Genomic DNA, 52,519 nt, shown 5'->3' with positions numbered 1-52,519 from the left:
TTTCGGGTTTCCGAGGCGGAGGGGGCGGAGGAGGTGCGCTTTTCCGTGCCCACCGGCAACTTCGGGGACATCTTTGCCGGATATCTGGCCCGCCGGATGCTCGGAGGCCGTATCGAGCGCCTGATTCTGGCCACCAATGAAAACGACATCCTTACCCGCTTCGTAAATCGGGGGGACTATTCGGTGCGGGAGGTGATCCCCACCCTCAGTCCTTCCATGGACATCCAGGTGGCCTCCAATTTCGAGCGCTATCTCTACTATCTTTTCGGGGAGGATCCGGAACGAGTGCGGGAGGCCATGGTCCGCTTTGCCGAAGAGGGCCGTCTCCGGTTTTCCGAAGAAGAGATCCGCCGGGTCCAGAGGGATTTCCTTTCGGCCTCCGTGACCCAGAAGGAAACCCTGGAGACCATTCGGGACTTTTATCAGGAAACGGGCTATATCCTGGATCCCCACACCGCTGTAGGGGTACGGGCGGCCCTTGAATTCCTGGAGGCCCGCCCCATGATCTGTCTGGCCACCGCGCATCCGGCCAAATTTCCCGAGGCCGTATCCCGGGCCCTGGGCTTTGAACCCCCGATTCCCGAGGCCCTCAAGGGCCTTTCCGAAAGACCCCGAAGGGTGGTCATTCTTCCCGCCGATCCGGCCGCCGTGCGCCGTTTTATTGAAGAAAACGCCCTCCAGATTTCTTGACAAAGTTCAATTTATAGATTAACCTGGTCTCAAAAATTAAAGGAGACCCGGAGATGAAGATTACCCAGGCCGAGGACTACGGGATACGTTGTGTGCTCTATCTTTCCCGCTATCCGGAAAAGACCATTCCCCGCTGGAATATTGCCCGCGCCATGGATATCCCGGAGCCCTTTTTGGCCAAGATCGCCCAGGATCTGGCCCGGGCGGGTATTATTACCATTACCCGGGGACGTAAAGGGGGATATCGCTTGGCGGTGCCCCCGGAGGAGCTAACCCTTCTCCGGGTGGTGGAGGCCATGAGCGGAGAGATCTTCTTGAGTCACTGCGTCCTGGATCCGGAAAACTGTAAACGCTCCTCCCTCTGTCCCACCCATGAGGTCTGGGCCGAGATCCGGGAACTTCTGCGCAAAAAGCTCGACCAGATCACCTTTGCGGACCTGGTCCAACGCGAGTCCTGCCTCCTTGACAACCGGCGCAGCCGGCGCCGAAAATAAAATTAGTTAAAACTCAAGAAGGGGGGGGTGAAAACCATGAAAGGGTGAATAGGGTTGGATTTTACAGAAAAGGTTAATCTTTTGGGTTTACTTTTACACAAAATAAGGAGAGGAGGTGTTAAAAATGGATGTGGTCTGGGCTTCTAGGTTGCAGTTTGGAGCCGCGGCTTTTTTTCACTTCCTTTTTGTGCCTTTAACCCTGGGGCTTTCCATTTTAACCGCCATCTACGAAACCCTTTATGTGAAGACCGGGGACGAGGACTACCGGCGGGCGGCCAAGTTCTGGGGGAGGCTCTTTCTCATCAATTTTGCCCTGGGAGTGGTCACCGGGATCACCCTAGAGTTTCAGTTCGGGACCAACTGGCGCTACTATTCCGAATACGTGGGAGATGTTTTCGGGTCCCTTCTGGCCATTGAGGCCACCCTGGCCTTTTTCCTGGAGTCCACCTTCATCGCCGTCTGGGCCTTCGGCTGGAACCGCCTTTCTCCCAAGATGCACTGTCTGGCCATCTGGCTTACGGCCTTGGCCTCCAACATTTCCGCCCTCTGGATTTTGATTGCCAACGGCTGGATGCAGCACCCCGTGGGCTATGTGCTGCGGAACGGCCGGGCGGAGCTTAAGAGCTTTGCCGAGGTGGTCTTCAACAAATTTGCCTGGCTGGAATTTCTCCATACCGTACCTGCGGCCTACATTCTTTCGGGCCTCTTTGTCCTCGGGGTCTCGGCCTGGCATCTGCGGCGGGGCCGGGAGGTGGCCTTTTTCAAAAAGAGTTTCCGGGTGGCCGCGGTCTGGACCCTCATCTTTAGTCTCTTCGTTTTTGTGGAAGGCCATCTCCACGGCACGGAGGTGGCCCACACCCAGCCCACCAAGCTTGCGGCTATGGAGGCCCTCTGGGAGACCCAGAAAGGGGCCCCCTGGACCCTCTTTGCCATTCCCGATCCGGCTAAGGAGCGCAACCTGGTGGAGATCAAGATTCCCAAGCTCCTGAGTCTCCTGGCCTTTCATTCTCCAGAGGCCGAGGTGAAGGGCCTCAAAGACTTTCCCCCGGAGGAACGGCCCCCGGTCTCTTTCACCTTCTGGAGTTTCCGGATCATGGTCCTTCTGGGAATCTGGTTCGTGCTCCTTTCCTTCTGGGCCTTTAAGAATCGGGAAAATCCCGAGGCCTCGCCCGGGCTTTTGCGGGCCCTCATCTGGTCTATCCCCCTCCCTTACATCGCCCTTGAGGCCGGCTGGATGGTGGCCGAGGTGGGGCGCCAGCCGTGGATCGTTTACGGGGTGATGAAGACCGCCGAGGCCGTCTCCCCCATTTCTCCGGTCCAGGTAGGGGTGACTCTGGCGGCCTTCCTGATCTTCTACACCATCCTCGGGGTGATCGACTTCTGGCTGCTGGCCCACTACGCCCGTAAAGGGCCCGAACCCGTGACGGCTTAAAATTTAGAAAGGAGGGATGAGCCATGGAACACAACGTCTTTCAGGTCATATGGTTTGTGCTCTGGGGAGTTTTATGGGCGGTCTATTTCGTCCTGGACGGCTTTGATCTCGGGGCGGGGATCCTTCTGCCCTGCGTGACCAAAAACGAGGCCGAGCGCCGGGCGGTCTATCAGGCCATCGGGCCCTTCTGGGACGGCAACGAGGTCTGGTTGATCACCGCCGGTGGGGCCACTTTTGCCGCCTTTCCCAAGACCTACGCCGTGATGTTTAGCGGCCTTTATACCGCCCTTTTTGTGCTCCTTTTCGCCCTGATCGTCCGCGGGGTGGCCATCGAATTCCGGGAAAAGGTGGCCGGTGAGGGCTGGCGCCGCTTCTGGGACTTTCTCTTCTGGATCTCTTCCCTGGTGGCCACCCTCATCCTGGGGGTGGCCTTCGGAAATCTTTTCCTGGGGTTGCCCATCGATGCCCAGGGGATCTTTCGGGGAAGCTTCCTTACCCTCCTTCACCCCTACGCCCTGCTGGTAGGGGCCCTTTTCGTGGTGGCCATTTCTGTGCACGGGGCCTGCTGGCTGGCCTTCAGGGTAAACGGCGAGTTTCGGGAGCGCCTCCTGCGGGACGCCAAGATCCTCTGGGTCTTTGAGGCCGTGCTGGCCGTGGCCGTGCTCCTTTTCTCCTTGAAGCTCACCCCCCTCTGGGGCAATTACCTCAAGGCCCCGGTGCTTTTCGTCTTTCCCCTGCTGGCCGTGGTGGGGCTTATCCTGGTCCCTTATTTTCTTAATGCCGGCCGGACGCTTGCGGCCTTCCTTTCCTCCGGGGCGGCCATCCTGGGGGTGACCGCCTGGGGGGTGGCCGGGCTCTTTCCCAACCTCTTCCCCTCTCGCCTCAACCCGGAATGGTCCCTTACCATCTACAATAGCTCCTCTAGCCCCCTCACCCTCAAGATCATGACCGTGGTGGCCGTAGTCTTCGTGCCCATCGTCCTCCTTTACACCCTCTGGACCTACCGGACTTTCTCCTACCGCATCACCCGTGAGGAGCTGGCCTACGGCGAGGGTTATTAAAATCTTCGGGGCGCCCTTGACATTTGGGGCGCCCCTTTTATATTGATAAAGACCAGTCGGTCCTTATTGTCCCCTCCGGGGTTTCCAAAAAATTTCCGAAATACGAGGTAAGCACATGTCTCAAGAGGTTTTGCCCAAGGAAGAAGAGCTTCCTTCTGAGGAGATCGAGGTCCTAGAGCTTTCGGAGTTGCGCCGGCGGCCCCTCAGCGAGCTGGCGGAGCTGGCCCTGGCCTACGGGGTGGAGAACGCCGGGGATCTGCGCAAGCAGGAGCTGGTCTCGGCCATCGTGCGGGCCCATCTGGAAAAGGGAGGGGAAGTCCGGGCCGAAGGGGTGCTGGAGGTCCTTCCGGAAGGCTTTGGTTTCCTGCGCTTTCCGGACTATAGCTACCTTCCCGGCCCGGAGGACATCTATGTCTCTCCCTCCCAGATCCGGCGCTTCGGACTGCGTACCGGAGATACGGTCTCGGGTTTCATCCGTCCGCCCAAGGAAGGCGAAAAGTATTTCGCCCTCCTTAAGATCGAAAAGATCAACTTTCAGAGCCCGGAGAAGGCCCGCCTGCGGATTCCTTTTGATCAGCTCACGCCCATCTACCCCAACGAATGGCTGCGCCTGGAGACCGATCCGGACAACTTCTCCACCCGGATCGTAGATCTCTTCTGTCCTATAGGGAAAGGTCAGCGAGGGCTCATTGTGGCTCCGCCGCGGACCGGAAAGACTATGCTTCTGCAGAACATCGCCAACGGCATCGCCCGCAACTATCCCGAGGTCTATCTCATCATCCTTCTCATCGACGAGCGTCCGGAAGAGGTCACGGACATGGAAAGGAATGTGCCCGCGGCCGAGGTCATCAGCTCCACCTTTGACGAGCCTCCCCAGCGGCACACCCAGGTGGCCGAAATCGTGATCGAGCGGGCCAAGCGTTTGGTGGAATACGGTTACGACGTGGTGATTCTCCTGGACAGTCTTACCCGGCTGGCCCGGGCCTATAACACCGTAGTTCCTTCCAGCGGAAAACTCCTTTCCGGAGGGATCGATGCCCAGGCCCTCCACAAGCCCAAGCGCTTTTTCGGAGCGGCCCGAAACATCGAGGAAGGGGGGAGTCTGACCATCATTGCCACCTGCCTTATCGATACCGGCAGCCGGATGGACGAGGTGATCTTTGAGGAATTCAAGGGCACCGGAAATCTGGAGATTCATCTGGACCGGCGCCTGGCCGACCGTCGGATCTGGCCGGCCATCAACATTCACCTCAGCGGGACCCGGAAAGAAGAACTCCTCCTGCCCCCGGAGATCCTCCACCGGGTCTGGCTCCTGCGCAAGGTGCTTTCCCCCCTCAATCCGGTGGACTGTATGGAATTTTTGCTGGACAAGATGAAAGACACCAAGAGCAACGCCGAATTCCTGGCCTCCATGAACCAGTAAGATGCTTGAAAAGGGGCTCAAGAGAGTTTTAAATGGGACAAAAGAAAGGAGGTAGAGGGAGATGAAAAAGGGCATACATCCCGAATATTATCCGGAGGCGGTGATACGCTGTGCCTGCGGAAACGAATTTACCGTGGGGGCCACCCGGCCGGAGATCCGGGTGGAGGTCTGCTCCAAGTGCCATCCCTTTTTCACCGGGGAGCAGCGTTTTGTGGACACCGAAGGAAGGGTAGAAAAGTTCATGAAAAAATACGCCGAATACTACGAGAAGCAGTCCTCTTAAGATGGCCCTTTCGGACCTTTACCTTTCCAGACTGGCCGAAGTAGAGCGGCGTTACGAGGAGCTTTCCCGGCTCCTTTCCGATCCGGAGACCCTGGAGGACCGCAAGCGCTATGCGGAGCTGGCCCGGGAACATGCCGAACTTGAGGGGATCGTGGAGGCCTATCGGGAATACCGCCGGGTCCTGAAGGAGATCGAAGAAAACAAGGAACTGCTTGAGGAAGGGGACGAGGAGTTGCGAGAGCTGGCCCGGGAGGAACTGAAGACTCTGGAGAGCCGAGCGGAGGCCCTGGAAAAGGAGATCCCCCTTCTTCTCCTTCCCCGAGACCCCAACGACGAAAAGGATGTCATTTTGGAGATTCGGGCCGGGGCCGGAGGAGAAGAGGCGGCCCTTTTTGCCGCGGATCTCCTGCGTATGTATGCCCGTTATGCCGAACGCCGGGGCTGGCGCCTGGAAATCCTTTCGGCCCATGAGACCGGGCTGGGGGGCTTCAAGGAGGTCATCGCCCGTGTGGAAGGTAAGGGGGCTTATAGCCGCCTAAAATACGAAAGCGGGGTGCACCGGGTGCAACGCATCCCGGTTACGGAGTCCGGGGGCCGTATCCATACCTCCACGGTGACGGTGGCCGTCCTTCCAGAGGCTGACGAGGTGGAGGTGGAGATTCGGCCGGAGGAGCTGCGCATCGAGACCATGCGGGCCTCGGGCCACGGAGGCCAGCATGTAAACCGCACGGAAAGTGCGGTGCGTATTACCCATTTGCCCACGGGAATTACCGTCTATTGTGCCAACGAACGCAGCCAGCATCAGAATCGGGCCACGGCCCTAAAGATCCTGCGGGCCCGTCTTTACGAGAAAGCACTGCGGGAGCAGCAGGAAAAGATCCAGGCCGCGCGCCGCAGCCAGGTGGGCACCGGAGAGCGCAGCGAACGCATCCGCACCTATAACTTTCCTCAGAACCGGGTCACGGATCACCGTATCGGGCTCACCCTCTACCGGCTGGAAGAGATCCTCGACGGGGATCTCGACGAATTTATCGATGCCCTGATCACCCACTTCCGCACCGAAGCCCTGAAGCGCGAGGAAGAAGCCCTCCTGCGGGAGGCCGCATGATCGAGGCCTATCGTTTCGGAGAGATGGTAGTCTCGGGAAAGACCTATCGCCGGGACCTCAAGATCATCGAGGGGCGGGTGGTGCCGGACTGGTGGAGAAGGGAGGGCCACCTCCTGGCCCCTGAGGATCTCGAGGATGTCTGGGCGGCGCGTCCGGAGGTCCTGGTGGTGGGCACCGGGGCCTCGGGGGTCATGCGGGTGGATCCCCGGGTGAAGGAGAGGGCCCAGGCCTTAGGGATCACCCTGGAAATATATCCCACGGCCAAGGCCGCCGAGAGATTCAACCAGCTTTTTTCCGAGGGCCGCCGGGTGGCCGGGGCCTTTCATCTCACCTGCTGAAAAGCCTCCCGCAAGGGTTTCCCCGGCCGGAAAACTACCCGGACCCCTTTCTTTCCGCGAAAGACCCGAAACCTTCCCCAGCTTCCCAGATGGACCACTCCCTCCTCCTCAAGGGCCCTTTGCAGCTCCTCCGCCAGGGCCCGCAGAAAGAGCCGGGCCTTTCTGCGGGAGACCCCCAGCCTTTCCGAAAGGGCCTCCGCCAGGGACTCAAACCCCTTTAAGGTGTCTTTGGACAATTTTCCCGATCTCCGAAAGAGAAATAGGTTTTTTAAAAAGGTAAAGGGGCCCGGGGAAAACAGAGGAGACCTTCTGGAGAGCTTCCTCTTCCGCATAGCCGGTAAGGATAATGACCGGGGTCCCGGGAGAGATTCCTTCTAAGAGCTCGCAGGCCAGACCATCGGGCAAGAGACAGTCGGAGATCACCAGGGAAAAGGATTTCTCTTGGAGGAGTTTTTCGGCCTCGGCCACGTTGGAGGCCGTAAGAATCTCGCTTCCGGGGGCCAGGAGGCCCAGGTACTCTTTCAGTTGTTCCCGGATATCGGAATCGTCTTCGATAAGGAGGATTCTCTGGGCCATGGTGGTAGTATATAAGTATTCGGAAACCCAAGGCAAGTGGGAGGTAAGAGATGGGACTTCCGCCGGAATTGCGGGAACTTTTGGCCTGTCCCCGGTGTAAGGGAGGACTTGAGGAAAGGGAAGACCCTCCGGGGCTGATCTGTCACCCCTGTGGGCTCTTTTACGAGATCCGGGAGGGTATTCCGGTGCTCCTGGTGGAAGAGGCCCGGCCCCTGGCAGAGGTCCTTCCGGATGAGCCATCCCCGCAAGCCCCCTGAAGCCCTTTATTTCGTGAGCGCCTTCGGGAGGGAAGAGGCCCGGGTGCTGGAGGCCGTGGAGGCCCTCTCCGAAACCCTGGGCCCGGTGCTCTTTCGCTCCCCCTGGCGACCCTTCAGTTACACCGACTATTACTTTGCGGAGTTCGGTTCCCCCCTGGTCCGGGCCTTCTTTTTTTTCGATCTGCGTCCGCAGGAGGATCTGGTAGAGATCAAGCATCAGGCCTATCGGGTGGAAAAGGCCTTCTCCCAAAAAGGGCGCCGCACGGTGAATCTGGATCCGGGCTATCTCCTTCTTTCCCGGGTGGTCCTTTCCACCTTCAAGGATTTTGCCCACCGGATCTATCTCGGCCGGGGGGTCTTCGCTGAGGTTACCCTTATTTTCCGGCAGGGCTCCTTTCGCACCCTTCCCTGGACCTATCCCGATTATGCCGCTGCCGAGACCCTTAACCTTTTCAACCGCCTGCGAGAGGAGTATAAAAAGCACTTGAAATGCTTAAAGATCGCTACGGAAGAAGGCTCCGTTACCTGAGGGTCTCGGTCACCGACCGGTGTAATTTCCGCTGTCTTTACTGTAGTCGAGACTTTTCCGAGTGGCTCCCCCGGGAGGATATTCTAAGTTTAGAGGAGATCCGGGAGGTGGTGGCCGCGGCGGTCTCTCTGGGGGTGGAACGGGTCCGGCTTACCGGGGGGGAGCCCCTGGTACGTCGGGATTTTCCCCATCTGGTGCGTATGCTTTCCGAAATTCCCGGACTCCGGGATCTCTCCCTCACCACCAACGGCTACCGTCTGGCGGAACTGGCCCGGGAGCTCAAACAGGCTGGACTCCACCGGGTCAATCTCAGCCTGGACACCCTGAAGGCGGAGCGCTTTCGGGAGCTTACCGGGGTGGACGGTCTTTCCCGGGTCCTTTCCGGGCTTGAGGCCGCCCTTTCCGTGGGGCTTCATCCGGTAAAGGTCAACATGGTGGTCATGCGCGGGGTGAATGAGGACGAAATCCTGGAGATGGCCCGTCTCAGTCTTTCCGAGCCCTTGGAGGTCCGCTTTATCGAGTTCATGCCCGTGGGCCCGGGGGTGTCCTGGGAGGAGGAGCGTTTCCTGCCGCTGGCGGAGATCATGGAACGGGTACGGGAGCTCGGCCCCCTGGAGGAGGTCCCCTCTCAGGGTGGAGGGCCGGCCCGGGTCTTCCGTCTTCCCGGGGCCCGGGGACGGGTGGGCTTCATTGCCGCCATCAGTCGGCACTTCTGCGACCGCTGCAACCGCTTGAGGCTTACGGCCGAGGGTCGCCTGCGGCTCTGTCTCTTTTCGGAGGAGGAGTTCGATCTGCGTCCTTACCTGGGCCGGGGCCCGGAGGTCCTGCGAGAGGCCCTGCTTGAGGCCGTGCGCCGCAAGCCCTTCGGCAAGGAGCTTTCCGGAAAGCGCCGGCGCCCCATGAGGGCCATCGGAGGGTAGGGAATTGACAAAGCGCCCCTCCGGAGGCAATATCACCTTTCAACCTCGGATGAGGGTGAGTCCCATGGCGGAATTTCCTCCGGTAAAACCGGCCCGGCGCACGGAAAGGATCGAGTACGCGGTAAGGGACATCGTGCTCACCGCGGAGGAGGCGGCCCGTCGGGGCCGAGAACTCCTCTTCCTGAATATTGGAGATCCCATCCAATATGATTTTTACACGCCCCGGCCGCTGGTGGAGGCGGCCTGTAAGGCCATGTTTGAAAACCTTACGGGCTATTCAGCCTCGGCCGGGGTGGACGAGGCCCTGGAGGCCATCCGGCGGGAGGCCCGGCGTCGGGGGATCGAGCCGGTGGACATCTTCATCACCACCGGAGCCAGCGAGGCCATCGACTTCGCCCTTACCGCTCTGGTAAATAGCGGCGACAACGTCCTGGTGCCCTTTCCGGGCTATCCCCTCTATACCGCTATCCTGGCCAAGTTGGAGGCCGAGGCCCGTCCCTATTACCTGCGCGAGGAGGAGGGCTGGCAGCCCGATCCGGAGGAGATCGCCTCCCGGGTGAACGAACGCACCCGGGGGATCGTCCTCATCAATCCCAACAATCCCACCGGGGCGGTCTTCAGCCGGGAGGTCCTCGCGGCCATCGCCGAGGTGGCCCGGCGCCACCGCCTAGTTATCTTTTCCGACGAGATCTACGACAAACTGGTCTTCGACGAAGACGAACATGTCTCCATTGCCGCTCTGGCCCCGGATGTCCCGGTGGTGACCTTTAACGGGCTTTCCAAGTGTTATCTGGCCCCGGGTTTCCGGATTGGCTGGGGGATTGTCTCCGGTCCGGCGGAGGCCTTGCGGGATTATGTGGAGGCCATCCACAAACTGGCCCGGGCCCGGCTTTCCACTAGCCATCCCAAGCAGTACGCCATCCCGGTGGCCCTGGAGGGAGACCAGGCCCATCTTCCCCCGGTGGTGGAAAAACTCCGCCGACGCCGGGATCTAACCTATAAGATGCTCAACGAGATCCCCGGAATCTCCTGTGTGAAGCCCCGAGGGGCCTTCTACGCCTTTCCCCGCATTGAGGTCCCCGGGGTCTCGGATCGGGAGTTTGTGCGGGAGCTGATCCTGGAGACCGGGGTGGTGGTGGTCCATGGAAGCGGCTTTGGTCAGCTCCCCGGCACGGCTCACTTCCGGGTGGTCTTCTTGCCCCCGGAAGAGGTCCTGGCCCGGGCCTTTGAGCGCCTGGCGGATTTTGCGGGCCGCTTCTTCAAGCGCTACGGTCTTTAATGCCGGTGTAGATGGTCACCACCCCCAGGGTCAAAGGATAGGCCCGAAGTTCCTTAAAGCCCACCTCCGCCATCCAGGAGAGGACTTCTTCCGGAGAGGCGAAGGCGTAAATAGAGCGGGCTAGGTAGAGGTAGGCCTCCCGATCTCCGGTAAGGGTTCCTCCGAGAAGGGGCATGAAATACCGAAGATAGAGGGCATAAAGCGGGGCAAAGAAGGGGTTTTGGGGGCGGCTGAATTCCAGAATGACCACCTTGCCTCCCGGCCGCAACACTCGGAAGATCTCGGCCAGACCCTTCCGGGGCCGGGCCAGGTTGCGCAACCCGAAGGCCATGGTGGCCCCGTAGAAGACCCGGTCCTTAAAAGGGAGGGCCTCGGCGTCTCCTCCCACACAGGCCAGGTAAGGGGAGAGGGGATCCTCGCGCAGGCGCCACCTTCCGTAAAGGAGCATTTCCAGGGTGAGATCCAGGGCCACCACCTTCCGAGGGCTCTGCCGGACAAGCTCCAGGGCTAACGGGAGGGTCCCGGCGCAGAGGTCGAGAAGGGGGCCCGGAACCCCGGCCAACTCTTCGGCGGCCTTCCGGCGCCAGAAGGCGTCGCGGCCGAAACTCCCCAGGCGGTTGACCAGGTCGTAGCGCCGGGTCACCCGGGAGAACTTGTCCTTGACGAAGCGCTTCTTTTCTTCCACCCCTCAGAGATCCACAAAGCGGAATTCCGGCACCGAAGGGATTTCTCCCCGACGGGCCAGGTGCTGGTAAAAGACCCGCAGGGCCTCCTGTTTGACCCCGGAAAGATCGTACTCCAGGCCCAGGAGATAGGCTTGAGCCTCCTCCAAGGAAAGTTCCCGGGGTCTCTCGCGGGCCACCTCGGAAAGCTGCGCAACTCCCCGGGCCCGGGAAAGATAGAGGGCCCCGGCCACCTCCCGGAGGGTGCCCCTTTCCGCGGCCAGCACCTCCCGGCGCAGGGCCAGGACCGCAAAGACGAAGGGAAGTCCGGTGCGCTCCATCCAGATCCCGGCCAGATCCAGGACTCCGGGGAAGGGAGGGCTTTTACGCAAGCGCAGGGCCTCGTCCCCGATGGCCAGATAGCCCCAGGCTCCTCCTCCGGGGCCTCCCCGGACATATCGGGGACGAACGCCCTGAAAATCCTCCAGGAGAATCCGCAGGAGGGCCACGGAGGTCTCGCTCTCCGGGGTGAGGGCCACGGTCTTTCCGGAAAGCTCTCGGAGATCTCCGCGGTAAAAGAAGAGCACGCTTCCTACCCGGCCGCTGGCACTGATGGAAAGGTCAGGAAGGAGAAGGAATTTTTGGGGATGGCGGGCGTAAAGTACCGAAGGCACCAGTCCGGCCTCCAGTTCTCCGGAAAGGAGCCCTCGGGCCAGCTCTGCCGGAGAGGCGTAAAGGAGCTCCACCTCCGGGGGAAGGTTTGAGGCCAGATCCTGGCGCAGGGCCGCGGTGTTGAGATAACGCACGAGCCCCAGTCTAAAGCGGGCCATAGAGACGCACCTCCACCTTTTTGGGCCCCTCAAGCAGACGCTCCCAAGGGGAGCCCCGTCCTGGAGTAAGGGAAAGGCCGATCATTTCGGCCCGGGCCCCGGGGCCGATAAAGCCCAGATCTGGGCGTCCCAGGGCCTCGGCCCCCCAGAGGGTGGCCATGAGGAAGAGTTTTTCCGGCGCCACCTCGGGATAGGCCGCCCTCAGGGCCTCCATCTCCGCCAGGATGGAGAGTCGGTCGTTGCTGGCCAGGCTGTCCGTGCCCAGGCAGGGCTTAAGCCCCACCGAAAGCATGGCCGGAAGCGGGGGAAGACCCACCCCCAAAAAGATGTTGCTCCGGGGACAGAGACAGGGCCGGGACCTTCTCTGGGCCAGGATCTCCAGGTCGCTAGCGGTGGCCTGGACCAGGTGCACACAGATGGTCCTTTCGTCAAGCACCCCCAACCGGTCGAGATAGGCCACCGGAGAGAGCCCTGGGGCCCGAAAGCCCGGGGGCATCTGCCCCCGCTCCTCAAGGAGCACCCGCAAAGGCCCCTCCCCCTCCTTGAGAAAGGCACACTCCTCCGGGCTTTCAGCCACATGGATGCTCAGGGGCCGTCCCGCCCTCCGGGTCCAACTCTTTATGGCCTGGATGAGGACCGGGGAGACGGTGTAAGGGGCGTGGGGGGAGAGGGAATAGGTGATGCGCTCTCCCTCCGGGCCTTTCACGAAATCCCGGAGATTGGTTCCGCCCTTAAAGTCGATGATTTCGCGAAAATAGACGCTATAGAAGGGGGACTCCCGGAGAAGGCCCAGGGTGAGCCCGGTATTGCCTACGTCGGCCACCAGGCCTACGCCCTCCCTCCAGAGTTCGCGCAGGGCCTCCTCTACGGCCTGACGGGCCTCGGAAAGGGCCACCTCGGTGCGCTGACGGATGAGATTGCGCACCCAGGTTACGAAGGAACCCGAAGGGGTAAGCCGGAAGCGGAAGACCGAAAGCTCAAGATGAGTGTGGGCGTTCACCAGGGCCGGAAGAAGGGCCACTCCTTCCAGGTCCAAGACCTTTCCCCGAAAGGTGCGCCGAAGATCCCGGAAGGGTCCCACTTCCCGCACCCGTCCCCCGCTGACCAGCACCGCCCCGTCGGTAAGGGGTGGGGAGATCATGGGGAGGACCACAGGGGCCCGCACCAAGACCGGTTTCGAACCCAGAGGGTATTCCTGCATTATTCCAAAAGGGTGTAATCCATGCGCCGCCGGCGGGGTTCATAGCCCGCCTCCCGGATAAGGCGCCGAATTTCCTCCTCGGAAAGACGATGGGAGACCCCGGCCGCGGCCACCACATTCTCCTCAATCATGGTGCTTCCGAAATCGTTGGCCCCGAATTCCAGGGCCACCTGGGCCACCTTGGGCCCCTGGGTCACCCAGGAGGCCTGGAGATTGGAGATATTGTCCAGCACGATCCGGGAAATAGCCAGGGTTTTCAGATATTCCACCGGGGTGGCCTTAGGAACGGAAAGGGCGGTATTTCCGGGCTGAAAAGGCCAGGGGATAAAGGCCGTAAAGCCTCCGGTTTCATCCTGAAGCTCCCGGAGGCGCAGGAGGTGTTCCACCCGATCCTCCAAGGTTTCGATATGTCCGAACATCATGGTGGCGGTGGTTTTAAGGCCCAGATGGTGGGCGGTGCGCATTACCGAAAGCCATTCCTCCGCCGAGCATTTATGGGGGGAGATCCGCTGTCTGACCCGGTCCACCAGGATTTCCGCCCCCCCTCCGGGGATGGAATCGAGCCCAGCGGCTATCAGCCTCCGGAGGACCTCCTCCACCGAAAGCCCCTCCCGCCGGGAAAAGAAGATGATCTCCGGAGGAGAGAAGGCGTGCACGTGCACCTCCGGGAAACGCTCCTTAAGGAAAGAAAGCATTTCCTCGTAAAAGGAAAGGGGAAGGTCCGGATGGAGGCCACCCTGAAGGAGGATCTGGTAGCCCCCCAGGGCCAGGGTCTCTTCCACCTTGCGGGCCAATTCCTCAAAGGAAAGGACGTAGCCCTGAGGGTCTCCCGGAGGGCGATAGTAGGCGCAGAACTTGCATCCCGAGACACAGATGTTGGTGTAGTTGATGTTGCGGTCCACAATGTAGGTCACCAGGGGTTCGGGGTGTAGCCTCCGGCGCACCTCCCGGGCCAGTTCCCCGAGTTCAAAGAGATCTCTCTCAAAGAGGCCCAGGGCCTCCTCCCGGCCCAGGCGCTCACCGGCTAAAATTTTTTCCACCACCTGATCCATGGGAAATCCCTTGCACGGAGGAAAGACCTCCGGTTAGATAGCATTTAACCTCGGGCCAAAGGGGGCGTCAACGTGAAGGCGAATGAATGGCCGCCGGAGGAGTGGTTCGGAAAGTTCTATCTCGCGGATCTCCATGTCCACAGCCGCTTCAGCCGGGCCACCAGCCGAGAGATGACCGTGCCGGTGCTCTCCCGCGTGGCCCGAGAAAAGGGCCTGGGCCTGGTGGGCACCGGGGATTTTACCCACCCGGAATACTTTCGCGAGCTTGGGGAATATCTTGAGGCCGCCCCCGAAGAGGGGCTCTATGTCTTTCGGGAAGACCCGGAGGGTCCCCGTTTTATCCTTTCGGCCGAAATTTCCCTGATCTTTTCCTGGAGGGGAAAGGGGAATCGGCGCCTGCATCTTCTGCTTCTGGCCCCCTCTTTGGAGGTGGTGCGGGAGATTAACCTGGCCCTTTCCCGGCTGGGGGATCTTTCCGCCGACGGTCGGCCCACCCTGGGGACCCCGGCCCGGGAGGTGGTCCGCCTCCTGCGGGGGATCTCCCCGGAGATTGCCGTGATCCCGGCCCACGCCTGGACCCCCTGGTATTCCCTTTTTGGGTCCTTTTCAGGCTTTGATTCTGTGGAGGAGTGTTTCGAGGAGGAAAGTGAGCACATCTGGGCCTTAGAGACCGGCCTTTCCTCGGACCCGGAGATGAACTGGCGGATCTCGGCCCTGGATCGTTTCACCCTGGTTTCCAATTCCGACGCTCATTCTCCGGCCAAATTGGGTCGGGAGGCCAACGCCTTCTGGTATCCCATGAGCTATCCGGAGATTCTCCGGGCCCTCAAGAGCGGGAATTTGGCCTTTACCGTGGAGTTTTATCCGGAGGAGGGGAAATACCACTTCGACGGTCACCGGGCCTGCGGGGTCCTCTTCTCTCCGGCGGAGACCCGGGCCCATGGAGGGAAGTGTCCGGTCTGCGGAGGGGAGCTCACCGTAGGGGTCATGCACCGGGTGGAGGAGCTGGCCGACCGCCCGGAGGGTTTCCGCCCGCCGGGAAAACCCCTTTCCGTGCATCTGGTGCCTCTGGAGGAGATCATTGCCGAGGCCCTGGGAGTGGGGGTGCAGAGTAAGCGGGTGAAAAAGACCTATCGCCAGCTGGTAGGCCTTGGGGGAAGCGAGTTTGCCCTTCTTCTGGAAAGACCGCTGGCCGAACTGGAGGAATTTGTGCCGGAGAGGATCCTTGAGGGGATTCGCCGGGTGCGAGAGGGGCGGCTCTATGTGCGTCCGGGCTATGACGGGGTCTACGGGGTGGTCTCTATCTTTGGCGAGGACTCCGGTGAGGAGCCGGCAGAGAACCTGCGCCAGCAGAGCCTCTTCTGAGCGACAGCCAGCGCTCCAGTTTTTCCCGGGGAACGGTCTTGAGGATGAAGCGCCAGGCCTCCTCTAGCCATTCCAGCCTTTCGGCCGGGGAAGCCTCCCGAAACCGCCGGAGGGTCTCCGGATCGGGCTTGAAGGTGAAGGGCTCTTTACTCATCGAGATCCTCCAAGGCCTCCAAGTCTTTCAGGTCCTGAGGTCTTCCGGAGAGGGTTTTCAGCTTCTTAAGCAATTCTTTAGAGGCCACGGGGATTTTTATATCGCGAGCCTCTTTCCATATTATTTTTTGGGCGATTTCGGTAAAGGGTAGAGGCTCCTCCGCAAAGAAGTCTACCTGATAGAGCAGATTTTGTGGATGGTAAAAACTTATCATGACCAGATTTTTTTCTCTTCGCCAGAGGCTTCGCTTTTCGGGATCAAGGATCTCCTCCAAGGTTATAGGGAGGCGCGGACGAAAACCTAAACTTTTTAAAGTTTCCAAGAAAAGGCGGAGATTTTCTGGGGAGAGATCTACGATGAGGTCTAGGTCCGCAGTTAAACGGATTATCCCGTGGAGGACCAGGGCTACGCCGCCCACCACCACGTAGCGGACGCCGCGGGCGTTCAGTTCGCGGAAGACCTTTTCGTAGAACACTTTCCGGAGAGGGCCTCCTTGAGGTCGAAGCCCGTGGGTTTCTGGAAGACTCGGAGTTCGAACTCCGGGGCCGCGGCCAGGATGTGGTCAAAGATATCCGCCTGGACCCTTTCATAGGGCACCCAGCGGGTGTCCGCCACAAAACAGTAGATCTCGAGCGGGAGTCCCTCAGAGGTGGGCTGGAGGTGTCGCACCATCAGGGTCATATCCTTGCGGATCAGGGGATGGGCCTTGAGGTATTCTTCGATATAGACCCGGAAGGTCCCCAGGTTGGTGAGCCTGCGGCCGTTGAGTGGTGAGGCCGCGGTGTCGATCCCCATCCTGCGGTTCCACTCCTCGATCTCCCGGAGTTTATTTTCCAGATAATCTTTCAGAAGGTGGACCCGCCTCAGGCGTTCCAGGAGCTCGCCCTCCAGAAATTTCACCGAGGACTGATCCACCAGGAGGTGGCGCTTGATACGGCGGCCCCCGGCCCTTTCCATGCCGCGCCAGTTCTTGAAGGATTCCTCCATTAAGCGGTAGGTGGGGATGGAGACAATAGTCTTGTCCCAGTTCTGGACCAGGACGTTGTAGAGGGTCATCTCTATGACCTCGCCGTCGGCCCCGAACTGGGGGGCCTCGATCCAGTCTCCGATGCGGATAAGGTCCTGGCCGATGATCTGGATACTGGCCACGAAGGAGAGGATGGTGTTGCGGAAGACCAGGATGAGGATGGCGCTTAGGGCCCCGAGTCCGGAAAGGAGTCCCCAGGGGGAGCGATCCAGGAGGGTGCAGACGGCCACGATCCCCGCCGAAAGCCAGATCAGAAATTTTACGATCTGAATATAGCCTCGGATGGGGTGTCGGCGGGCGAAGGGGAGACGATTATAAAGTTCAAGGAGTACGGAAAGGCCTCGGGTTATAATCAGGGCCGCCACCGGGGCCAGGGCCACCTCCACCGCCCGGGAGAGGAAACTCCGGGCCGGGGGAAGGAGGGCCGCCCCATAATAAACTATGGCCAGGGGCACCAGATAGGCCAGGGCCGAAAAGACCCCGTGTTTCACCAGAAGGTCGTCCAGATCCGTCCGGGAACGTTCGGCGATCCGGTGAATAAAACGCACCAGAAGCCTGCGGGTGATCCAAAAGGAAAACCAGGAAAGGCCCAGAAGGAGAAGGACCTTTCCTAAAAGGACCAGCTCCTCGGGGAGGGACACCCGGTTCATGAAAAGAGACTGGCCTTGAGGGCTTCCGTTTTCTCGAAGGTCTCCACAATGGCGGGATAGAGGTCCTTTTCCGAGACCCCCGCGGCCTTGAGCAACTCTTCCGGCAGATGATAGGCAAAGACGTCCACTCCGGTGCCCAGGCCCATGAGGTTGACCAGGGCATTAGAGAGGGCGGTAAGGGCGGCGAGGCGACTCTCTAGCATGAGACTTTCGTCGTGATGGGCCCTTACGGCGAAATAGACCTCCTTGGGGAATTCCCAGCGGCGTAGAAGTTCCGCCCCTACGATCCCATGGTCCGCCCCCAGGACCATCCATTCCGCCTGCATAAAAGTGAGCTCCGGGTTTTCCCGCAGGACCTGCTGTAAATTTTCCAGCTCGCCTTCCACATAGAGATGGATCACGATTTTTCCGATGTCGTGGAGCAAGGCCGCGGTAAAGAGGTTTTCCGGCCGATGGAGCCCGGCCCTCCGAGCCAGGGCCTCGGACATAAGCCCGCAGGCCAGGGAATGGGTCCAGATCTCTTCCGGGGTAAGGTTATAGCCCTTGATGGGTTCCTTGAGGTATTGGCCTAGACAGGAGGCAATGAGGACGAACTTGATCTGGTTGATCCCCAGGAGGGAGAAGGCCTGAAGCAGGGTGTTTACCTTGCGCGGAAGGCCGAAGGCCGCGGAGTTGACCAGCTTGAGAAAGTTGGCCGTGATGGCCGCATCGTGTCGCACGATGCGTTCGAGCTCCCGGAAGTCTATCTCCTCGTTCTGGAGGAGCCGGAGGGCCCTCTGGGCCGTTTCCGGAAAATTGGGGATCCGGTCTAATTTTTCGAATATCTGGTCTAGGACCGCGGCGAGACCTGAACCTTGGTTCACAGGACCTCCGGCTGATCAAAGGTGTAGACTACGAGGCCTTCCTTAAGCGAGACCCGGACCCTTCGGGGCTCAATCCCTCCCACTCTTTCTATTTGGGGCTCTAAGCCCAGACGTTTGAGGTAAAAGCGGGCCGCGGCGGCGTTCCGGGAGCCCAGATCCAAGGCCTTGGGGGCCTTCTTGAAACGGCCTGCCCCCACCACGACCACCCGGGCCCGAAAGGGGTCCCCTCCCTGGGCCTGAAATTCCTTGATCAGGGCCGGGATCCCTTCGCTGGCGAAAAAACCCGGGGCCCCGGAGGGGGTTTCCAGGTCTCCTTTTTCGGGAAGCATATAATGGAGAAGTCCGGCCACCCCCCTCTCTTGATCAAGGAGCACCAGGGCCACACAGGCCCCCAGAGGGTCTGTCTCCAAGGGCTCCTCTCCCCGCACTACCGCCCAGCGTCCCTGCAAGACCTTCATAAACTTATCATGCCCTAGTCTTCGAGGATACGCAATACCCGGGTGGGGGCGGTGACCACCTCCAGCCGGTCGATCTCCGAAAGGGCCTGCCTTACGGAGGCTTCCCGGGCCTCGTGGGTGAGCATGACGATGGGCACCGGCCCCCCCTCTTCCCGACCCTTCTGGATCACCGAGGCGATGCTGATTTCGTAGGCCCCCAGGATCCCGGAGATCTTGGAAAGCACTCCCGGGCGATCCACAGCCGAAAAGCGAAAATAGTAGCGGCTTTCTACTTCGGCCAGGGGTTTGATCTCGAGCGGTCGGTCCCGGAAGAGGATGGGCCCCGGCCGGGCCCCCGCCTGGAGAAATCGGGCCGCATCCAGCAGATCGGCCGCCACCGCACTGGCCGTAGGCTCCCCCCCGGCCCCCAGGCCGTAAAGGAGGACCGACCCCACAAAATCTCCTTCCAGAAGAAAACCATTGTAAGCCTCCCGAACCGAGGCCAGCACATGGGTCTCCGGCACCAGGGTGGGATGCACCCGTACCTCTACCCGACCGTCCTCTTCTCTTCCGATGGCCAAGAGTTTGGGCACCAAGCCCAACTCTCGGGCAAACTGAATGTCAAGAGGCTCCAGGGTTTCAATGCCCTCGGTGTAGACCTTTTCCGCAGGGAGGAAACCTCCATAGGCCAGGGTGGCCAGGATGGCCAGCTTGTGGGCGGAGTCCGCCCCGGAGACGTCCAGCTGGGGGTCGGCCTCGGCAAAGCCCCGGGCCTGGGCCTCGCGCAGGGCCTCGGAAAAGGGCAGACCCTCTTCGGTCATCCGGGTCAGGATGTAGTTACAGGTGCCGTTTACGATGGCCGTAAGGCGCCGGATGCGGTTGGCCGAAAGGCTCTCCCGCAGGGCCTTCACGATGGGCACCCCGCCGCCCACCGCGGCCTCAAAAAAGAGCCCCACCCCCCGGGCCTCGGCCGCGGCGAAGACCTCCGGTCCGTAAGTGGAAAGCACGGCCTTGTTGGCGGTGACCACATATTTTCCGGCCTTAAGCGCGCGCAGGATATAAGTGCGGGCTGGCTCCAGGCCTCCCATAAGTTCGCACACGATCTGGATCCCGGGGTCGGAAAGGATTTCTTCAAAGTCCGTGGTGAGGAGCTTTCGGGACACAGAGACCCCCCGGGGTTTTTCCGGGTCCCGCACCAGGATGCGCCGAAGGCGCAGACGAATTCCGGTCTTTCGGGCCAAAAATTCGCCGTTTTTCTCCAGAAGCCGCACCAGGCCGCTTCCCACGGTCCCCAACCCCAGAAGACCGATTCCTATCTCCTGCATCAGGCCACCTCCGAAAGGTGCAAACGCTCGGCCCAGCGCTCGGCGAGGATCTTCCGGAGGATCCGGTGCTCCGGCCGAGAAAGATCCGGGTCTTCCTCGAGCAGCTGGAAGGCCTCCTCCCGGGCGGCCAGAAGCACGTCATAGTCCCGGATCATGTCCGCCCTCCGGAACTCCAGGTACCCGTGTTGCCGAGTCCCCAGAAATTCCCCCGGTCCGCGGATACGTAGATCCTCTTCGGCGATCCGGAAACCGTCCGTGGTCTCCGTGAGCACTCTGAGCCTCCGCCAGGCCTCACTTCCCGGTGATACCTCATGGGCGATAAGAAGGCAATAGGACTGGCGTTCGCTGCGTCCTACCCGACCCCGCAACTGGTGAAGCTGGGAGAGGCCAAAGCGCTCGGCGTGCTCGATGACCATGACCGTGGCCTCGGGGACATCCACCCCCACCTCGATCACCGTGGTGGAGACCAGGATATCCAGATCTCCCCGCTTGAAAGCCCGCATCACCCTTTCCTTTTCCAGGGGGCTTAAGCGCCCGTGAAGAAGCCCCACCCGGAGATCCGGAAAGACCTCCTTCTGGAGCTTTTCCGCCCATTCCGTGGCCGAAAGGAGGTCCAGTTTTTCCGATTCCTCGATAAGGGGAAGCACTACATAGGCCCGGTGTCCCTTCCGGATCTCCTCCCGTACCAAGGCATAGGCCTTGGCCCGCTCCCGGGCCTGGAAAAGGAGGGTTTTTACCGGCTTGCGTCCCGCGGGCATTTCGTCAATGAGGGAGACCTCGAGATCCCCGTAAAGGGTGAGGGCCAGGGTGCGAGGGATGGGGGTGGCGGTCATGACCAGGGTGTCCGGGGAGACCCCCCGGGCCTTCTCCCGCAGGGCCGCCCGCTGGAGGACCCCAAAGCGGTGCTGCTCGTCGATGATCACCAACCCCAAGCGCTTGAACTCCACGTCCTCCTGGAAAAGGGCGTGGGTGCCGATGATCATCTGGAGGTGTCCCCGGGCCAGGGCCTGCTTGACCTCCCGTTTCCGGGAGGGGGGAAGCCCTCCGGTAAGGAGGGCCGCCTCCACCCCGGCCAGGCCGCAGAGTTCCCGGAAGCCGGTGTAGTGCTGTTCGGCCAGGATCTCCGTAGGGGCCATCAGGGCCACCTGATAGCCGTTTTCGATGGCCGTAAGGGCCGCCAGAAAGGCCACCACCGTCTTCCCGCAGCCTACATCCCCCTGAAGGAGCCGATTCATGGGATAGGGCTTGGCCATGTCCCGCAGGATCTCCTTGAGGGCCCGCTCCTGGGCCCGGGTGAGCCGGAAGGGGAGCTTGGCCAAGAAATCCCTCAGGAGACGGCCTTCGGTCCGGAAGGCGATTCCCGGGGCCCGGGCCAGGCGCGAGCGTCTAAGGCCCAGGGCCAGCTCCAGAAAAAAGAATTCGTCAAAGGCCAGGCTCCGGTGATATACACTGCGTTCGCGATTTAAGGCCTCAAGATCCGCGTCTTCCGGGGGAAAATGGAGCCGTTTTAGGGCCTCGGAAAGGGGAAGAAGACCTCGGCGGCGGAGGATCTCCGGGGGAATGAAGCTTGCCAGATAAGGGGCATAGCCTTCCACCGCCTCGCGCACGATACGCCGCAGGACCTTGGGGGAGACCCCCTCAATGGCGGGATAGACCGGAAGGATGCGCCCCACATGGAGATCCAGGGCCGGGTCTTCGGGATTTTCGATCTCCGGATGCACTATTTCGAAGCGCCCCCCAAAACGGGAGACCTCCCCCGAGACGATGACCCTTGTTCCGGGCCGGAAGATCTCCTTGAGCAGCCCCTCCCGGAAATGAAACCACTTGAGGGCCAGGACCCCGGTGCCGTCAGAGATCAGGGCCTCGTAAACCCGGCGGCGCTTGAATTGTACCGGACCGGAAAGCACCACTTCCCCCTGGACCACCGCCCGCTGCCCGGCCCGGAGCTCTCGAATAGGGATTATGCGTCGCCGGTCCTCATAGGCCCGGGGGAGGAAGTAAAGGAGGTCTTCCACGGTATGGATGCCCCGGGTGGCCAGTCGGGCCGCAAGCTTGGGCCCTACACCCTTTACATATTGGACCGGGGTGCGCAGTTCCTCCCGAAGCCTCTCGTAGTCCTCGGGGTCGGGATAGGGCGGAAAGTCTTCGGAAGGGGCTTCCCTTAAGTCCTCGGTGAGCGCCAGCAGTTCAGAAATGCGGGCCTTCTTTTCCTCCAGAGGGAGGCCCTCAAGTCCGCCCAGCTTTTCTTCCAGAAGGGAGCGAAGACCCTCCTCAAGGGTCTCTGGAGCCTCGGAAAGGAGTTTCCTCAGGGTGGCTTCCAGGTCTTTTACCTTGGGAAGAAGGGCAAAGTCCTTGCGGGCCGCAAAAAGAAGCGGCCGGCGAAATCTCTCCCGCCAGACCTTAAGCTCCTCGGACATGCTTTCCAAATTTTAACGATTGTAAGGACGATTTTCGAGCTTATCTTCCCCGGTAGAAGGCTCGGTAAAGGAGGTGGTCCATGACCGAGGAAAAGAAGGAGGGGCTTCCGGTTCCCCCAGATGAGATCCGGGAGGTGCCGGTCATTCCCAGCGATGCTGTGGTCTTTCCCCATATGATCGTCCCCTTTGTCCTTACCGAGCCCGGTCTTCTTCGGGCGGTGGAGGAGGCCCTTTCCCGGGACCGGCTGGTCCTGGTGGTGGGGGTTAAGGATCCTCGCGCGGAAGAAAAGGAGCTTTTCCGGGTGGGGACCCTCTGCCTTATTCTGCGGGCCAGCCGGGTGGAGCTCGACCGGGTGCGCATCGTGGTCCAGGGACTCAACCGGGCCGAAATCCTGGACTTTCTCAAGCGGGACCCCTACCTCCTGGCCCGGGTGCGCCTCCTTTCCGAGACCCTGGTCCCGGACCGGGAGGTGGAGGCCCTGGCCATCAACATCCGTCAGATGTTCTCCCGCATCGTGGAGCTATCCCCCTATCTTCCGAGTGAGCTGCGGGGCCTGGTGGAGAACCTGGAGGACCCGGGGATGCTCGCCGATCTTTCCGTGGCCCATCTCAATGTCCCCCATGCCGAAAAGCAGGCCCTGCTGGAGACCCTGGAGGTGAAAGAAAGGCTTCACCGGGCGGCACGTCTTCTGGCCGAACAACTCGAGGTCTTGGAACTGGGGCAGCGCATCCAGGCCGAGGTGCGCGACCGGATGGAAAAGGCCCAGAAGGAGTACTATCTGCGGGAGCAGCTCAAAGTCATCCGCAAGGAGTTAGGGGAGACCGAGGGCCTGGAGGCCGAGGTAGAGGAACTCCGGGAACGTCTGGAAAAGAAAGCCCTTCCCGAGGCCGTGCGCCGGGAGGCCGAGCGCGAACTTCAGAAACTCTCCCGGACGCATCCGGCTTCGGCTGAGTATACGGTCATCCGCAACTATCTGGATTGGCTCTTGGAGCTTCCCTGGCTGGAGTCCACGGAGGATCACCTGGACCTCAAGGAGGCCGAACGCATCCTGGATGAGGACCATTACGATCTGGAAAAGGTCAAGAAGCGCATCCTGGAATATCTAGCGGTGCGCAAGCTCAACCCGGAGGCCAAGGGTCCTATCCTTTGTTTTCTGGGGCCTCCAGGGGTGGGAAAGACCAGTCTGGGGCGCTCCATCGCCCGGGCCTTGGGGCGCAAGTTCTGGCGCATCTCCCTGGGCGGGGTGCGGGACGAGGCCGAGATCCGGGGACACCGGCGCACCTATGTGGGGGCCATGCCCGGACGTATCCTCCAGGCCCTGCGCCGGGTGGGGGTGAACAACCCCGTCCTCATGCTCGACGAGATCGACAAGATCGGGATGGACTTCCGCGGGGACCCGGCCGCGGCCCTCCTGGAGGTCCTGGACCCCGAACAAAACCGGGAGTTTTCCGATCACTACCTGGAAATCCCCTTCGATCTTTCCCGAGTAATCTTCATCGCCACCGCCAACGTGATCGACACCATTCCCGCTCCTCTGCGGGACCGCCTGGAGATCATCGAGATCCCCGGCTACACCGAGGAGGAAAAGATCCACATTGCCCGGCGCTATCTCCTGCCCCGCCAGCTTAGAGAACACGGCCTGCGGGCCTCGCAGCTTAAGATCAGCGAGGCCGCCTTGCGCCGGATCATCACTCATTACACCCGGGAGGCCGGAGTGCGGCAATTGGAACGGGAGATCGGGGCCGTTTGTCGGGCCGTAGCCTTAAAGATCGCCGAAGGAGAACTCTCCTCCGAACGGGTCTCCCTCAAGAATCTCGAAGATTATCTCGGCCCACCGAAGTATCTTCCGGAGGTGGCCGAGCGGGTGCGGGTCCCCGGGGTGGCCGTGGGCCTGGCCTGGACCCCGGTGGGAGGGGAGATCCTTTTCGTGGAGGTGGCCCGTATGCCCGGAAACCGGCGGCTCATTCTCACCGGACAACTGGGAGAGGTCATGCGGGAGAGCGCCGAGGCCGCCTTCTCCTATGTGCGTTCGCGGGCCGAAGATTTCGGGATCGATCCCACAGTCTTTGAGAACGCCGATTTTCATATCCATGTTCCGGCCGGGGCCGTTCCCAAGGACGGACCCAGTGCCGGGGTGACCATCGTTACCGCCCTGGTAAGCCTTCTTACCGGACGCACCGTACGCCCGGAGGTGGCTATGACCGGAGAGATCACCCTCCGGGGCCTGGTCCTTCCCGTGGGAGGGATCAAGGAAAAGGTCTTGGCCGCCCGGCGCTACGGCCTAAAGGAGGTCATCCTCCCCAAAGAGAACCGTAAGGATCTTGCCGAGATCCCGGAAGAGGTCCGCCAGAGCCTTCAATTCCACTTCGTCTCCCGCATGGAGGAGATCTTCCCTCTGGTTTTCCCCGACTGGCGTCCCCGGCGCCGTTCAAGGGGCCGGAAGGCCCAGGGGAAGAAGTAGTTTCCTTTCCAGGCGCGCGGCCTCAAAGAGACCCCCGAGATTTCCGTGTTTCAGGGCCCCGCGCCGGAAGATTTCGAGCTTTCGCCGGGCCTCGGCCAGGGCCATAAGGCGCATCTCCGGAGAGAGGGCGGGATCCCGAAGAACTTTGGCCAAGGCCTTGGCCCTCCAGAGGTCCAGCCCCGGGGTGCGGGAAAGCTGATCCCCGTGGCCTCCCCGCTTGAGGACCAGGGGCTCGGGAAGGAGATAAACCGGATAACGGGCCGCAAGCCTCAACCAGAGTTCGTAGTCCTCACAAACCGGAAATTCTTCGTCAAAAAAACCAATTTCCTCCAGCACCCTGCGCCGGAGCATCACCCCGGAGGGGGAGACCAGACAAAGCTTTACCGCACGGTGGAAAAAGTAGCCGTGGGGTTTGCGGTGCTTCCGCTGGGGGGCCACCCGGCGCCCGTTTTTGATCCAGATCTCCTCCGGTTGCACAGCCACGGCCTCCGGGTGCTCCCTGAGGAAGGCCACCTGGCGGGCCACCTTTTCCGGCAGCCAGAGGTCGTCGCTATCCAAGAAGGAGACCAGCTCTCCCCGGCAGAGACGCAGCCCCCGGTTGCGGGCTGCCGCCGGTCCTTTCCTCACCGGCCGGCGGACATAGATCACCGGAAAGCGAGAGACCACCCAGGGGGTCTCATCCGCCGAAGCCTCATCCACCACAATGACTTCCAGCGGCCGATAGGTCTGAGAAAATACGGACTCAAGCGCCTCTCCCAGAAAGCGCGCCCGGTTGAAGGTGGGCAGAATGACCGAGACCAAAGGGCCCTTCATGGAGTTCGCCTCCATTTTACCCCTTGCCTTGCCCTTTGCAAGACTTATCTTTCCTTTTGGAAGATTTAAAAAGAAAGAAGTTAAAAGCGGAGGGTAATCCGAAATTTTGGTAAAGGAGGTGATATTATGGCCATTAATTGGACCTGGGAATGGGATCCTTTTCGGGAGTTTGAGCGCCTGCAGGAGGAGTTGGATCGGCTTTTCGAGTGGGTGAGCCCCTTCCGGACCCTGCGGGGCGAGGAGGTTTATCCGAGGATCAATGTGGGGGAGACGGAAAACGAGGTCCTGGTCTATGTCTTCGCCCCGGGAATGGATCCCGCAAAGATAGACCTTTCACTCGAAGGGAATCTCCTTTCCATTTCCGGGGAGCGTCAGGCGGAGGAGGCCTTGGGAGTGGAGGAGGTGCGGCCCGAAAGGTATGTACGGCGGGAGCGTTTTTCCGGTCGGTTCTCTCGGGTGATTTCTCTTCCGGAGTCGGTGGATCCCTCGGAGGTGAGCGCGGAGTATAAGAACGGGATCATTGTGGTGCGCATTGCCAAAAAAGCCGAACGGCGCGGACGCAAGATCGAGGTTAAGGCCGCTTAAAATTCAGGAAAGGAGGTGAGGGGCCATGGCGGAGAGGAAGGAAATTGCCCGGCGGGAGGAGACCCGTCCCGAGGCCCGTCGGCGGGCCCGGGCGATGGTCCCTCCGGTGGATGTCTATGAGACCGATGAAGGGGTAATCCTGGTGGCGGATATGCCCGGGGTGGGCCCGGAGACCCTAGATGTGCGCGTGGAAGACAACGTGCTCTATCTGCGGGGAGAGATTGCCGAAGTTCCGGGAGAGGAGGTGCGGCCGGACTATGTAGAGGTCCGAGGACGGGAGTATTTCCGGGCCTTCACCCTGGGGCCGGAGTTTGACCAGGAAAAGATCGAGGCCACGGTCAAGCACGGGGTGCTCAGGCTTTTTATCCCTAAACTGGAGACCGAAAAGCCCAGGAAGATCGAGATCAAGGTGGCGGGTTAAGATCGGGTCCGCGGGGCCCTTCCCCCGCGCGAGGGAAGGGCCCCCTCAGCTTAAGGCCTTTAGCCTTTCCAGGTCCTCCGGGGTGTCCACCTCCGGGCATTCGTAAGGGGTGATGCTCACGGCGATGGGGTAGCCGTTCTCTAAGGCCCGCAGCTGTTCCAGCTTTTCGGCCCTTTCCAGCTCCCCGGGCGGAAGCTTCACGAAAAGGTCCAGAAATTCCCGGCGATAGGCGTAAAGGCCGATGTGCCTCAGGTAGCGGGGGGCCGGACCCGGAGGACGGAAGTAGGGAATGGGGGCCCGGGAAAAATAGAGGGCCCGTCCTTCTCGGTCCACCACCACTTTTACCCGGTTGGGATCTTTTAGGTCTTCCGGATTTTCGAAGGGCACGGCCAGGGTAGCCATGGGGATTTCCGAGGAAAGGAGAAGGGGCCGCACCAGTTCTTCCAGGGCCTCGGGGGCTACCAGGGGTTGGTCTCCCTGAATATTCACCACCAGGTCCTCGTCGGCCAGTTTCAGGAGTCGGGCCGCCTCCGCCAGGCGCTCCGTGCCGCAGGTGTGTTCGGGGGAGGTGAGGAGGGCCTTTCCCCCAAAGCCCTCTACCGTGCGCAGGATGCGTTCGTCGTCGGTGGCCACCACCACCTCATCCAGGAGGCGACCGGCCCGGGCCCTTTCCCACACATGCTGGATGAGGGGTTTTCCCCAGAGTTCGGCCAGGGGTTTTCCGGGAAAACGGGTGGAACCGTAGCGGGCGGGGATGATACCCACGATGCGCATGGGTTTCCTCCTTGACGTAGGCTTTCAGGAATGCTTAACTCAAGTTTAATCAGGGGAAGGGAGAAGGGAAATGCGCTATTTAATCGGGATCTTGCTCGGTCTTTGTTTCTCGGTGGCCCCTCTCTGGGCGGCCTCTCCCAAGAAGGTGGCCGTGGTCCCCTTCAAGGTGAACGCCCCAGGGGATCTCTCCTACGTGCGGGAGGGGATCCAGGATATGCTTACCACCCGGCTCTTTGCCCCGAGCCAGGTAGAGACCGTGGATCCGGCCCTGGTGCAGAAGGCCCTCGCGGAACTGGGGGAACCCCTTACCCGGGAGAAGGCCCGGGCCCTGGGGGAGAAACTGGGGGCGGACTACGTCCTTTTCGGAAGCGTGAGTGTGTTCGGGCAGGAAGTGAGTGTGGATGCCGAACTCCTTCCGGTAAGGGAAAAGCGGCCCCCGATCACCCTTTACACGCAGGTTCAGGGTCTAGGGCAGGTCATTCCCACTCTGGCGGAGTTTGCCCGGCGCTCCCGGGATTACATCTTATTAGGAAAGGCCACCCCTCAGGAGGCGGTGGCCGTGGCTCCTTCGGCCAAGGCCTTGTCCCCTTCTCCCCCGGCGCCCCCGTCGCCTCCTTCCCCGGCCCGGATGCATCCCGAAAAACTGGTGAGCCTCCCTCCGACTCCTTCCCCTCCAGCGGGGGCTTCCCCCTCGGTTGTTCCTCCGGCTTCGGCCCCCCAGAGCACCCGCCGTTCCGGAGTCCCTCCCACCACCTATGCCGACGTGGATCAGTGGCCGGATTATCCTCCGGAGGAAGAAAGTCTCCCTCCGGTGAAGCCCCCTTCTACGGTTCAACCTCAGGCCACCTCTCAGCCTCCGGCCGCTCCCCCTCAGGCGGTGGTCCAGAGTCCGGCCGCGGCCCCTCCGAAAAAGAAAGGCCTTTTCCGCCGAGTCCTTTCCAAGCTCTGGCCCTTCGGCAAGAAGGAAAAAGAGGTCAAGCTCAGTGAGGTGCCTCCTCCACCGCCACCACCTCCACCCCCAGGAGGGTCAGCTCCCCAAAGTCCCTCGGTGGCCCGGACTCCGGTCCCCCAGCCCCCCACGGCTCCGCCAAGCGGGGGGTATCAACCCCCGGTGGCTCCTCCTTCGGGGGGAGGGACGCCTCCTTCCGGGCAACCCACCTGGGAGTGGTACTGAAAAAGTCCGCCATTTCCCGGGCCAATCTTTGGGGGGTCAGGGCCTCAAAGGGGCAAAGCACCCGGACCCGTCCTCCGAAAGGGGCCCAGAGGGCGGGATCGGTGGGCCCAAAGAGGGCTAGGGTGGGCACTCCCAGGGCTGCAGCCAAGTGGGTGAGTCCGGAATCGTTTCCCACGAAGGCCCGGGCCCGAGAGAGGGCCGAAAGGGCTTCCTCCATGGAGCGACTTAACACCGGATTGAACTCCTGAAAGAGCGGGGCCAGGTCCTCCTCGGCCGGCCCCAGGATGACCTTTACGGGAAGGCCGGAAAGTTCAGCCAGGGCCTGGCGCAGGTCCTGCGGGGGATAACACTTGCTCCGTCCCCCGGAGCCTGGGTGCACCAGGAGATAGGCGGGGCGAGGCCGAAAGTCCGAGGGGCGGAGGAGGAGGGCCCCGCGGACCTCCTCAAGGGAGCCCCCTGCGGCGGCCAGCTGAAAAAGGGCCAGGTGGTGCCGGGTCTGGGGGAGGGTAGGGACCCGGAGGAGATCCGTCCCGAAAAAAAGCCTTTCCAAATAGGCCCGTGGGGCCTCGGTCCGGCTAAAAAAATAGACCCTTTGGGGTTGAATCTTTCGGAAAGGGGTCTCGGTAGAGAAGCTTTGGGTCACCAGTCCGGCCTTCTGGTAGAGCACGCGAGCCTCGCTCCGGGCGAAAAGGATCGCCGGCTCTTTCCGGGCCAGAAAGGCTATGGCCAGTCGGGAAAGGAGGAGATCTCCCAGGGCTCCTTCGTGCCAGAGGGCGATCATCGCCCCGGATGGCCCACGGTGGCCAGATAAATGACCGTTTCCTCTTCTCCGTCCAGACCGAAGATCTCGTTCAGGGCCTCATCCAGGAAGGCCCCTACCGGACAGGCGGCAAGCTTCAGGGCTTCGGCGGCCAGAAGCATATTCTGGCAGAGGTGGCCGGCATCCAGAAAGATGTAGCGCAGGCCGCGGCTCCCGTATTTGGCCATAGTTCGACGGGGCACGGCGGACCAGACGAAGACCGCCGCGGCGGTCTCGCAGAAGCCCTGTCCCAGGGCGGCCTCTTTGATCTCCGGGCCGAAGTTCCCGCGGGAGAGTTGAGCCAGCGACCAAGTCTCGATCTCCAGATGATAGAGTCCGGGCTCCAGGCCCTCCACCCGGTGTGCGGAAAGATAGGTTTCGATGGGGTAGAGGGCCCCGGCCGAGGGGGCGGTGCGCAGGAGGTAACGGCCGGCCCGGGCGGTAACCCCCTGGGCCGCCCAGAGGAGGAGGGAAAGTTCTTCTAGGGTCAGGGTCCTGCGGGCGTAGATGCGCTCGCTGCGTCGGCGGGCCAGCACTTCAAAAAGATCCGCGGCCGGAGGGCGGACCCGGGGGAGAGGCACCTGCGGGGCCTGGGGATAACTCTTGAAATAGGGGGCCGGGGCAATCTCCTCCCGTTCCCGAAAAAGGTCCTCCCAGCGGAGCTTGGTCCCTTCTAGAAAGGTAAAACCCAAGGAGCGGCGATAGTCCGGCATTTTAGGCCCTCCGACGCCGCTTGCGGCGCCGAGATCTTACTTCCAGTTTAAAGAATTCCCGTTCCTCGGAAAAGATGACTTCGGCCAGGACCTGAAGTTCTGGAAAGTAACTCTTGCGCGTGAGTTTTTTGGGCGGGGCCTTCTCCTTGAGGGCGAAATAGCGATAGTAAAGGAGGGCGGAAAGCAGAGTGAGGGTGTCGGCAAAGAGTTCCTTGCAAAACTTGTAGGAGCCCAGGATCTCGAGCAGCCGCCTTTCCACCTGTCGGGTAGGCCGGCGCGGCTGGCGAGGGGCCTCCAGGCCGTCTCCGGAAAGAAGATAAGGGTAAAGGAAAAGGGTGAGGGCCCCGGCCGGGGAGAGACGGCCCTCTTCTAAGAGGCGGTCGGCCCGGCGCAGGAGCCGAGAGAGGAATCCTTTTAAGGGAGGGAAATCCAGGAGGACCCTCTGGTAGGAGGGGAAGATCTCTCGGAAGAGCCCGCTCTTGAGCATGAGGTTCAACCAGGGCTCGGCCCAGCCCCCGGTCACATCCTTGAGCCACTCATCCCTCAGACGGTAGGGGGAGGCCAGGCGGATCTTCTCCCGGTGCCGCAGGATGCCCTCCCAGGTGCGGGGTTCAATCTCAAAACCGGCCCGGGCCGCGTGTCTTATGGCCCGCAGCATGCGCACCGGGTCTCGGGTGAAGCGCAGGTTGGGGTCCCCGATAACCCGGATGATCCCTTGACGCAGGTCCTCCAGACCTCCCACATAATCGATGAGGGTGAAGTCGGCAATGTTGTAAAAGAGGGCGTTGATGGTGAGGTCGCGCCGGAAGGCATCCTCGGCCGGGGTGCCGTAAATCTCTTCCTGGCCTTCCTCTTCCGCGGCCTCCGGACCGCGGAAGGTGACCACTTCCACGAACTTTCCTCCGCGAAAGTAGACGTGTACCAGGCGAAAACGTCGGCCGATGATGCGGCTGGCCCGGAAAAGGCGTCGGATCTCCTCCGGGCGGGCGTCGGTCCCCACATCGAAGTCCTTGGGAGTGAGGCCCAGGAGGAGATCGCGCACGCTCCCTCCCACCAGATAGGCCAGATAGCCGGCATCATGCAGGCGGTAGAGGACCTTGAGGGCCTCGCGGGAGATCATCTTGCGGGAGATGGGGTGCTCCGACCGCGGAACAATCCGGGGCTTGGGCGGAGCGTATTCCGGAAAGAGTTCCAGTTGTTCGGGCATCTTCAGGCGTGCTTTGTTCTCGGGGGTCGAAAGCTCCGGGGATCGAGTCCGTATTTTTTGATCTTGTAATTGAGGACCCGCAGGGTGGTGCCCAGGAGCTTGGCCGCTTGGGTCTGATTGCCTCGGGTCTCCTTGAGGGCCTCCACGATCAATTCCCTTTCCACCTTCTCTACGGCCTCGGACAGACTCATGCGGGCCCGAGTGCCGGAACTCTGAGCGGTTTGCAGACTCGGGGGCAAATGATAGCTCCGGATAACTTCTTCATCACAGATGAGGACCGCCCGCTCGATGGCGTTTTCCAGCTCCCGCACATTTCCCGGCCAGTGATATTGCATGAGAAGGTCGATGGCCGGGGAGGAGAGCCTCTTGATCTTTTTTTGGTAAAGGGTGCAGTACTTTTCCAAAAAATGCTCCGCCAGAGGGATGATGTCCGTAGGTCTTTCCCGGAGAGGAGGAAGGTAGATGGGAAAGACCGAAAGTCGGTAGTAGAGGTCCTCGCGGAAAAGGCCCTTGGCCACCAGGTCCTCCAGATTGCGGTTGGTGGCGGCAATCAGGCGCACGTCCACTCGGAGGGGCTCCGTGCCCCCCAGCCGGTAGAACTCCTTTTCTTGAATAGCATGAAGAAGCTTGGCCTGGATGGGAAGGGGAAGGTCCCCGATTTCGTCCAGAAAAAGGGTTCCCCCGTGGGCCTTTTCCATGAGGCCAATCTTGCGGGAGGCCGCCCCGGTGAAGGCCCCTTTCTCGTAGCCGAAAAGTTCGCTCTCCAGAAGCCCCTCGGGGATAGCCGTGCAGGGGACCACCACAAAAGGCCCCTCGGCCCGGGGGCTATTGTAATGGAGGAGCCGGGCGATGAGGGTCTTTCCGGTTCCGGACTCCCCGCGCAAAAGCACCGTGGCCGGGCTGGCCGCCACCCGGTCGATCATCTCCAACACTTCCTGCATCCGGGAGGAGGTGGCCACAAAGTTTTCCAGATGGAATTTTTCCCGGAGCTCGTTTTTGAGACGCAGATTTTCCTCGAGCAACCGGGCCCGTTCCTCTTCCAGGGCCTGGAGCTTGGCCACGGTCTGGGCCAGGAGCCCGGCCACGATGGTGAGCAGCCGCAGGTCCTCGGAGAGTTCGGCCACGTCGGCCGCCGGCCGGTCCACGGAAAGGGTCCCCAGGACCCGCCCCCCGCTCTTGATAGGCACACAGAGGAAGGAAAGCTCGCGTTTTTCCCTCTCGTCCCGGCTGCGGGTCCGGTTCAGAAAACGGGGGTCCTCGCTGATCTGGGGCACGATGATGGGCTGTCCGGTGGCCACTACCTCCCCGGTGATCCCCTCCCCGGGCCGGTAGCGTCCCCGCCGCCGGGCCTCCTCCGAAAGCCCGTGAGCCACTTCGATCTGAATCTCTCCGGTGCGGGGGTTGAAAATGGTGATGGTCCCCCGTTTGAGCTTAAAGCGTTCGGCCAATACGGAAAGCGTGCGCTCCAGGGCCTCGCGCAGCTCCAGGGTGCTGGCCAGGGTGCTGGCGATCTCGTAAAGGGTGGTGATCTCCTCCAGGCTCTGCTGGGACATACCCATCAAAAAGGTCCATCCTTACAATCTTGTAAAAGAAAACTTACACCTATTCTTTCAGAATACAAGCCTAAACCTCTTGCTAAGGCAGTCCCGGGCGGGTATTAAGGAGCTATGGCCGAGGGTCCGTCGCTTCTGGAGGTCCTGAAAGCCTTCTTTCAGAAGGCCCCGGAGGAGCATCTCCAGGAATTCGCGGAAGAACTCGAAGAGCTGGTGGAGGAGGCCGAGGGGGAGGGGCTCCTCAGTCCGGAAGAGCGGGAGATCCTCCTTTCGGTCCTGCGCCTGAGGAAGGTGGCCGTCCGGGAGGTCATGATCCCCCGCAAGGACCTGGTGGCCCTTCCGGAGTCGGCTTCGGCGGAGGAGGTCCGCCGTCGGGTGCAGGAGGCCCCTCACCGCTACTATCCGGTCTATCGTCGCGATCTCGACGACTTTGTGGGGATAGTCTCCCTCCGGGATCTGGTGCGCCGCTTTCCGGAGGATTTTCGGCTGGCGGACCTCACCCGCCCGGCTTATGTGATCCCGGAGAGCCTGCGTATCCGGGAGGCCCTCAAGGGCTTTCGCGACCGCCGAGTCCGGGTGGCCTTGGTTATCGACGAATTCGGGGCCCTCTCCGGCATGGTCCGTCTGGAGGACCTTCTGGGCTGTGTCTTTTCCTTTGAGTCCCCAGAGCTCCGTCCGGATGCCGAGGGCTGGTATCCTCTCCATCCGGAGACCCCGCTGGAGGAGGTGGAAAGGCTTTTCGACCTGGAGCTTCCCCGGGGAGATTATGAGACCCTGGCCGGGCTCCTTCAGGAGAGGTTGGGAAGACTTCCCCGGCCCGGGGAGGAGGTGGAGCTTCCGGGCCTCCTGGTACGGGTGATCTCTGCCGATGAAAGAGCGGTGCGCGCCCTACGGGTTCGTCCCCTCCCCAAGGATGCTTAAGGCCCTCCTTTCGGGAGGTCTCTTGATCCTGGCCTTCCCCGCCCCGGGTCTCTGGCCGTTGGTCTTTGGGGCCCTGGTGCCCCTTTTTACCGCCCTTCCAGGCCGCAGCCTCCGGGAGGCCTTGGGCCTGGGTCTTCTGGCCTTTACGGTCTTCTTTTTCGGGCTTCTTTACTGGATTCCCGGGGTGATGATCCGCTTCGGGGGCCTTTCTCGGCCCCTGGCCCTTTCCGTCCATTTGCTGCTCTGTCTCTATCTGGCCCTTTATTCGGCCCTGGCCGTGGCCGGGGCCGCGGCTCTTAAGGCCTTTGAACGCCCGGGCCTTCTTCCGGGGCTTCTTTTGGGGGCCTTCTGGCTGGCCGGAGAGTATTTGCGGGGCCGGCTCCTTACAGGCTTTCCCTGGGAGCCCCTTTCCGGGGCCCTGGCCCCGGTGCCTCTCCTTCTGCAGCCCGCGGCCCTGGTAGGGGCCCTGGGGCTTTCGCTTCTTCCCCTCTGGGTCAACTACGCCCTGTTTGCCGCTCTCCCTCCTCGCCGGAGGAGGGCCCCGCTTCTGGCGGCCTTTTTCCTCCTCGGGGCCACGGTCCTTTACGGCTGGCGGGCCCTTTCCCTGGAGGTTCCGGTCTTCCCCGTCCGGGTGGCCCTCATCCAGGGGAATATCCCCCAGGAGATCAAGTGGCGGCCCGGCGAAGAGCGCCGGAGCCTGGAGCGCTATCTCGAGCTCTCCCGGAAGGCCCTGGCCTGCGGGCCGGACTTTTTGGTTTGGCCAGAGACCGCTCTTCCCTTCCCCTTTCCCTACGGAGGGCTTACAGGGGAGCTTTTAAAAGGGATAAGGTCCCTGGGGCGGCCGGTCCTTTTCGGGGCCCCGCGGGCGGTCCATACCGAAAAGGGCTGGGACCTTCGCAACAGTCTGGTGGCCCTTTCCCCGGAGGGGAAGCCCCTCGGGGTCTACGATAAAGAGCACCTGGTGCCCTTTGGAGAGTATGTCCCCTTTGAGGATAAGTTTCCCTGGCTGAGGAATCTGGCGGTGGCCTCCGGGGACTACACCCCCGGAAGGGGTTCGGGGGTCCTAGAGGTGGCCGGGGTGAGGGTGGGGGCCCTCATTTGTTTTGAAAACGCCTTTGCCCCTCTGGCCCGGGCCCGGGTGCGGGCCGGGGCGGATCTACTCTTGGTCATCACCAATGACGCCTGGTTCGGCCGCTCGGCGGCCTTAAGACAGCACTTCGATCAATCCATTCTCCGGGCCGTGGAGACCCGGCGCTGGGTGATCCAGGTGGCCAATACCGGCCTTTCCGGGGTGATCGACCCTTACGGCCGTGTCCGCCTCCTGGGCCCGGTGGAGCGTCCCTGGTGGTCCTGTTTCGGGAGGCGGCCTTGAAGATTCAACCCCAGAGCTTTCGGAAACGGAGGGCATCCTCGTGCATGTAGACGTTGTTGAAAAAAACCAGGATTTCCTCGGCCGGAAGTTCCTTCACCAGCTCCGCGAGCTTCTGTAACTCCTCCTCGCGGTATTTCTTGTGATAGTTCAGGCGAGAACCCTGGCGTTCGCCGTGGAGGCGGAAGTAGAGTCGGGGAAGGGCACGGAGCCTTTCCAGAAATTCCGGAAAGAGAAGGGGGTCGAAGGCGGGGACGGTCTGAAATTCCTCCCAGAGTTCCAGGAGAAGATCCGGGTCCTCCCAGCGGATCTCCAGGGCCAGGTGGAGTCTTTCGGGTCCCGGAACTTCCCGGGCCCAGGAAAGGAATTTTCGGAGCTCTGCGGCCTCGGCCTCACAGTTTCGGGGAAGCTGGAGGAGGAGATAGCGGGCGGAGACCCTGGCGGCCAGCTCCAGGGTCTCAAGGAAGTATCTCTGGGTGGCCTCGGTGAGTCGGAGGCAGCCCACCTTTCCCTTGAGGCCCTCGAGTTCCTCAGGAGAAAGCCCACTTCTTCGCCAGGTAGGGGAAGAGAGGGGATGGGTCAGGCCCTGGAAGGCCTTGAGGGAAAGGCAGAAGTCCTGGCGGCCGGAAAGGGTCTTTTCCCAGTTTCGGAGACTCTTTTCCGAGGGAAAGCGATAAAAGGTGGCGTTGACCTCTAAGGCGTTAAAGAGGTTTACATAGCGGGCAAGTCCCACCTTGTTTCCGCAGGTCCCGACAAAGAGGCGCTTCATAGTGGGCCTCCGAAAGACTTGCTCGGGGCCCCGGCCCCTAATAAACTGATTATAACCCCAACCTGGAGGTGGGTATGGAGGTTATCACCGCCATTCGCGGCCGACGGGCCATCAATTATTTCGATCCTCAAAGGCCGGTGCCGGAGGAGTTGCTCCGGAATCTTCTGGAACTGGCGGCTCTCGCCCCCTCTTCCTTCAATCTCCAGCCCTGGCGGGTCATCGTGGTGGATGATCCGGAGAAAAAGGCCCTCCTTCGGGAGTGCGCCATGGGGCAGCCCAAGGTGGAGGAGGCCCCGGTGGTCCTTATTCTGGTAGCGGATCCAGGGGTGGTAGAAGAATACGGGGAGGAGGTCCTGCGGGACCGCCTGGCCAAAGGCTATCTCAAAGACGAAAGCCAGATCGAGGGCGTAAAGGCCGTCTTTTATCAGCTATATGGGGACCGAGAGAGCCTCCGGCGCAAGCTTTTTGCCGTGAAAAACACCGCCCTTTTTGCCATGAACCTCATGCTGGCCGCCCGGGGTCTGGGCCTGGAAACCCATCCCATGGACGGTTTCGAGGAGCCCTGCGTGAAGAGGGTCTTCGGGATCCCGGAGGATAAGCTGGTCCCCATGCTGGTGGCCGTAGGTTATCCGCGCCCGGGGGTTAAGCTCCTCGAAAGGCCGGCGCGAAGGCCCCCGGAGGTCTTTACCTCCCGGAATACCTGGTCCACCAGCTGAGAGGCCTGCTTCCAAATCTCGGGAAAGCTCTTTTGGGCCACCTGGCGGGCCTCGGCGGTGGGAAGGAGCCGGATGCGGGCATCCAGCCTGCGGCAATCCTCAAAGGAAAGACCGCGCACAAAGGCCCGAAAGAAGACCTCGTCCCGTAGGTGGGGAAAGGGGTTTTCCGGAGAGGGTTGGAGTTCGTTTTTTTCGATCAGGCGGATGTAGACCAGGCTGCGGGCCGCAAGGAGGTCTTCCTCCACCGCCCGCCTTTTTTCGAAAAGATAAAAGGCCGTAAGGACGTCGCCTGGGGCCGGCCAGAGGCCTCGAGGAAGGTGCCCCCCGGTGGCCAGACGGACCAGATTGCGCACCCTGAGGCGGAAACCCGCCGGGGGCTTCCGGGCTAGTTCCCGCACCAGATAGAGATGGATGTAGCCGGTCTCCAGATAGACCCTTTGGCCCGAAAGGCCTTTGAGGATCTGGCGTAGGGCCTGAGCCCTTAGGGTATCCCGGAAGATAAGGCGGGCGGCATCGGCCTGGGCGAAGGCCTTGATCTTTTCTACCAAGGACTCGAAGGGCTCGGAGAGGGCGGCATAAAAGTCAAGAAGGCGTCCGAAGGTTTGGTGTTCATGCTGGTAGATGGGGGAAAGCTCCGGGTCGCGCTGGAGGGCCTCCGGTTCTTCTCCGGCAGCCAGCCGGGCCTGAATCTTCTGGACTCCTTCGAGATAGGGTTCTACCTGCAGCACCTGGCGTCCCCGGGAGAAGAGTTCCCGCATTTTTTGGTAGACCGCCCGGGAATATTCCGGAAATCCGGGCTCGGAGATCTCCAGAAACTTTGTCAGAGCGGTCTTTCCGGAAAGCAGGGCCTCGAATTCCGGATGGCGTGGCTCTTCCAGGATCACCGTCTCACACTCCTCCATGAGCTCAAAGGCCCGGGGAAGGAATTCCAGACGATGGGGGCTCAGGACGAGGAGGATCTCTCCCATCTTTCCGAAAGAAGGCGCTGGCTTTCCGGGAGGGGGTCGCGGTAGACATACATTTGGGCCGGAATTTTGGCCCCGGAAGAGCACTCTACCAGGACCGTCTCTCGCCGATATTCGTCTTCCACTTGGTCAAGCAGGGGGAGGAGTTCTTCGGGAACGGCATAGAGTTCGCCCCAGATGCGGCCTTTCTCCCAGGGACGGGCCGCGGGATAATCCCCTAGATCATAAAGGGCAAAACCCTCCACCCACCCCTCCCCCATCAGGGAAGCCCCTCGGAGAAGTCCGTGCAGGGGCTGCCCCCGCCTTAAGGTTCCATAAACGAAAAGGATAGGCATTGCCCTCTGCTCCTCTGCCCTTTATCTTATCAGAAAAGCTTCGCTAGGGGAGGAATCATGCCTATCTACGAATTTCGTTGCGAAGCCTGTGGGGAGGAATTTGAAGTCCTGTGTCGCAACCGGGCGGAGGCCGAGGAGGTGCGGTGTAAAAAGTGCGGAAGCGAAAGGGTGAAGCGCCTCATGAGTACCATCACTCCCATAGTGGATTCCGGGGGCGGGCCTGCGGACCGGCCCCGGGTGGCCGAGAGTCACCGGTGCGAGACCGGGACCTGTACCCATCTTGAACTTCCGGGGCACAGCCGCTGATGAGCACTCCTCTGCGGGCCGTTCTCTTCGATGCCGAGGGCACCCTTCTCCACATCCATCCTTCGGTGGGGGAGGTCTATGCCCGGGTGCTCTCCCGGGAGGGGCTTTTCCTTCCGGGAGAGGAACTCGACCGGCGTATCCGGGCCCTCTGGCCGGTCTTCCGCAGGGCCTTTTTCGGAAAGTTTTCCCCGGAGGGGTGCCGGCAGCTCTGGAAGGAGATTTTTAGCCAGGCCTTGGCCCCTTGGCTTGACGGTCACCCGGTGGAGAGGCTTTTTCAGGCGGTCTACGAGGCCTTTTCCCGGCCGGAAAGTTTCCGTCTGGCTTCCGGGACCCGCGAGGCCCTGGAAGGCCTGAAGAGACAGGGCCTCAAGGTGGCCATCCTTTCCAACTGGGACGAACGGCTACCCCGCCTCCTCAAGGCCCTGGGCCTTAAGGACCATTTTGAGGCCGTCTTTTTGGCCTGCGAGCTGGGGGTGGGAAAGCCGGCCCCCGAGGCCTTTCACCTGGCCTGTGAGGCCCTGGGCGTGGCCCCTCCCGAGGTCCTCATGATCGGAAATGACCCGGAGGACGACTACCAGGGGGCCCTTTCGGCCGGCCTTCGGGCCCGGCTTTATCGGGGGGAGGATCTGCGCGAGATCCTCAGGGAGGAGGGCCTATGGTGCGCCTGAAAGGTTTTGGGGCCCTGGAAGAGCTTATGGCCGAGGTGGATCGGCGGTTCGAGGAGACCCGTCGAGGTTATCCCCGGGAGGTTCGCTGCCGCAAGGGCTGCACGGATTGTTGCTATGCCCCCTTTGACCTTTCCCTGGCCGAAGCCCTCTATCTGGCCCAGGCCTTTCGGAAACTGCCCCGGAGAGTGCGCCGGGAGGTGGAACGCCGGCTGGAAAAGTATGAAAAGACCTGGGAGACCGAAGTTCCCAAGCCGGTAGATCCCCTGGCCCTTTCCCGGGTGAGGCTCCGCTGCCCCTTTTTGGACGATCGGGGCCTCTGTGTGGTCTATGAATTCCGCCCCCTTACCTGTCGGGTTTACGGTCTTCCTCTTTCCGTGGGGGAAGAGACCGTGGTTTGCCCCCGGTCGGGCTTTGAAGCCGGGAAGACCTATCCTACGGTCCTTTTCGGGGAGGTCCTGCGGCGTCTGGCCGAGATCTCGGAGGGCCTGGTCCCCAAGGGGGGAAACGTGCGGGTGTCACTTATCGGGGTGATCCGCGGAGGCTTCCCCGGGGCCCATCTCCTGGAGGAGCCTTTTTAGGGCCTCTTCGGCCAGCTGGGCCTGCTCTCGGGAGCCGATCTCCCGGTAGATCCGGGCCGCCAGGGCATAGGCCTCCCGGGCGGCTTCCAGTTTTCCGAGATTCCGGTAGACGTCTCCGATCCCGGCGAGCATGCGGGCCGCCCGATGGGCGTCTTTGTACTTTTCGGCAATCTCTAGGGCCCGATAGAGATAAGGGAGGGCCTTTTCCGGCTGGCGCAGTTCCTTGTAAACATAAACGATCTTTTCGGAGAGGATGGCGGTCCCTAACTCGTCCTCGTATTCCTCGCAGATGTCCAGAGCGATCTTGTAGGGCTTCAAGGCCTTCTCGAAGTTGCCGCGGTTAAAGTAGAGATCTCCCATCTTTTCGGCGGCGTTGGCCGCCTCCCGGTGGCAGCCGTGTTCCACGAAGACCCGGTAGGCCTCTTCATAGCGGGCCAGGGCGTCAAGGCTTCGCCCCTGGGCATACATCACCTGGGCCTCTTTGTACCATTTGAGGGCCTCGGCCACCTCTGGAGAAATTTTTTCCGGCTCGTTCATAAAACCTCCCTTTGGTCTTTGAGGATTTCTTCGGCCACCTCCTTTAGGCGGCGGGAAACAAAGCGGTCCTCTTCCGGAAGGTAGATCTCAAAGGTTCGGGAGTCCTCAAGGAGGGGGCGTACACCGGGGGCCGCTTCCGAGAGCCGGAGGGCCCGGAGGATAAGAAGGGCCAGTCCCCGGACCAGGGGATTTTCGTCCTCTAGGAGGGAAACTACCCGGAAGGGCTTTTCCCGAAGGAGGAGTTCGGGATGGGCCTCGGCCACCCGCCAGAGGGCGTAAAGGGCCCCGGGGCGGAATTCGGGATAGGGAAGAAAGGCCAGGAGGTTTCTTACATAGAGCCCAAAACGCCGGGGAAGGGCCCGGATGATCTCCCCTACGGCCTCCAGGGCCCCCCAGGCCGAGGCCGCCGTGTCTGCGCTGGCATAAAGGAGGCGCTTTACCAGATCGGCCACCTCCTCCGGGCATTCGTCCCCGAAACGCCGGGCGAATTCCCCAAGAAGGGTGGCGGTGCGCAAGCGAAGGAGGGCCTCCGGGTGGTAGAGGATCTTTTGGAGCACCCGGAGATTCAGGGGCTGGGCCCGACAGAGGAGCAGCAACTCCTCCCGCCGATTTTCAGCCACCAGGCGCTCCGCCTCCGGGCGGCGAAGCTTCCGGGGCCGGACCTCGGGGGAGGACCTGGAAGAAGGCCTCCTGAGGGCCTCCAGATCCTCCCGGCTCAATTCCAGGAGGTCTTCGGCTAGACGTACAAAACAGAGGGCCCCGGAGACCTTGCGCCCCTCAAGGGTCCCTTCGGGGACCAGGAGATGGCGGGCCTGATCGTAGGGTTCAAGCCAGATTTCCTGATAATCCTCCCCCGGCGCAAGGTCCCAGGCCAGCTCCCAGCGCCCCCCGGAGGCCAGAAAGAGGGCCTCAGCGAAGGCCGACCCCCGGTTGAAGCCCGTGACATCGCTCACATAGACCGCTCCGCATTCGCACACTCCGGCGTCATGGTCGGCAAACTGGAAGCCCAGGTTTCGGGGGGGAGGGATCTCTCTGCCGCAGAAGGGACAGCTGGGGGGCTTCATGACGCAAGCAACTTTTCAAATTCCGGATTTACCGGATAGCCCAGAGATTTGGCCCGGGAGAGGGCCTCGCGGGCCTCTTCCCGCCGATCCTGGTAATAGAGGGCCACGGCCAGATTGTTCCAGGCCAGGGCAAATTGGGGATCGTAGGAAAGGGCCTGGCGACAGGCCTCTTCGGCTTCCGGATAAGACTCCCGGGCAATGAGGACCGTGGAGAGATTCACCCAGACCGCCGGAAGATCCGCTTTGACCTCGAGGGCCTGGCGGTAATACCTTTCGGCCTCTTCGAGTTCCCCCAGCTGGAAGGAGATGAGCCCCATGTTGGTCAGGGCCTCCGGGGAGGCCGGGTAGATCTTGAGGGCCAGGGAGAAGGCCTTGCGGGCCTCCTCCAGTTGCCCCTCCTGGGCCAGGAGGGTCCCCAAATTGGTGAGGGCCTCGAAGTTGTGGGGGTCGAGACGCAGGATCTCCTTCAGGGTCTCTTTGGCCTGATCGAGTTTTCCCGCCCGCCAGTAAGCCAGGGCCAGCCGATGACGAGCAAAGATGGAGCGGGGATTTTCCGCCGCTTCCTTTTCCAGGACCTTCAGGACTTCTTCCATTTCCATGTGGTTTTCTCCACCGCGAGGATTTAGGTTATTCTAAAAGGACCTGTGGGTTTGTCCAGATGAGGATCTGTCTGCCTCTCCTTATCGTGGCCCTCTGGTTTGCGGGCTGGTATCTCGAGGTTACGGAGCCGGCGGCCGAAAGGCCTGCCCCGCAGGTGATCTATATCCCCCCGGGGACCCCGGTCAAGGAGGTGGCTCATCTCCTTCGGGCCCGGGGTCTTCTCCGGAGCGAGTGGGGGTTTTATCTGGAAGGCCTGCGGCTGGGGCTCCTTTCCCGGCTCAAGGCCGGGGAATACGAGCTTTCTCCCCATCAGAGTCCGGCGGAGATCCTGCGCCAACTGGCCGAAGGGCGGGTGATCACCCACATCGTGACCATTCCCGAGGGGGCCAACGTGTGGGAGGTGGCCGATCTCTTGGAACGGGCCGGATTGATCTCCCGCAAGGAGTTCCTGGCCCGGGCCCTGGATTCGGACCTGGCCCATTCCTTGGGGATCCCTGGGCCCACGGTGGAGGGGTTCCTCTTTCCGGATACCTATTATTTTGTCAAGGGGCTTTCGGCCGAGGAGATCATCCGCATCATGGTGGAGCGCTTTTGGGAGGTCTGGCGCAAGTACGAGCCCCGGGCCCGGGAGCTGGGGGTTTCGGTCTATGAGGTGGTCACCCTGGCCTCCATCGTGGAGAAGGAGGCCGTGCTTTCCCGGGAAAAACCCCTCATTGCGGCGGTTTACTGGAATCGCCTCCGGCGGGGCATGCCCCTTCAGGCCGACCCCACGGTGCGCTACGCCTTGAGGCGCTTTCGGGGCCGGCTTTATTACAAACACCTCCGGGTGGACAGCCCCTATAACACCTATCGCTATCCGGGACTGCCTCCCACCCCCATCGCCAATCCCGGGGAGAAGTCCCTGAGGGCCGTTCTTTATCCGGCCAAGGTGCCTTATCTCTATTTCGTCTCTCGGGGCGACGGCTCCCATAAATTTTCCACCACCTATCGCGAACATCTAAGAGCGGTGCGCGAGTTGCGCCGCAAACGCCAACGTTCTTACCAATAACCCACAACAAAATTTCTTCATAAGATAAAGAAATTAGAAGAAAGCTCCTTAAAAGGCCCTATTTTTCTTCTTTTTATAACTCCTCTATTTTTAGAAAAAAAAGAGGGCTTGACAGCAGGAGTTCTTTTTAAGTAGCCTAGTGGTGGGAAATAGTGGGAGAAAGTGGTAAATGTTTCGGGGCCGTTTCCGTCATGCGTTGGACGAGAAGGGGCGGTTGAGTATCCCCAGCCGCTTCCGGGAGATCTTGCGCCAGCGCTATGGGGGAGCGGTCCTGGTGGTCACCCGCCATCCCGAATGTCTGGTGGCCTATCCCTGGGAGGAGTGGCGAAAGGTGGAGGAAAGACTTTTAAGGCTCCCGCAGGACCTTCCCGAGGTGAGGCTTTACCTGCGTTACTTTCTGGGTTCGGCCGAGGAATGCGCCCTGGATCGCCAGGGACGTATCCTTCTTCCGGCCCATCTCCGGGAGGCTGCAGGGTTGAACCGGGAGGCGGAAATCCTGGGCCTTCTCGACCGCTTTGAGATCTGGGCCCCGGAGAGACTGGAGGCGCGGATGGAGGAGGCCGAGGCCTCCTTTGACGAACTTTCTCGAAAGGTGGCGGAATTGAGCCTTGGAACCCAAACATGAGCCGGTCCTTCTGGAAGAGGTCCTGGAATGGCTTGCGGTGCGCCCCGGAGGGGTCTATCTGGACGGGACCGTGGGGCTCGGCGGACACAGTCGGGCCCTTCTGCGGGCCTCTTCCCCGGAGGGCTTTCTTTACGGGTTTGAGTGGGAGGAGACCTCCTTTCGGCTGGCTGAAGAACGGCTCTCCCGGGAATTTCCGGGCCGTTTTCGCCTGTGGCGGGCCAATTTCGCCGAGGCCCCGGAGATCCTTCTTTCTGAGGGGGTAAAAGTGGACGGCGCCCTTCTGGACCTGGGAATATCCTCCTTTCTCCTTGAGGGCTCCGGGCGGGGCTTCAGCTTCCTCAGGGACGAGCCCCTGGATATGCGCATGGATACCCGCACCGAAGAGACCGCCCGGGACCTGGTGAACCGTCTTTCTTACCGGGAACTGGTGGAGATCCTGCGGACCTACGGAGAGGAGCCCCGGGCCGAGCGCATCGCCCGGGCCATTGTCCAGGCCCGAAGGCGCAAGCCCATTGAGACCAGCGGGGAGTTGGCCCGGATCGTGGCCGAGGCGGTGAGACCCCGCAAACGGGGGGAACACCCGGCTACGCTTACCTTTCAGGCCCTGAGAATCGCCGTCAACCGAGAGTTGGAGAATCTCCAGAGGTTCCTTTCCCGAGCCCCGGAGATCCTGAAGCCCGGGGGGCGGCTGGCGATCATTTCTTTTCATTCCCTGGAAGACCGCCTGGTTAAACAAGCCTTCCGGGGGGATCCGCGCCTCCGGATCTTGACCAAAAGGGTTATTCGGCCTTCGGCCGAGGAGATCCGTCGTAATCCGCGGGCCCGAAGTGCCCGCCTGAGGGTGGCCGAGCGATGCGAGCTCTGAGCGCGGGGTATCCTTATCAGCCGCGAGCCCGGACGCGCTCCCGGGGGCTTTCCCTGCGTGGGGTCCTCCTCCTAGCCCTGGGGCTCCTTCTGGCCCTCCCCTGGCTTCTGGCCGGGGTTCGGCTTTATCAGTGGCAGGGGGTGCACCGGAGCCGCAAGGCCGAAGAGGCGCATCGGGCCCGGCTTCTTAAGACCTGGGAGGCCTTGACCGCCGAAGAGGTGGTGCGGCAAAAGGTGGCCCCCCTGGGGCTCCATAAACCCACGGAAAAGGAAATGGTGAGGCTCCCGTGAAGAAGGTCTGGCTTCTCTTGGGCCCGATCTTTTTTTTGATTTTGGCCGGGGCCTTGATGCGCCCCCTCACCGGGGCCGGAAAGGCCGAGGCCCCCTTCCTGGAGCGCACGGAGGTTCTGGATCGGGAGGGCCGGGTCCTTTTCCGGATGGAAAAAAGGGCTCGGGTCTATTATCTGCGCTCGGGTCCCCTTCCCTCTAGGCTCAAGCCCTATGTGCACCGACCTCTCTCCGGACCCCCGCCCCTTCTGGTAGCCGTGGACCTTTCTCCGAAGGAGGCCCGAAGTCTTCAGGGGATCTCGGGAGTTCTGGTCGAAGAATATTCCCGGCCCAGACTTCTGGGAGGGGCGGCCTTTGAGGGGATTCTTCCGGAGCTTTTCCATCGGGCCGACCTTGAAGGCCGGCGCACCCGCCTTACCCTTTCCTGGGATCTCCAAGAAAGTCTTTACCGGGCGGTTCGGGCCGAGGGACTTTTGGGTGGGGCAGTGCTGGATTTGGCCCGGGGAGAGGTCTTGGCCTTGGTGCCCGGAAGGAAGGGAGTCTTTTTGCACAGTCTTTTTCGGGTAAGGCCCTCCTCGGGGGCCGGGGTCTTTGGAAGGGCCACGGGCCTTGAGCTCCCGGAGGCCCTGGGGAGCTATTGGCCGGGCGGGGAAGCCCTGGCCACCCCTCTTCAGCTGGCCCGAGCCTTAGCGGCCCATCTCTGTGGTCGTCCCCCGCAGTGGCATCTCCTGAGAAGAACCAACCCCGGGGTCCTGGTCTGTCCGGCTCCGGGAAAAATTCACGAAAAGGAGTATACTTATCAGGAAAAGGGGCGCTGGCTCCGGGTAAAGCTTATCCCTGAAAAGGCCCCCAGGGGGGCGCTTCTCCTCCTGGGGGAAGGAGCGCCCACGGCCCAGGTTCCCCGGGGCCTTGTGGCCCAACTGGAGGACTTTTGGGGAGAAAAGAGGCTTATGCCGGAGGAAGAGGGGTTTCCGGATCTGCGGGGGGTCAGCCTGCGGGCGGCCCTAGAGGTCCTTCAACCCCACGGAGTAGAGGTGGAGTTTCGAGGATTCGGTCGGGTGATCCAGCAGTGGCCTGCTCCCGGCACCCCCTGGTCCCGGGTCAAACGGTGTCGGTTGGTGTTGCGCGATGAGACTTGAGGAACTTCTTTCCGGAGTGGAGGTGGCGGGGCTTTTGGGGGATCCGGCGGTGGAGATCACCGCCGTGGTGGATAATTCCCGGCGGGTGCGCCCGGGAGCCCTTTTTGTGGCCCGCCCGGGCACCCGGGAAGATGGGCACCGTTACCTCCGCCAGGCCGTGACCTCCGGGGCGGCGGCGGTGGTGCGTATGGATCGATTGGACCCGGACCTTCCCGTGCCTCAGGTTCTGGTAAAGGACTCCGTTTCCAGTTTGGCCCGCATCCTTTCCAATTTTTATGGGGCCCCGGAGAAGAGGCTGCGTTTGATAGGGGTTACCGGGACCAATGGCAAGAGTTCCGTAACCTGGATGCTGCGGGAAGCGCTGCTTCGCCTGGGTCGGCCGGCGGGCCTGATAGGGACCCTGCTTTACGACACCGGGGGCCGGGTGGAAAGGGCCCAGGAGACCACCCCGGGTCTTCCCCGCCTTTATGCTCTCCTGGCGGAGATGGTCCGTTCGGGGGTTTCGGTGGCCGTTCTGGAGGTCTCCTCTCACGCCCTGGATCAGCGAAGGGTGACCGGACTCTCCTTTGAGGGAGGTGTTTTTACCAATCTCTCCCGGGACCATCTGGATTATCATCCCCATCTTGAGGCCTATTTTCAGGCCAAGCGCCGGCTCTTTGGGGAACATCTTTCCCCGGAAGGGTTTGCCGTGGTCAATGTGGCCGATCCCTGGGGGCGCAGGCTGGCCGAGGAGCTTTCCGGGCTCCGGATTTTCAGGGTGGGAGAGGCCTTTCAGGCGGAGATCCTGAGCCGGGATCAAGGGTTGGTCCTTCGGGTGAGGGAGCCTGAGGGCGAATTTGAGCTCCAGACCCGGCTTTTCGGGGATTTTCAGCAGGAGAACCTTCTCTGTGCCTGGGCGGTGTTGCGGGGGCTGGGTTTTTCCGCCCGGGAAGCGGCGGAGGCCCTCACCGAGGCTAAGGCCCCTCCCGGAAGGCTGGAGCCGGTAGCTGAAGCCCGGGGGGCCCGCATTTTTGTGGACTATGCCCATACCCCGGAGGCCCTGGCTGCGGCCCTTAAGAGTCTGCGGGCCCTGGCCCCCCGCAGACTCCTCTGTCTTTTTGGCTGTGGAGGCAACCGGGATCGGGGAAAGCGCCCCCTTATGGGGCAGGTGGCCTCGGCCCTGGCTGATGCCCTCTATCTTACTTCGGACAATCCCCGTTTCGAGGATCCGCAGACCATCGTGCGGGAAATCCTGCGGGGGGTGAATGGCACCCGGGTGCGGGTGATTCTCGACCGCCGCCAGGCCCTGCGGGAGGCCATCGCGGAGCTTACCGCTGGCGACATTCTTTTGGTGGCCGGAAAGGGGCACGAAGACTATCAGGAGATCGCCGGAAGGCGTCTTCCCTTTTCTGATGCCGAGGAGGTGAAAAGGATTGTCGGGGAACTTTCTTGATACCGAAGAGGTGATCCGGGCCACCCAGGGGACCCTGGTAGGGGGGGACATGGGGATCGTCTTTTCCGGGGTCTCCACCGACACCCGCACCCTGCGCCCCGGAGAGCTTTTTGTGGCCCTCAAGGGGCCGCGTTATGACGGACACGACTTTTGGCGGGAGGCCCTTAAACGGGGGGCCAAAGGGCTTCTTCTTTCAAGGCTTCCCCGGGAGATGCGCCTTGAGGAGGTCCCCAAGACGGTCTCGGTGATCCTGGTGCGGGACACCCTGCAGGCCCTGGGAGATCTGGCCCGGGCCTTTAAGCGCCGTCGGGGGTTCTGGGCCTTGGCCATAAGTGGTTCCTGCGGGAAGACCACCACCAAGGAGATGTGCGCCGCGGTGCTCTCCCGGCGCTACCCGGTTTTCCGCAATCCCGGAAACTATAACAACCTGGTGGGCCTACCCCTTTCCGTGCTTTCCGTGCCGGAGGAGGTGCGCTTCGGAGTCTTTGAGCTGGGCATAAGCCTTCCGGGGGAGATGGCCCGGCTGGTGGAGATCCTGGAGCCGGAGGCCGCCCTTCTCACCAACGTGCGTCCGGCCCATCTGGAGGGTCTGGGCTCTATGGAGGGCGTACTTTCCGAAAAATTCCAGCTTTATCAAAGGCTTCCGGCCGGAGCCCGGCTGATCGTAAACCGCGACGAGGAGGAGATCTTTCGTCGGGCCCAGGACCTTCCCCATGAAAGGATTACTTATGGACTTCATATGGAGGCCGAGGTGCGGGCCGAGGATGTGCGGATCAGCCCGGAGGGAACGGAATTTGCCCTCTTAGTAGAGGGGCGCCGGCTGGGGGAGGGGCGTCTTCGTTTCCTAGGGGAGCATTTTGTGCGCAATGCCCTGGCCGCGGTGGCCGCAGGGCTTCTCTATGGGGTGCCCCCGGAAGAGGCCCTTTCGGCGCTTTCCGAGCTTTCTCCCCTTCCGGGTCGCCTCTTTCCCCTCTCCACCGGGCGCTATTTTCTCCTTGACGACTCTTACAACGCCAACCCGGGCTCGGTCTACGAGGCCCTGCGGGTCTTCTGGGAGATCGGACAGAGGTTTCGGGAACGGGTGGCCATCCTGGGAGACATGCGGGAGCTCGGGCCGGAGGCCGAGGCCTTCCATGAGAGTGTGGGGCGTCTGGCCGGAAGACTCTGTCACCGGGTGCTGGCCGTAGGAGAGATGGCCCCGGTGGTGGCCCGGGAGGCGGAGAGGATGGGGGCCCGGGGGCGAGCCTATCCCTCGGTGGAGGAGCTCCTTTCCGATCTGGAGATTCCCGAAGGGGCGGCCGTGCTCGTCAAAGGCTCCCGGGCGGTGGGCCTGGAACGGGTAGTGCAGAAACTCAAGGAGGAGCCTTAGAGGTGTTTTATCACCTGCTCTATCCTTTACACGACTGGTTTTCGGTCTTTAATGTCTTCCGCTACATCACCTTCCGCACCTTTTACGCTACCCTTACCGCGGGACTTCTGGTCTACTTTTTCATGCCTTCTTTTATTGCCTATATGAAGGGCCGGCGCCTGGGACAGGTCATCCGGGAGGAGGGGCCGGAAAGACACCAGGTGAAGGCCGGCACCCCCACCATGGGCGGGGCGGTGGTCATCGGGGCGGTGGTGCTCTCCACCCTCCTGTGGGCTAATCTGGCCAACCCTTATGTGTGGCTGGCCCTCGGGGTCCTGGTCTCCTTCGGGGCCCTGGGCCTGGTGGACGATTGGCTCAAACTTTCTCGAGGAAAGAATCTGGGCCTTCGGGCCCGGGAAAAGCTTTTCTTTCAGGCCCTCTTTACCCTGGCCTTCTGGGGGGTGCTCTTTCACGGGCTCCATTTTGACGACCGCCTTACTTTTCCCTTTTTCAAGGAGTTGCGTCCGCAACTGGGGTTTCTCTATCTGCCCTTCCTCTATCTGGTGGTGGTGGGGACCTCCAATGCTATGAATCTTACCGATGGGCTTGATGGGCTGGCCATTGTACCCTTCATGGTGGTGGTCGGGGTCTACGGGCTTCTGGCCTATCTGGCCGGACACGTAAAGTTCGCCCACTATTTACAGATTCCCTATGTGCCGGGGGTGGGGGAACTGGCGGTCTTTTGCGGGGCTCTGGTAGGGGGCGGGATGGGCTTTCTCTGGTACAACGCCCATCCGGCCGAGGTCTTTATGGGGGATGTGGGTTCTCTGGGGCTCGGGGCCGCGGTAGGGGCGGTGGCGGTGATGGTCAAGCAGGAGATCCTTCTGGTGATTGCCGGGGGGGTCTTTGTGGCCGAGGCCCTCTCGGTCATCCTGCAGGTGGGCTATTTCCGGCTTACCGGGGGGCGCCGGATCTTCCGCATGGCCCCCCTTCACCATCACTTTGAGCTTAGCGGCTGGCCGGAAAATAAGGTGGTGGTAAGGTTCTGGATCTTTTCCGTGATCTGCGGGATCCTGGCCCTTTCCACCCTGAAATTGAGGTGAGGAGACCGTGGATCTGAGGGGAGCCAGAGTGGTCATTGTCGGTTTTGGGCGCTCCGGGCGGGCGGCCGCCCGCCTGGCCGCGGTCCTGGGGGCCGAAGTGGTGGTCTCCGAAAATCGCCGGGCCGAAGATCTCCCTCCGGGAGACTATTACGCCCTCCTGGAGCGAGGGGTGCGCTTTGAGACCGGAGGACATCGGGCCGAGACTCTGCTTTCTGCAGACCTGGTGGTGGTCAGTCCGGGGGTCCCCCCTGCGGTTTATGAATCCGCGCAAAAGAAAGGCCTTCCCGTTTGGGGGGAGCTGGAGTTTGCCTTTCGGGCCCTGCGCCGGAGGCCCCCCCTTGTGGCCGTCACCGGAACCAACGGGAAGACCACCACTACGGCCATGGTGGCCGATATCCTGCGTCTTTCGGGCTTTAAGGTCTTTGCCGGGGGCAATTACGGTATCCCCCTGGCGGAATATGTCCTGTCCGGAGAGCCTGCGGAACGCCTGGTGCTTGAGGTCTCGAGCTTTCAGTTGGAGACCGTGGAGGCCTTTGCCCCTCAGGCCGCGGCCATCCTGAATCTTACCCCGGATCACCTGGAACGCTATGGAGATCTTGGGGCCTACGCCCGAGCCAAGGCTCGGGTTTTCCAGAATCTTCCCGGGGAGGGTGTGGGTCTTCTGCCCCATCCCGGCCTTTCCGGGGCCGGGGGAGAGCTGCTCCTCCGGGAGTGTCCGGACTTCCGGGGGAGCCTCCTTTTTTTCGGAGATTTTCCGGGGCTGCCCGTGGAGGTGGGCGAGCGGGACTTTCGGCTACGGATCTTCGGGGAGGAAGAAGTTTACAGCTTTGCGGGTTTTCGTCTGCTAGGGCGCCATAATCGTCTGAATTTTGCCGTGGCCGCAGCCCTGGCGCGGACCGTGGGGGCCTCCCCGGAGGCCGTGCAAAAGGCCGTGCGCTCTTTTGTGGGTTTCCCGCACCGGCTGGAGTTTGTGGGCTCTTTCGGGGGGGTCTATTTCGTGAACGATTCCAAGGCCACCAATGTGGACGCTACCCGGGTGGCCCTGGAGAGCCTCTCGGAGCCCATCGTCCTTATCCTGGGAGGGCTCCACAAGGGGGCCTCCTACCGGCCCCTTTACGAGCTTATACGACGCAAGGTGCGGCTTCTCATTCTCATGGGGGCCTCTCGGGGGGTGATGGCCGAGGAACTTTCCGGGGCTACGGAGATGCGGCTGGCCGAGGGGCTGGCCGAGGCCCTGGCCCTGGCCCTGCAGGAGGCCCGTCCCGGAGACACGGTCCTTCTCTCTCCGGCGGCGGCCAGCTTTGACCAGTTTGAAAGTTATGAAGAGCGGGGCGAGGTCTTTCGGGACCTGGTCCTGGCCTACGCCCCCAAGGTCCTGGCCCGGGAGGAACCCTCACCGGAGGTCTATCACTGATGCGCTGGGTGATTGCAGGAGGAGGCACCGGGGGGCATCTCTTTCCGGCCCTGGCCCTGGCCGAGGCCCTGGTGGCCCGGGGGCGGGAGGTGATGATCTTGGGCTGCGGTCGTCGGGTGGAGGCCCTGGCCCTTTCCGGGGTGCCCTATCCCGTGGCCACCATCTCCGGGGAGGGCTTTCTGGGACGGGGGCTCTGGGGAAAAACCCGGGCCCTGGCCAGGCTCCTCTGGGGGGTCCTCCAGGCCTTACGGATCCTGCGGAGGTGGTCGGCGGAGGTGGTCTTCGGCACCGGGGGCTACGCTTCTGTTCCCGCGCTGGGGGCCGGGTTTCTCCTGAGACTCCCCTTGGGGCTTCACGAACCCAACGCCGTGCCCGGGCTGGCCAATCGCCTCCTGGGACACCTGGTCCAGCGGATCTTTGTCACTTATCCCGACACCCGAGAACATTTTCCCTCCGCCAAGGTGCGGGTCTCCGGCACCCCGGTGCGGGCCTCCCTCCTTGAAGAAAGACCCCGGGAACATTCAGGACCGGGACTTCTGGTCCTCGGGGGCAGCCAGGGGGCCCGGACCCTGAACCGCCTTCTGGTGGAGACCGCCCCCGAACTCTATCGTCGGCTTCCGGACCTCTATCTCCTGCATCAGACCGGAGAGAGGGACTTTGGTTGGGTCAAGGAGGCCTACCGGAAAAAGGGCCTTCCCGTGGAGGTGCGGGCTTTTATTCGGGACATGGCCTGGGCTTACGCTCAGGCCGATCTGGTGGTCACCCGGGCCGGGGCCTCTACGGTGGCCGAACTCTGTGCCTTGGGGAAACCGGCCCTTTATATCCCCTATCCCTACGCCACTCACCGCCACCAGGAGGCCAATGCCCGGACGGTGGTGGAACGTGGGGGAGGGCTCCTCTTTCAGGAGGCTGAACTTTCTCCGGAGATCTTTGTGGAGACGGTGGGGGATCTTCTCCTGCGGCCCGCAAAGCTTTCGGAGATGGGCCGCCGGGCCCGGGAACTTTTCCGCCCCGGGGCCACGGAGACCATCATCGAAGAGATGGAGGCCTTGGTCCATGCTTGAGGGACGTGTCTTTCATTTCATGGGTATCGGTGGGGTAGGCATGAGCGGGCTGGCCCGGCTCCTTGCGGCCCTCGGGGCCCGGGTCACAGGCTGTGATCTGCGGGTCTCGGAGACCACCCGCTCCCTCGAGCGGGAGGGGATTCCGGTGTGGCAGGGGCACGATCCGGCCCATCTGGAAGGGACGGAGATCCTGGTCTATTCCTCGGCCATAAGGCCGGATCATCCGGAGATTCAGGCGGCCCGCAGGCAGGGGCTCAAGGTCTGGCCGCGGGCGGAGATGCTGGCGGAGATCATGGGCTGGTACCCCCGGAGTATTGCCGTGGCCGGGGCCCACGGCAAAACCACCACCTCTTCGATGATTGCGGAGATGCTGGCCGTGGCCGGGCTGGAGCCCACGGTAATTATTGGCGGGCGGGTCAATTGCTTTGGTTCCAACGCCCGGCTCGGCCGAGGGGAATATCTGGTGGCCGAGACCGACGAAAGCGACGGCTC

The 52,519-nt window shown here is 61.9% G+C and carries 58 protein-coding genes (2 of these 58 only partly in view); 33 read left to right on the top strand and 25 right to left on the bottom strand.

Annotation, left to right across the window (positions count from 1 at the left end):
* The 8 genes from thrC to FVE67_RS02885 all read left to right on the top strand — a co-directional run.
* Positions 1 to 690, top strand: partial view of a threonine synthase gene (gene thrC / locus FVE67_RS02920; RefSeq protein ID WP_168719172.1) — the 3' end only. It extends 708 nt beyond the left edge of the window; 690 of the gene's 1,398 nt are visible here — the last part of the coding sequence; its start codon lies off the left edge, out of view; it ends in the stop codon at positions 688 to 690.
* 53 nt (positions 691 to 743) lie between these two features.
* Entirely contained in the window at positions 744 to 1,184 is a 441-nt protein-coding gene (locus FVE67_RS02915; RefSeq protein WP_168719171.1) for an RrF2 family transcriptional regulator, read from the top strand.
* Between the two features lie 124 nt (positions 1,185 to 1,308).
* Complete coding sequence (locus tag FVE67_RS02910; RefSeq protein ID WP_168719170.1) at positions 1,309 to 2,616, top strand: cytochrome ubiquinol oxidase subunit I; 1,308 nt, start codon at positions 1,309 to 1,311, stop codon at positions 2,614 to 2,616.
* Between the two features lie 23 nt (positions 2,617 to 2,639).
* Positions 2,640 to 3,677, top strand: a complete 1,038-nt coding sequence (gene cydB / locus FVE67_RS02905) for a cytochrome d ubiquinol oxidase subunit II (protein WP_168719169.1) — start codon at positions 2,640 to 2,642, stop codon at positions 3,675 to 3,677.
* A 115-nt stretch (positions 3,678 to 3,792) separates the two neighbouring features.
* Positions 3,793 to 5,100 (top strand): transcription termination factor Rho, encoded by a 1,308-nt coding sequence (gene rho / locus FVE67_RS02900; protein ID WP_168719168.1) that lies wholly within the window; start codon positions 3,793 to 3,795, stop codon positions 5,098 to 5,100.
* Positions 5,101 to 5,161: 61 nt separating this feature from the next.
* Positions 5,162 to 5,383, top strand: coding sequence for a 50S ribosomal protein L31 (rpmE, locus tag FVE67_RS02895; protein WP_168719167.1), 222 nt, complete (start codon positions 5,162 to 5,164; stop codon positions 5,381 to 5,383).
* A 1-nt stretch (position 5,384) separates the two neighbouring features.
* A complete protein-coding gene (gene prfA, locus FVE67_RS02890; protein ID WP_168719166.1) occupies positions 5,385 to 6,491 on the top strand; it encodes a peptide chain release factor 1 in 1,107 nt (368 codons plus the stop codon).
* Entirely contained in the window at positions 6,488 to 6,829 is a 342-nt protein-coding gene (locus FVE67_RS02885; protein WP_168719165.1) for an Mth938-like domain-containing protein, read from the top strand. Before prfA ends, FVE67_RS02885 begins: the two co-directional genes overlap by 4 nt.
* Here FVE67_RS02885 and FVE67_RS02880 read toward each other — a convergent pair.
* Together FVE67_RS02880 and FVE67_RS02875 are read right to left on the bottom strand one after the other, a co-directional pair.
* Positions 6,814 to 7,065, bottom strand: a complete 252-nt coding sequence (locus FVE67_RS02880) for an HU family DNA-binding protein (RefSeq protein ID WP_168719164.1) — start codon at positions 7,063 to 7,065, stop codon at positions 6,814 to 6,816. The two genes, FVE67_RS02885 and FVE67_RS02880, sit on opposite strands and share 16 nt — an antisense overlap.
* Positions 7,037 to 7,405: a response regulator gene (locus tag FVE67_RS02875; protein ID WP_168719163.1), complete on the bottom strand. Its 369-nt coding sequence runs from the start codon at positions 7,403 to 7,405 to the stop codon at positions 7,037 to 7,039. Before FVE67_RS02875 ends, FVE67_RS02880 begins: the two co-directional genes overlap by 29 nt.
* Positions 7,406 to 7,455: 50 nt before the next feature.
* On the opposite strand from FVE67_RS02875, the gene FVE67_RS02870 reads away from it, so the two are divergent.
* The 4 genes from FVE67_RS02870 to FVE67_RS02855 all read left to right on the top strand — a co-directional run bounded on the left by FVE67_RS02870 (position 7,456) and on the right by FVE67_RS02855 (position 10,390).
* Positions 7,456 to 7,662, top strand: coding sequence for a Trm112 family protein (locus tag FVE67_RS02870; RefSeq protein WP_168719162.1), 207 nt, complete (start codon positions 7,456 to 7,458; stop codon positions 7,660 to 7,662).
* Complete coding sequence (locus FVE67_RS02865) at positions 7,637 to 8,191, top strand: DUF4416 family protein (RefSeq protein ID WP_168719161.1); 555 nt, start codon at positions 7,637 to 7,639, stop codon at positions 8,189 to 8,191. The genes FVE67_RS02870 and FVE67_RS02865 overlap by 26 nt, the downstream gene beginning before the upstream one ends.
* Positions 8,152 to 9,111, top strand: coding sequence for a GTP 3',8-cyclase MoaA (moaA, locus tag FVE67_RS02860; RefSeq protein ID WP_168719160.1), 960 nt, complete (start codon positions 8,152 to 8,154; stop codon positions 9,109 to 9,111). The genes FVE67_RS02865 and moaA overlap by 40 nt, the downstream gene beginning before the upstream one ends.
* A 64-nt stretch (positions 9,112 to 9,175) precedes the next feature.
* On the top strand, positions 9,176 to 10,390 hold the full coding sequence (locus FVE67_RS02855; protein ID WP_168719159.1) for an aminotransferase class I/II-fold pyridoxal phosphate-dependent enzyme: 1,215 nt from the start codon (positions 9,176 to 9,178) through the stop codon (positions 10,388 to 10,390).
* Here FVE67_RS02855 and FVE67_RS02850 read toward each other — a convergent pair.
* Genes FVE67_RS02850 through mqnC form a run of 4 tightly spaced genes read right to left on the bottom strand, consistent with a single transcriptional unit; the run spans position 10,371 to position 14,135 of the window.
* Entirely contained in the window at positions 10,371 to 11,075 is a 705-nt protein-coding gene (locus tag FVE67_RS02850; RefSeq protein WP_168719158.1) for a ubiquinone/menaquinone biosynthesis methyltransferase, read from the bottom strand. The genes FVE67_RS02855 and FVE67_RS02850 overlap by 20 nt on opposite strands.
* Positions 11,076 to 11,078: 3 nt before the next feature.
* Entirely contained in the window at positions 11,079 to 11,882 is an 804-nt protein-coding gene (locus FVE67_RS02845) for a menaquinone biosynthetic enzyme MqnA/MqnD family protein (RefSeq protein WP_168719157.1), read from the bottom strand.
* Positions 11,869 to 13,083 carry an amidohydrolase family protein gene (locus FVE67_RS02840; RefSeq protein WP_210534638.1) on the bottom strand — a complete coding sequence of 405 codons (1,215 nt, stop codon included), beginning with the start codon at positions 13,081 to 13,083 and terminating at the stop codon, positions 11,869 to 11,871. The genes FVE67_RS02845 and FVE67_RS02840 overlap by 14 nt, the downstream gene beginning before the upstream one ends.
* The gene (mqnC, locus tag FVE67_RS02835; protein WP_168719155.1) at positions 13,083 to 14,135 is read right to left on the bottom strand and encodes a cyclic dehypoxanthinyl futalosine synthase; all 1,053 of its coding nucleotides are present in this window, start codon (positions 14,133 to 14,135) and stop codon (positions 13,083 to 13,085) included. Before mqnC ends, FVE67_RS02840 begins: the two co-directional genes overlap by 1 nt.
* Before the next feature lie 72 nt (positions 14,136 to 14,207).
* Here mqnC and FVE67_RS02830 point away from each other — a divergent pair, with 72 nt between their 5' ends.
* Positions 14,208 to 15,500, top strand: coding sequence for an endonuclease Q family protein (locus FVE67_RS02830; protein WP_210534637.1), 1,293 nt, complete (start codon positions 14,208 to 14,210; stop codon positions 15,498 to 15,500).
* Here FVE67_RS02830 and FVE67_RS02825 read toward each other — a convergent pair.
* The 7 genes from FVE67_RS02825 to recG are packed head-to-tail and all read right to left on the bottom strand — an operon-like array spanning position 15,436 to position 22,373.
* Complete coding sequence (locus FVE67_RS02825) at positions 15,436 to 15,654, bottom strand: hypothetical protein (RefSeq protein ID WP_168719154.1); 219 nt, start codon at positions 15,652 to 15,654, stop codon at positions 15,436 to 15,438. The two genes, FVE67_RS02830 and FVE67_RS02825, sit on opposite strands and share 65 nt — an antisense overlap.
* Entirely contained in the window at positions 15,647 to 16,129 is a 483-nt protein-coding gene (locus FVE67_RS02820; protein ID WP_168719153.1) for a hypothetical protein, read from the bottom strand. The genes FVE67_RS02825 and FVE67_RS02820 overlap by 8 nt, the downstream gene beginning before the upstream one ends.
* Positions 16,099 to 17,331 carry a mechanosensitive ion channel family protein gene (locus FVE67_RS02815; protein WP_168719152.1) on the bottom strand — a complete coding sequence of 411 codons (1,233 nt, stop codon included), beginning with the start codon at positions 17,329 to 17,331 and terminating at the stop codon, positions 16,099 to 16,101. Before FVE67_RS02815 ends, FVE67_RS02820 begins: the two co-directional genes overlap by 31 nt.
* Complete coding sequence (locus tag FVE67_RS02810; RefSeq protein WP_168719151.1) at positions 17,328 to 18,194, bottom strand: HDOD domain-containing protein; 867 nt, start codon at positions 18,192 to 18,194, stop codon at positions 17,328 to 17,330. The genes FVE67_RS02815 and FVE67_RS02810 overlap by 4 nt, the downstream gene beginning before the upstream one ends.
* Complete coding sequence (locus tag FVE67_RS02805) at positions 18,191 to 18,652, bottom strand: chemotaxis protein CheD (RefSeq protein WP_168719150.1); 462 nt, start codon at positions 18,650 to 18,652, stop codon at positions 18,191 to 18,193. Before FVE67_RS02805 ends, FVE67_RS02810 begins: the two co-directional genes overlap by 4 nt.
* Positions 18,653 to 18,666: 14 nt before the next feature.
* Entirely contained in the window at positions 18,667 to 19,956 is a 1,290-nt protein-coding gene (locus FVE67_RS02800; RefSeq protein WP_168719149.1) for a homoserine dehydrogenase, read from the bottom strand.
* Positions 19,956 to 22,373, bottom strand: coding sequence for an ATP-dependent DNA helicase RecG (gene recG / locus FVE67_RS02795; RefSeq protein ID WP_168719148.1), 2,418 nt, complete (start codon positions 22,371 to 22,373; stop codon positions 19,956 to 19,958). The genes FVE67_RS02800 and recG overlap by 1 nt, the downstream gene beginning before the upstream one ends.
* 80 nt (positions 22,374 to 22,453) lie before the next feature.
* Here recG and lon point away from each other — a divergent pair, with 80 nt between their 5' ends.
* Entirely contained in the window at positions 22,454 to 24,835 is a 2,382-nt protein-coding gene (gene lon / locus FVE67_RS02790) for an endopeptidase La (RefSeq protein ID WP_168719147.1), read from the top strand.
* Here lon and FVE67_RS02785 read toward each other — a convergent pair.
* A complete protein-coding gene (locus FVE67_RS02785) occupies positions 24,803 to 25,648 on the bottom strand; it encodes a glycosyltransferase family 2 protein (protein ID WP_168719146.1) in 846 nt (281 codons plus the stop codon). The two genes, lon and FVE67_RS02785, sit on opposite strands and share 33 nt — an antisense overlap.
* Positions 25,649 to 25,774: 126 nt before the next feature.
* Here FVE67_RS02785 and FVE67_RS02780 point away from each other — a divergent pair, with 126 nt between their 5' ends.
* Positions 25,775 to 26,233, top strand: coding sequence for an Hsp20/alpha crystallin family protein (locus FVE67_RS02780; RefSeq protein ID WP_168719145.1), 459 nt, complete (start codon positions 25,775 to 25,777; stop codon positions 26,231 to 26,233).
* Positions 26,234 to 26,258: 25 nt separating this feature from the next.
* The gene (locus FVE67_RS02775; protein WP_210534636.1) at positions 26,259 to 26,654 is read left to right on the top strand and encodes an Hsp20/alpha crystallin family protein; all 396 of its coding nucleotides are present in this window, start codon (positions 26,259 to 26,261) and stop codon (positions 26,652 to 26,654) included.
* 45 nt (positions 26,655 to 26,699) lie between these two features.
* Here FVE67_RS02775 and kdsB read toward each other — a convergent pair whose 3' ends face one another.
* The 5 genes from kdsB to FVE67_RS02750 form a co-directional block, all read right to left on the bottom strand.
* Positions 26,700 to 27,428 carry a 3-deoxy-manno-octulosonate cytidylyltransferase gene (kdsB, locus tag FVE67_RS02770; RefSeq protein ID WP_168719144.1) on the bottom strand — a complete coding sequence of 243 codons (729 nt, stop codon included), beginning with the start codon at positions 27,426 to 27,428 and terminating at the stop codon, positions 26,700 to 26,702.
* Positions 27,429 to 28,408: 980 nt separating this feature from the next.
* On the bottom strand, positions 28,409 to 29,383 hold the full coding sequence (locus tag FVE67_RS02765) for a glycosyltransferase family 9 protein (RefSeq protein WP_168719143.1): 975 nt from the start codon (positions 29,381 to 29,383) through the stop codon (positions 28,409 to 28,411).
* Positions 29,380 to 30,114, bottom strand: coding sequence for a SagB/ThcOx family dehydrogenase (locus tag FVE67_RS02760; RefSeq protein ID WP_168719142.1), 735 nt, complete (start codon positions 30,112 to 30,114; stop codon positions 29,380 to 29,382). The genes FVE67_RS02765 and FVE67_RS02760 overlap by 4 nt, the downstream gene beginning before the upstream one ends.
* A 1-nt stretch (position 30,115) precedes the next feature.
* Positions 30,116 to 31,321, bottom strand: a complete 1,206-nt coding sequence (locus FVE67_RS02755) for a tRNA nucleotidyltransferase/poly(A) polymerase-related protein (protein WP_168719141.1) — start codon at positions 31,319 to 31,321, stop codon at positions 30,116 to 30,118.
* A 2-nt stretch (positions 31,322 to 31,323) separates the two neighbouring features.
* The gene (locus tag FVE67_RS02750; RefSeq protein ID WP_168719140.1) at positions 31,324 to 32,874 is read right to left on the bottom strand and encodes a sigma-54 interaction domain-containing protein; all 1,551 of its coding nucleotides are present in this window, start codon (positions 32,872 to 32,874) and stop codon (positions 31,324 to 31,326) included.
* A 114-nt stretch (positions 32,875 to 32,988) separates the two neighbouring features.
* On the opposite strand from FVE67_RS02750, the gene FVE67_RS02745 reads away from it, so the two are divergent.
* Both FVE67_RS02745 and lnt read left to right on the top strand, forming a co-directional pair.
* On the top strand, positions 32,989 to 33,795 hold the full coding sequence (locus FVE67_RS02745; RefSeq protein WP_168719139.1) for a CBS domain-containing protein: 807 nt from the start codon (positions 32,989 to 32,991) through the stop codon (positions 33,793 to 33,795).
* Positions 33,743 to 35,167, top strand: coding sequence for an apolipoprotein N-acyltransferase (gene lnt, locus FVE67_RS02740; RefSeq protein WP_168719138.1), 1,425 nt, complete (start codon positions 33,743 to 33,745; stop codon positions 35,165 to 35,167). Before FVE67_RS02745 ends, lnt begins: the two co-directional genes overlap by 53 nt.
* A gap of 4 nt (positions 35,168 to 35,171) precedes the next feature.
* On the opposite strand, the gene FVE67_RS02735 is transcribed toward lnt, so the two are convergent.
* A complete protein-coding gene (locus FVE67_RS02735; RefSeq protein ID WP_168719137.1) occupies positions 35,172 to 35,933 on the bottom strand; it encodes a DUF72 domain-containing protein in 762 nt (253 codons plus the stop codon).
* A 74-nt stretch (positions 35,934 to 36,007) separates the two neighbouring features.
* Between FVE67_RS02735 and FVE67_RS02730 the strand changes: the two genes are divergently transcribed.
* Positions 36,008 to 36,649, top strand: a complete 642-nt coding sequence (locus FVE67_RS02730; protein ID WP_168719136.1) for a nitroreductase family protein — start codon at positions 36,008 to 36,010, stop codon at positions 36,647 to 36,649.
* Here the strand turns inward: FVE67_RS02730 and FVE67_RS02725 are convergent.
* Positions 36,559 to 37,617, bottom strand: a complete 1,059-nt coding sequence (locus FVE67_RS02725; RefSeq protein ID WP_168719135.1) for a hypothetical protein — start codon at positions 37,615 to 37,617, stop codon at positions 36,559 to 36,561. The genes FVE67_RS02730 and FVE67_RS02725 overlap by 91 nt on opposite strands.
* A complete protein-coding gene (locus FVE67_RS02720) occupies positions 37,593 to 37,949 on the bottom strand; it encodes a gamma-glutamylcyclotransferase family protein (protein ID WP_168719134.1) in 357 nt (118 codons plus the stop codon). Before FVE67_RS02720 ends, FVE67_RS02725 begins: the two co-directional genes overlap by 25 nt.
* Positions 37,950 to 38,006: 57 nt before the next feature.
* Here FVE67_RS02720 and FVE67_RS02715 point away from each other — a divergent pair, with 57 nt between their 5' ends.
* The 3 genes from FVE67_RS02715 to FVE67_RS02705 are packed head-to-tail and all read left to right on the top strand — an operon-like array spanning position 38,007 to position 39,501.
* On the top strand, positions 38,007 to 38,255 hold the full coding sequence (locus FVE67_RS02715; RefSeq protein ID WP_168719133.1) for an FmdB family zinc ribbon protein: 249 nt from the start codon (positions 38,007 to 38,009) through the stop codon (positions 38,253 to 38,255).
* Positions 38,255 to 38,923, top strand: coding sequence for an HAD-IA family hydrolase (locus FVE67_RS02710; RefSeq protein WP_168719132.1), 669 nt, complete (start codon positions 38,255 to 38,257; stop codon positions 38,921 to 38,923). Before FVE67_RS02715 ends, FVE67_RS02710 begins: the two co-directional genes overlap by 1 nt.
* A complete protein-coding gene (locus tag FVE67_RS02705; RefSeq protein WP_168719131.1) occupies positions 38,911 to 39,501 on the top strand; it encodes a YkgJ family cysteine cluster protein in 591 nt (196 codons plus the stop codon). Before FVE67_RS02710 ends, FVE67_RS02705 begins: the two co-directional genes overlap by 13 nt.
* Here FVE67_RS02705 and FVE67_RS02700 read toward each other — a convergent pair.
* From FVE67_RS02700 to FVE67_RS02690, 3 genes are read right to left on the bottom strand one after another with little or no spacing between them, the layout of a single operon-like run.
* Entirely contained in the window at positions 39,439 to 40,038 is a 600-nt protein-coding gene (locus tag FVE67_RS02700; RefSeq protein WP_168719130.1) for a tetratricopeptide repeat protein, read from the bottom strand. The two genes, FVE67_RS02705 and FVE67_RS02700, sit on opposite strands and share 63 nt — an antisense overlap.
* Entirely contained in the window at positions 40,035 to 41,102 is a 1,068-nt protein-coding gene (locus tag FVE67_RS02695; protein ID WP_168719129.1) for a DVU0298 family protein, read from the bottom strand. Before FVE67_RS02695 ends, FVE67_RS02700 begins: the two co-directional genes overlap by 4 nt.
* Positions 41,099 to 41,701 carry a tetratricopeptide repeat protein gene (locus FVE67_RS02690; RefSeq protein WP_168719128.1) on the bottom strand — a complete coding sequence of 201 codons (603 nt, stop codon included), beginning with the start codon at positions 41,699 to 41,701 and terminating at the stop codon, positions 41,099 to 41,101. Before FVE67_RS02690 ends, FVE67_RS02695 begins: the two co-directional genes overlap by 4 nt.
* Before the next feature lie 59 nt (positions 41,702 to 41,760).
* Between FVE67_RS02690 and mltG the strand changes: the two genes are divergently transcribed.
* The 11 genes from mltG to murC form a co-directional block, all read left to right on the top strand.
* The gene (mltG, locus tag FVE67_RS02685; protein WP_168719127.1) at positions 41,761 to 42,750 is read left to right on the top strand and encodes an endolytic transglycosylase MltG; all 990 of its coding nucleotides are present in this window, start codon (positions 41,761 to 41,763) and stop codon (positions 42,748 to 42,750) included.
* A gap of 169 nt (positions 42,751 to 42,919) precedes the next feature.
* A complete protein-coding gene (gene mraZ, locus FVE67_RS02680) occupies positions 42,920 to 43,375 on the top strand; it encodes a division/cell wall cluster transcriptional repressor MraZ (protein WP_168719126.1) in 456 nt (151 codons plus the stop codon).
* The gene (gene rsmH, locus FVE67_RS02675; RefSeq protein WP_168719125.1) at positions 43,359 to 44,240 is read left to right on the top strand and encodes a 16S rRNA (cytosine(1402)-N(4))-methyltransferase RsmH; all 882 of its coding nucleotides are present in this window, start codon (positions 43,359 to 43,361) and stop codon (positions 44,238 to 44,240) included. The genes mraZ and rsmH overlap by 17 nt, the downstream gene beginning before the upstream one ends.
* The gene (locus FVE67_RS02670) at positions 44,228 to 44,530 is read left to right on the top strand and encodes a hypothetical protein (RefSeq protein ID WP_168719124.1); all 303 of its coding nucleotides are present in this window, start codon (positions 44,228 to 44,230) and stop codon (positions 44,528 to 44,530) included. Before rsmH ends, FVE67_RS02670 begins: the two co-directional genes overlap by 13 nt.
* Positions 44,527 to 45,666 carry a PASTA domain-containing protein gene (locus FVE67_RS02665; RefSeq protein WP_168719123.1) on the top strand — a complete coding sequence of 380 codons (1,140 nt, stop codon included), beginning with the start codon at positions 44,527 to 44,529 and terminating at the stop codon, positions 45,664 to 45,666. The genes FVE67_RS02670 and FVE67_RS02665 overlap by 4 nt, the downstream gene beginning before the upstream one ends.
* A complete protein-coding gene (locus FVE67_RS02660; protein ID WP_168719122.1) occupies positions 45,656 to 47,098 on the top strand; it encodes a UDP-N-acetylmuramoyl-L-alanyl-D-glutamate--2,6-diaminopimelate ligase in 1,443 nt (480 codons plus the stop codon). The genes FVE67_RS02665 and FVE67_RS02660 overlap by 11 nt, the downstream gene beginning before the upstream one ends.
* Positions 47,079 to 48,467, top strand: coding sequence for a UDP-N-acetylmuramoyl-tripeptide--D-alanyl-D-alanine ligase (locus FVE67_RS02655; protein WP_168719121.1), 1,389 nt, complete (start codon positions 47,079 to 47,081; stop codon positions 48,465 to 48,467). The genes FVE67_RS02660 and FVE67_RS02655 overlap by 20 nt, the downstream gene beginning before the upstream one ends.
* A 2-nt stretch (positions 48,468 to 48,469) precedes the next feature.
* Positions 48,470 to 49,549: a phospho-N-acetylmuramoyl-pentapeptide-transferase gene (mraY, locus tag FVE67_RS02650; RefSeq protein WP_168719120.1), complete on the top strand. Its 1,080-nt coding sequence runs from the start codon at positions 48,470 to 48,472 to the stop codon at positions 49,547 to 49,549.
* A 7-nt stretch (positions 49,550 to 49,556) separates the two neighbouring features.
* On the top strand, positions 49,557 to 50,963 hold the full coding sequence (gene murD, locus FVE67_RS02645; RefSeq protein WP_168719119.1) for a UDP-N-acetylmuramoyl-L-alanine--D-glutamate ligase: 1,407 nt from the start codon (positions 49,557 to 49,559) through the stop codon (positions 50,961 to 50,963).
* Positions 50,963 to 52,027 carry an undecaprenyldiphospho-muramoylpentapeptide beta-N-acetylglucosaminyltransferase gene (gene murG / locus FVE67_RS02640; protein ID WP_168719118.1) on the top strand — a complete coding sequence of 355 codons (1,065 nt, stop codon included), beginning with the start codon at positions 50,963 to 50,965 and terminating at the stop codon, positions 52,025 to 52,027. Before murD ends, murG begins: the two co-directional genes overlap by 1 nt.
* Positions 52,020 to 52,519, top strand: partial view of a UDP-N-acetylmuramate--L-alanine ligase gene (gene murC, locus FVE67_RS02635; RefSeq protein ID WP_168719117.1) — the beginning only. Its footprint extends 898 nt past the window's final position; only the first 500 of its 1,398 coding nucleotides appear in the window; the start codon lies at positions 52,020 to 52,022; its stop codon lies beyond the right edge, outside the window. Before murG ends, murC begins: the two co-directional genes overlap by 8 nt.

Origin of the sequence: Thermosulfurimonas marina (assembly GCF_012317585.1) — a bacterium.
GTDB lineage: Bacteria > Desulfobacterota > Thermodesulfobacteria > Thermodesulfobacteriales > Thermodesulfobacteriaceae > Thermosulfurimonas_A > Thermosulfurimonas_A marina.
The sequence above is the reverse complement of the archived record's forward strand: the minus strand, read 5'-3'. Positions and strand labels throughout refer to the sequence as shown.

What these genes read in the sequence shown, in the direction of transcription:
- FVE67_RS02845 (WP_168719157.1), bottom strand. Translation starts at nt 11,882, where the DNA reads ATGGCCCGCTTTAGACTGGGGCTCGTGCGTTATCTCAACACCGCGGCC.
- FVE67_RS02715 (WP_168719133.1), top strand. Translation starts at nt 38,007, where the DNA reads ATGCCTATCTACGAATTTCGTTGCGAAGCCTGTGGGGAGGAATTTGAA.
- FVE67_RS02840 (WP_210534638.1), bottom strand. Translation starts at nt 13,083, where the DNA reads ATGCAGGAATACCCTCTGGGTTCGAAACCGGTCTTGGTGCGGGCCCCT.
- FVE67_RS02815 (WP_168719152.1), bottom strand. Translation starts at nt 17,331, where the DNA reads ATGAACCGGGTGTCCCTCCCCGAGGAGCTGGTCCTTTTAGGAAAGGTC.
- FVE67_RS02720 (WP_168719134.1), bottom strand. Translation starts at nt 37,949, where the DNA reads ATGCCTATCCTTTTCGTTTATGGAACCTTAAGGCGGGGGCAGCCCCTG.
- FVE67_RS02690 (WP_168719128.1), bottom strand. Translation starts at nt 41,701, where the DNA reads ATGGAAATGGAAGAAGTCCTGAAGGTCCTGGAAAAGGAAGCGGCGGAA.
- FVE67_RS02730 (WP_168719136.1), top strand. Translation starts at nt 36,008, where the DNA reads ATGGAGGTTATCACCGCCATTCGCGGCCGACGGGCCATCAATTATTTC.
- FVE67_RS02825 (WP_168719154.1), bottom strand. Translation starts at nt 15,654, where the DNA reads ATGAGTAAAGAGCCCTTCACCTTCAAGCCCGATCCGGAGACCCTCCGG.
- mraZ (WP_168719126.1), top strand. Translation starts at nt 42,920, where the DNA reads ATGTTTCGGGGCCGTTTCCGTCATGCGTTGGACGAGAAGGGGCGGTTG.
- FVE67_RS02875 (WP_168719163.1), bottom strand. Translation starts at nt 7,405, where the DNA reads ATGGCCCAGAGAATCCTCCTTATCGAAGACGATTCCGATATCCGGGAA.
- FVE67_RS02745 (WP_168719139.1), top strand. Translation starts at nt 32,989, where the DNA reads ATGGCCGAGGGTCCGTCGCTTCTGGAGGTCCTGAAAGCCTTCTTTCAG.
- FVE67_RS02735 (WP_168719137.1), bottom strand. Translation starts at nt 35,933, where the DNA reads ATGAAGCGCCTCTTTGTCGGGACCTGCGGAAACAAGGTGGGACTTGCC.
- prfA (WP_168719166.1), top strand. Translation starts at nt 5,385, where the DNA reads ATGGCCCTTTCGGACCTTTACCTTTCCAGACTGGCCGAAGTAGAGCGG.
- recG (WP_168719148.1), bottom strand. Translation starts at nt 22,373, where the DNA reads ATGTCCGAGGAGCTTAAGGTCTGGCGGGAGAGATTTCGCCGGCCGCTT.
- lon (WP_168719147.1), top strand. Translation starts at nt 22,454, where the DNA reads ATGACCGAGGAAAAGAAGGAGGGGCTTCCGGTTCCCCCAGATGAGATC.
- FVE67_RS02865 (WP_168719161.1), top strand. Translation starts at nt 7,637, where the DNA reads ATGAGCCATCCCCGCAAGCCCCCTGAAGCCCTTTATTTCGTGAGCGCC.
- FVE67_RS02660 (WP_168719122.1), top strand. Translation starts at nt 45,656, where the DNA reads ATGAGACTTGAGGAACTTCTTTCCGGAGTGGAGGTGGCGGGGCTTTTG.
- cydB (WP_168719169.1), top strand. Translation starts at nt 2,640, where the DNA reads ATGGAACACAACGTCTTTCAGGTCATATGGTTTGTGCTCTGGGGAGTT.
- FVE67_RS02915 (WP_168719171.1), top strand. Translation starts at nt 744, where the DNA reads ATGAAGATTACCCAGGCCGAGGACTACGGGATACGTTGTGTGCTCTAT.
- murG (WP_168719118.1), top strand. Translation starts at nt 50,963, where the DNA reads ATGCGCTGGGTGATTGCAGGAGGAGGCACCGGGGGGCATCTCTTTCCG.
- mqnC (WP_168719155.1), bottom strand. Translation starts at nt 14,135, where the DNA reads ATGGATCAGGTGGTGGAAAAAATTTTAGCCGGTGAGCGCCTGGGCCGG.
- FVE67_RS02705 (WP_168719131.1), top strand. Translation starts at nt 38,911, where the DNA reads ATGGTGCGCCTGAAAGGTTTTGGGGCCCTGGAAGAGCTTATGGCCGAG.
- rpmE (WP_168719167.1), top strand. Translation starts at nt 5,162, where the DNA reads ATGAAAAAGGGCATACATCCCGAATATTATCCGGAGGCGGTGATACGC.
- FVE67_RS02805 (WP_168719150.1), bottom strand. Translation starts at nt 18,652, where the DNA reads ATGAAGGTCTTGCAGGGACGCTGGGCGGTAGTGCGGGGAGAGGAGCCC.
- FVE67_RS02695 (WP_168719129.1), bottom strand. Translation starts at nt 41,102, where the DNA reads ATGAAGCCCCCCAGCTGTCCCTTCTGCGGCAGAGAGATCCCTCCCCCC.
- FVE67_RS02670 (WP_168719124.1), top strand. Translation starts at nt 44,228, where the DNA reads ATGCGAGCTCTGAGCGCGGGGTATCCTTATCAGCCGCGAGCCCGGACG.
- FVE67_RS02760 (WP_168719142.1), bottom strand. Translation starts at nt 30,114, where the DNA reads ATGCCGGACTATCGCCGCTCCTTGGGTTTTACCTTTCTAGAAGGGACC.
- FVE67_RS02725 (WP_168719135.1), bottom strand. Translation starts at nt 37,617, where the DNA reads ATGGGAGAGATCCTCCTCGTCCTGAGCCCCCATCGTCTGGAATTCCTT.
- FVE67_RS02750 (WP_168719140.1), bottom strand. Translation starts at nt 32,874, where the DNA reads ATGTCCCAGCAGAGCCTGGAGGAGATCACCACCCTTTACGAGATCGCC.
- FVE67_RS02885 (WP_168719165.1), top strand. Translation starts at nt 6,488, where the DNA reads ATGATCGAGGCCTATCGTTTCGGAGAGATGGTAGTCTCGGGAAAGACC.
- moaA (WP_168719160.1), top strand. Translation starts at nt 8,152, where the DNA reads ATGCTTAAAGATCGCTACGGAAGAAGGCTCCGTTACCTGAGGGTCTCG.
- FVE67_RS02800 (WP_168719149.1), bottom strand. Translation starts at nt 19,956, where the DNA reads ATGCAGGAGATAGGAATCGGTCTTCTGGGGTTGGGGACCGTGGGAAGC.
- FVE67_RS02710 (WP_168719132.1), top strand. Translation starts at nt 38,255, where the DNA reads ATGAGCACTCCTCTGCGGGCCGTTCTCTTCGATGCCGAGGGCACCCTT.
- mltG (WP_168719127.1), top strand. Translation starts at nt 41,761, where the DNA reads ATGAGGATCTGTCTGCCTCTCCTTATCGTGGCCCTCTGGTTTGCGGGC.
- FVE67_RS02700 (WP_168719130.1), bottom strand. Translation starts at nt 40,038, where the DNA reads ATGAACGAGCCGGAAAAAATTTCTCCAGAGGTGGCCGAGGCCCTCAAA.
- FVE67_RS02780 (WP_168719145.1), top strand. Translation starts at nt 25,775, where the DNA reads ATGGCCATTAATTGGACCTGGGAATGGGATCCTTTTCGGGAGTTTGAG.
- FVE67_RS02910 (WP_168719170.1), top strand. Translation starts at nt 1,309, where the DNA reads ATGGATGTGGTCTGGGCTTCTAGGTTGCAGTTTGGAGCCGCGGCTTTT.
- rho (WP_168719168.1), top strand. Translation starts at nt 3,793, where the DNA reads ATGTCTCAAGAGGTTTTGCCCAAGGAAGAAGAGCTTCCTTCTGAGGAG.
- FVE67_RS02765 (WP_168719143.1), bottom strand. Translation starts at nt 29,383, where the DNA reads ATGATCGCCCTCTGGCACGAAGGAGCCCTGGGAGATCTCCTCCTTTCC.
- FVE67_RS02755 (WP_168719141.1), bottom strand. Translation starts at nt 31,321, where the DNA reads ATGCCCGAACAACTGGAACTCTTTCCGGAATACGCTCCGCCCAAGCCC.
- lnt (WP_168719138.1), top strand. Translation starts at nt 33,743, where the DNA reads ATGAAAGAGCGGTGCGCGCCCTACGGGTTCGTCCCCTCCCCAAGGATG.
- kdsB (WP_168719144.1), bottom strand. Translation starts at nt 27,428, where the DNA reads ATGCGCATCGTGGGTATCATCCCCGCCCGCTACGGTTCCACCCGTTTT.
- FVE67_RS02855 (WP_168719159.1), top strand. Translation starts at nt 9,176, where the DNA reads ATGGCGGAATTTCCTCCGGTAAAACCGGCCCGGCGCACGGAAAGGATC.
- FVE67_RS02775 (WP_210534636.1), top strand. Translation starts at nt 26,259, where the DNA reads ATGGCGGAGAGGAAGGAAATTGCCCGGCGGGAGGAGACCCGTCCCGAG.
- FVE67_RS02785 (WP_168719146.1), bottom strand. Translation starts at nt 25,648, where the DNA reads ATGAAGGGCCCTTTGGTCTCGGTCATTCTGCCCACCTTCAACCGGGCG.
- FVE67_RS02870 (WP_168719162.1), top strand. Translation starts at nt 7,456, where the DNA reads ATGGGACTTCCGCCGGAATTGCGGGAACTTTTGGCCTGTCCCCGGTGT.